The following is a 56,370-nucleotide window of genomic DNA, read 5'->3' on the forward strand; positions in this document are numbered from 1 at the left end:
CATCCATAAGGCCGTCGAAATGCGAAATGCAGAGCGACAATGCCATCCGTTGGCCAAGTCACGAATCTCTGCTTAGCAGCTTGGAGCTTCGGCGGCCACCTGCCTGAGATCCGTAGGGCCGTCCTACCGGGTCGGTCGAGTCCTGAAATCCGCGTGTCTGCGAGGTCCGCTTGCGAGCTTCTGAACGACGCTATTGTGTGCTTCGGCTTCACGCCGGGACCCCTCTCGATCCATACACATCAACGGTTTGCGACGATGATCGGCGTTGGAACCCCACGCCGATTCACACTCAGGGTGGTGCTTTTCTGCTTCGATCAGAGTCTAAGATAGATTTAGACGTGGGTAATCCCTTCGATGCTGATTTGCGCGCGAGCGCTTCTCCTGCGCAGAGGGTTGGATCAACGGCGAAAATTGGTCACTGCTATTGCGCGGTGATGAAGATCGATTGCAGATTGGCTCAGCCACAGTTGACATCAGGACCACCGGCATGGTCCACCAACTTCGTGAGATACGCACGGAGCTTAAAGGAAAAGCGATCAGCGTTGGAATTGGCTGGGAATCCAGGTCCCCCAGCCAGTTCAAGCGCCGCGGCCTGTCAGAGATTCCGCCAACCTTGGCGATCGATGATGTGTTGCAGATCCAGTCCCGGATAATCCAACTTCTGAAGAGCGTGGTCGAGAGTACGAAGCTCGAAGAGCTTTCCCTTGACGCGCCCATAATTCGACGTCGTGCCCTTCAAGACATGTCCGACGATCGCCTTGATCATACTCTCATTGACTTCGAGATTTCGAAGTCGGCGAATGACCCCTTGGCGAAACGAGTGAAAGGTCTTGGTCTTGCTCTTCGTCACATGAGCATCGCAAAAGCGTCCCCAAAACTTGCTCCAGTTTCGCGTGTAGCGATCGCGATAGGCGATCAGTTCGGGAAACAAGCGTGAACACCCTGCGCTCCGCCGCGATTGCACGAAGTCCAAAAAACCGCATCGAACGAGAGCAGCATGCATTGGGCACATGCCTGCGAGCGGCAGTGGTTTTCACCGTCTTGCCCGCATCGATTTCGACTGCGTCCTCGGCGGTGCCGATTTCAACATCGTCCGGAATATCGGTGATATCGAAATAGGTGATGCCCTCGGTGACCTTGATATCCGCCACGAGCAGCTGCCCGAGTTCCTCGAGCCTGGCGCCGGTGAAGAGCGCAAGGAGAGGCAACCAAAAAGCCGCAACGCCTCAGCCAGCCTTCGAAATGCGGGCGGGCACCTGATAGATCTTCGAGGCCACGATCGCGTTCAGTTCGGCCGGGCTGTAGGGTTCCCGATCGACGACATCGCGGTCGTCGAGCTTGAGGCGCGTTCCGGCGCAAGGATTGATCGTGATCAGCTCATCGTCCAGGGCAATCCGCATCAGGGTGCTGACCGAGCCGATGCCCTTGGCATTGATCGTGCCTCGGCTCAGGCGCGGCGCCTTCGTCGTGGCACCCCAAGCGATTTGTTCGGCCAGGCTGGACTTCGCGAGTTTGTTCGGCACGTTGCGGGGGCGATCAAGGAGCTTGTCGCGGAACGCGATGACCTGTTTTTTCGTCACCTCGTTCACAGGCAGGTCGCCGAACAGCTGGACGAAGTAGCTGACGTAAAGGGCGTTGTCGTCGATCTGCTTCGGACTGGGCCGGTTCAGCTTGATCCAGCGCAGGCGTAAGGCCGACAATGTTTCGACCGTCGCTGTGGGCACCTCCGGCGGCGTGATAAGCGAAGGACGTTCCGGCGTCACAATCGGTGCGCCGAGATCCCGCTCCTTGATGACGTCGTTGGCCCTGACCTGTGCCCTCAACACCTCGAGCCCGAGGCGGCGACGATCGGGGTGGTCATCGGCAAGGTTGAGACCGTTTCGGCGAGGATCGCGTCGATGTCGTTGGTGATCGTCGAAACGGGGCGTTTTTGGCCTGACGCAGGGCGTTCATCTGGTCGGTCGTCAGCCGCCTCACCCGGCCGGATCGAATCGCATCGAGATCGAACATCGTCGGGTCCAGATCAACCTCGTCGATTCGCCGATCGACGGTGCCGATGTCGCGCGCGATGAGGGCCTGCTTGGCCTGACGTTCGAAGATCGCTTGAGCCTGGCGTCTCACGTCCTCGGCCGTTCGCGGTTCATCGCCGCCCCCTTGGCCAACATCAGTTTGGTGATGACGGTGGTCACAGGCGGGGAGAAAGTGGGATCGACCCAAGTTCGATCGTGCTCGTACAGGATGTCGTGGTGCGCTTGAGCGCCCATGATCGATATCTGATCGCGCGTCAGCCGGTCGACCTGGACCGGAGCCTGCTTCGGCGCGCTAGCGCCGTTGGCACTGACGCGGGCGATCTGCACGAGAGCCTCGACCTGCGGATGGATCTGCACCCATCGCATCCGCGCGGTGGCTTCGTCGCCGGTCTTCAGCGAGATCTTGACCAGAGGTTTGCCAGACAAGGTCCGGGTTCCTCGGGCTCAGAGGAGCTCGACAGTACCGGTGACCAGGGCCGCGATGTCGCCTGGAATCGAGCGCTGACAGGTGTATTGCCCGGCATCGGGTCGCAGGACGAGGAAGGGCAAACCGGTGCTGCTGGAACGTCCCATGACAGCTTGCTCGGGCTGGATTCTTACCAGGATTCTCACCAGTTTTGTGCCCAGGAGGCGTACAACAAGCAAGCGACGAGCTCTATGACTAGCAAAATCAGCGCCTTGGCGCAAAAATGGAGCGGGCGAAGGGAATCGAACCCTCGTATGCAGCTTGGGAAGCTGCCGTTCTACCATTGAACTACGCCCGCGCGCACTTTACGCATACCGGCATCGCGGCGGTTCAGCAAGAGGGTCGCCGGAGCCGGGATGCCAATGTCGATCGTGCCTGCCCTTGTGGCGTTCATCCTTGCGGCTGGCCTTCTCACGGTCACGCCCGGCCTTGATACCGTGCTGGTTCTGCGAATGTGGCTGACCGATGGGCGCAGGGCGGCATGGCGGGCGGCTTTCGGTATCCAGATGGGGTGCCTCGCATGGGGAAGCGCCGTCGCGGTTGGATTGGCGGCCGTGCTGGAGACGGCGCCTGTGGCCTATGAGGTGCTGCGTTGGTTCGGCGCGGCTTATCTCCTGTGGTGCGGGCTGCTCATGCTTGCCAGGCCGCGGGAGCGGCTCGACGCCGCGGCAATGGCCGCGCCGGCCGCGGGAGCGAGCGCCTTTCGCCGCGGGTTTCTAACCAACCTGCTGAACCCGAAAGTCGGTCTGTTTTACTTGTCCTTCCTGCCGCAATTCGTGCCGCCCGGGCTGCCGGCGGCCCCTTTCATGATCCTTTTGACCACGATCCATATCGCCCTGGCGCTCGCCTGGTTCGCGCTGCTGCTCGGCGGAGCCGCCGCGCTTCGGCAGGTCGTCACGCAGCGGGCCGGTGTGGTGCGTTGGCTCGATCGCCTGACCGGGATCGTCTTCGTCGGATTCGGGCTTCGGCTCGCTTTCGAAGGACGGTGACCATGACGACCCTTGCACGCAGGCCGTTCGTGACCGAACATCCGCCGCGAAAAAACACGGCGGAACAATCCTGATGAAAGTCTCCCTGATCCAGATGAACTCGATCAGCGACAAGCCCGCCAATCTGGCGATGGCGCGCCGGCTGATCGAGGACGCCGTCGCGGCGGACGCGCCCGACTGGATCCTGCTGCCCGAATGTTTCGACTACCTCGGCGGCACGCGCGAGGGGAAGCGGGCCGCGGCCGAGACGCTGCCGGGCGGCCCGGCCTATAGCCTGCTGCAGGAGCTCGCCCGCACGCACCGCGTCTTCATCCATGCGGGCTCGCTTCTCGAACGCATTCCCGAGGATGAGCGGCTGCACAACACCACGGTCGTGTTCGATCGGGAGGGGGGTGAGGTCGCCCGCTACCGCAAGATCCACATGTTCGACATCACGGCGCCGGACGGCACCGAATACAAGGAAAGCGCCGCCTTCAAACGCGGCGATGCTGTCGTGACCTACGCCTGCGAAGGCGTCACGGTGGGCTGCGCGATCTGCTACGATCTGCGCTTTCCCGCGCTGTTCCAGGCCTTGGCCGACAAGGGGGCGACCATGATCGCCCTGCCGGCCGCCTTCACGATGCAGACCGGCAAGGATCACTGGGAGGTGCTCTGCCGCGCGCGGGCGATCGAGACCGAGACCTATTTCTGCGCCGCTGCGCAGACCGGCAGTTTCACGCAAAACAACGAGACCCGCCAGACCTATGGCCATTCGCTGGTGGCAGACCCCTGGGGCCATGTGGTGGCACGGGCCTCGGATGGGGTCGGGACGGTCGCGGCCCGGATCGATCCGGCCCGCGTCGAGAAGGTGCGGGCCATGATCCCGGTCGCCAAGCATCGCGTGCCGCTACCGGGCTGATCGCGGACGGAGACCAGACGCCTCGTCGAACACCCATTAAGCGAGGCCGAGCATCAGCTCCAGGTTCTGGACGGCCGCGGCGGAGGCGCCCTTTCCCAGATTGTCGAGCTTGGCCACCAGCACCGCCTGGCGGTGCGCCGTGTTACCGTAGACCCGCAATTCCATGCGGTTCGTGTCGTTCAGCGATTCGGCCTCGATCCGCGGCTCGGTCGCTTCCGCGAAGACCACGTGGTCGCCCTGGGCGTAGCGGGTGGCGAGCGCCTCCCCCAGCGCCGCGACATCGGGGCGGCCGGGAAGCTCATCGAGATGGAGCGGAATGGACACCAGCATGCCCTGGTGAAAATTGCCGACCGACGGCACGAAGATCGGCCGCCGGGTCAGGCGCGCATAGGCCATGACTTCGGGCAGATGCTTGTGATCGAGCCCGAGGCCATAGAGTTCGAACGAGGGTGCCGTCCCGCTGTCATAGGCCTCGATCATCGACTTGCCGCCGCCGCTGTAGCCGCTGACGGCATTGATGGTCAGCGGAAAGTCGGGCGCCACGAGGCCCGCATCGACGAGCGGGCGGAGCAACGCGATCGCGCCCGTGGCGTAACAGCCGGGGTTGGCGACATGCTTGGCGCGGCGGATCGCCTCGTCCTGGCCCTCGGCCAATTCGGCAAACCCATAGGTCCAATCCGGCGCCACACGGTGCGCCGTCGAGGCATCGAGGATTTTGGGCGCGTCGCCACCCAGTTCCGCCGCCAGCCGCACGGTTTCCTTGGAGGCTTCGTCGGGCAGGCACAACACCACGAGGTCAACCTCGCGCATCAGTTCAAGCTTGGCCGCGGGGTTCTTGCGGTCCTCGGACGCAATGCTGCGCACGCTCACACGCGGGTGGCGCGCCAACCGGTCGCGGATGCCCAGGCCGGTCGTGCCGGCCTCGCCATCGATGAAAACACTTGCCATCGCGTGTCCTCCAACCGGAAGAGAAGATGCCAGTCCCCGAGCTACCGAAAGTTCCGCAAGGCAGCTCGGGACGATGCGCGACTGCCGATAAGCGGCCGGGTTGCGGCCGTCAGGCGACCGGGACGTTCGGTGCGCCCTGGCCCGCGATCCTCTGCTGATACAGGCCGGCGAAATCGATCGGGTCGATATAGAGCGGCGGGAATCCGCCGTTGCGAACCGCATCGGCCACGATCTGGCGCGCGAAGGGGAACAGCAGCCGGGGACATTCGATCATCACGACCGGGTGGGTGTTCTCGGCCGGAATGTTGCGGACACGGAATACACCGGCGTAGTTCAGCTCGAATTTGAACAGCGTCTCGGCGCCCTCGCCGGCCGCGCCTTCGAGCACCAGGCTGACCTCGAAGTCTGTCTCCGACAGCTGTTTCGCGTTGACATTGACCTGGATCGAGATGTTCGGGCTCTTCTCCTGAGGGCCGAGCGACCGGGGGGCATTCGGGTTCTCGAAGGAGAGATCCTTGGTGTATTGAACCAGGGCATTCAATTGGGGCGCGGTCGCATCCATCGTGCCGTTCCCATTGCCGTCGGCCATCGCCATCTCCTTTGGCCCCGCACGAAGGGGCACGTCACATGGGCCGCCGCGTAGCATGGAAGCCGAAGCGGGACAACCGCGATGGCAGGCGAATGATTCGGACCGTTCGATGCGTTCCGCCAACACGGGCTTCCCGATCTAAGGGGCCAAGTCCGCAGGAACCAAAGTCCATGCAGCGCATCCTGGTGATGGGGCCGCCCGGAAGCGGGAAATCGACACTCGCCCGCCGCCTCGGAACGGAGTTCGGCCTGCCGGTGTTCCATCTTGACCAATCGTATCATCGGCCAGGGTGGGTGCCCGCGCCCTCAGAAGCCTTTCGCGCCGATGTGGAACGGATCACGCGGGGGGCAGCCTGGGTGATCGACGGGAACTACACGGAAACGATCAGTCCCCGATTGCGCGCGGCGGATACCATCATCTATCTCGATATCCCTGCTTGGCTCGCGATGGTGAGGATTATCCGGCGCATTCTTACCAGCTTCGGGCAGGTGCGCGCCGACGCCGCTCCGGGTTGTCCCGAGCGCCTGAATCTGGAGTTTCTACGCTTCGCCTGGACCTGGAACCGGAGGAGGCGGACCAGACATCTTGCGCTTCACCAGACATTCGGCGGTCGGGTCATCGTGCTGTCCTGGAGGCACCAGAACCGAAGCCTTCCGCAAAAGTGACCAGTTTCCGAAAGTCAGCTGTCCCTCAGGACCGCCCGGACTTGTCGACAACGCGCCAATCGTCCGGCGAGAGGTCGATCACATCCGGAGTCGCCTTGCGTCCCATCGGCTTCTGCGTGGGCGACCCGTCTCGCCGCATGAGAAATCGCGCCGCAAGGGTCTGGCGGATCGACGGTGTCGCGAGCGAAAGGCCCACCGCATCCGACACGAAGCCCGGCAGGATGAGGAGAACAGCCCCCAGCGCCGTCAACGAGCCGTCCACGAATGCCTCGCTGGGCGCACCGCCCATCCCCATCGTGCGCCGAAGGTGCTGGGCCGCCCCCAATCCAAGGCGGCGCAGGATGGTCAGGCCGAGCACGCTGGTGGCGAACATCAGGAGCAGTGTCCCTCCGAGACCGAGTAGCTTCACGGCAAACGAAAAGGCCAGCACCTCCGCCACGACCCAGCCCAGCAGCAGAAACTTGAGATTACCAAGCGGCCATTGGCCGGCGCGAATATTGTAGAAGACACCGTTCATCGTGCATCCTCACGCTTCCGGCCGCGTGCGCATGGGAAAATCAGTGGATGTTGGAGGCCGTGTCACCACATAAGAGAGATAGGAGGCATTGCTTCCGGGCGCAATGGAGCGCCGCCCATGCCAAGTGGTCTACGCCATGAACCAATCCTTCGACGTCTCGACCATCGTGTTTGCGGCGCTTGCTATCTTCATCGTCTGGAAGCTGCGCTCCGTGCTCGGCACCCGCACCGGCGAGGAACGGCCGCCGTTCAATCCCTTCTTGCGCCGCGGCGCGCCGAAGCAGGACGAGGGCGCGGCGCGGGAAACCGGGACCGTCATTCCCATGCCGGGTGCCTCGGCGCCCACGAACCTGCGGCCCACCAATGACCCTGATCGCTGGAAGGGGGTGGCGGAGCCGGGCGCCTCGCTCGCCGCCTCCCTCGACGCCATCGCGGCGGCCGATCCCAATTTCAGCGGCCGAGGCTTCATCGACGGGGCCCGCATGGCTTATGAGATGATTCTCGACGCCTTTGCGAAAGGCGATCGGGCGGCCCTTTCGGGGCTATTGGCCAAGGATGTCTACGATGGGTTCGTAGCCGCGATCGCGGATCGCGAAGCCCGCAGTGAAACGATGGAGCACACGATGGTCGCGGTCGACCAGGCCATCATCGTGGACGCGCAACTGCGCAGCACCGTCGCCCATGTGGGCGTTCGCTTCGAATCCCATCAGGTCAACGCCATCCGCACGGCCGGCAAAGCCCTGGCGGAAGGCAGTTCGGAAGCGGTCGGCCAGGTTGTCGACCATTGGACCTTCACCAGGACGGTCACGGCGCGGGACCCCAATTGGACGCTCGCCTCCACCAGCAGCGAGTGATGCGACCTGCGGCCTGGATGGATGCGGCAGCGCTTCAGCCCCTCGCTTGGGAGCATCTCGACGGTTGGCAGACGGCAGCCCACGCGAGCGTCTGGGCGGCCTTTCGGGCCAGCGGCCTGCATATTCGGGGGCATGGAGGCGAGTTGCGTGCGGCTGCCCCACCATGGCCGGCGCTGCGTGACCTCTGCGATCGGGCCGCGTTCCCCCAAACCGTGTCGGACCCCGAGGCGAAAGTCTTTTTCGAGCAGGCCTTTGTACCGTTTCGCGTGGTCCCGGAGGCTGGTCCCGATGGGTTCCTGACCGGCTATTACGAGCCGGTGATCGACGGGGCTCTCCAACAAAGCGCGCATTTCACGGCCCCGATCCTTCCGCCACCCGAACGGACCTTGTCTCCGACGCCAGACCGCGCGGCCTTCGAGGCCTTCGCGCTTAGCCCCGAGGCGCGTCCGGTCGTCTGGCTGCGCGACTGGACCGAAGTGTTTCTCGTGCAAGTCCAGGGATCGGCGCGCGTCCGGCTGCCGGACGGCACAGAGCGGAGGCTCGTCTATGCGGGCCGCAACGGCCTGCCCTATACGTCGATCGGCCGGCGTCTCATCGAGACCGGCCGCATCGCCCTTGAGGAGATGTCGCTCGATGTCCTGAAGGCCTGGCTGCGGGCGCATGGTCAAGAGGTCGGGCAGGAAGCCCGCGCCCTGATGCAGGAGAACCGATCCTACATTTTCTTCCGCCTCGAACCCGGGCAGGCCGATGAACGCGGTCCGACGGGTGGCCAGGGGCTGCCGCTCGAGGCTGGCGTTTCGATCGCCGTCGACCGCAACCTCTGGTGCTACGGCCTTCCGTTCTGGATCGAGAGCGACAGGCCGATCCCCGGATTTGGTCCGTCCCCGTTGGCGCGGCTCTTCATCGCGCAGGATACGGGCTCGGCCATCCTGGGCCGGGCGCGGGCCGACCTCTTCACAGGCTCCGGCGAGGCGGCCGGGACCGCGGCCGGTCTGGTCCGCCATCCTGCGCGGTTTACGGTCTTGCTGCCCCGCGCGTCATGAAACCGCCGATCCGATACCGACGCCTGAGTGACGAGGAGATCACCCTGTGGCGCTCCGTCGCCGACACGGTCGAGCGCCGACCGGGAAGCCATCTGCCTGAAGGACCGCCGCGCGCGCTTGTGCCGACCGCGACACCGGCCGAGCCAGAGCCCGCCGCGCCGCCCGCTCCGGGTGGGCGTCCGGCGAAAGCCGCCGCGCCGCGGGCCGCACCGCCGCTGGCCGACCTCGACCGACGCACCCGCCAGAAGATCGTCCGCGGGCGGATCGGCATCGAGCGCGCCATCGACCTGCACGGTTTGACCCAACCCGATGCCCATGCGGCGCTGCGCCGCTTTCTCCACACCGCCTATGCGGAGGATTTGCGGCTGGTGCTGGTGGTGACCGGCAAGGGTGACCGAAGCCGGGCTCGGTCCGATATGTTCGGCGAAACGGGCGTGCTCAAGCGGATGGTGCCGCACTGGCTGCGCGAATTCGACCTTCGGCCCATCGTGCTTGGGTTCGAAGACGCGGGCCTCCCGCACGGGGGTGCGGGCGCCCTCTACATCCGCCTGCGCCGCCGCAAGGCCCCGGGGTGATTAGCCGGTCTTGCCCTGCAGAACATGCCGGGACCAGATACCGGACAGAACGGCGCCGCCTGCCACCAGCACGACACAACCGAGCGCGATGCGAAGCGTCGTGACCGTCGCGATGGCGCCGATGATCGGCGGCCCGCTGATGAAGCCGACGTAGCCGCAACTCACCACGGCCGCGATGCCGGCCGCAGGCGTTCGGCCGAACCGGCCCGCGGCACTGAACACCGCCGGCACGATGTTCGACAAGCCGAGGCCCACCAACAGGAAGCCGACCGTTGCAGATGGCAATGTCGGCATGGCCACGCTCAAAGCCAGGCCGATCGCCGCAAGACAGCTGCCGCCGATCACGATGACGCTGGCCCCGAAGCGGCGCACGAGACTGTCGCCCGCAAAGCGCCCGATGGTCATCGTGACCGAAAAGGCCGCGTAGCCGCTGGCGGACAGCGCTTCAGACGCACGCACCACGGTCGAGAGATAGATGGCGCTCCAATCGGCCATGGCACCCTCGACCATGAGGCCGCAGAAGGCGACAGCACAAAGGCCCCAAACGGCTCGGATCGGCCAGGCCAGCCCGGTCTCGTGCGCGGCCGATTTCGATCCCGCACCAAGCGCCGGGATCGCGATGAGGGTGATGACCAGAGTGGCAAGCGCCAAGGCACTCACCTCACCGGCAGGCCCGAGCCCTGCCCCCAGGAGCAAACCGCCCGCAGCGGATCCGATCAGCCCACCGAGGCTGAAGGCGCCATGAAAGGACGACATGATGGCTCGTCCCCAGCGCTGTTCGACGTCCGTCGCGTGGCTGTTCATGGACACGTCGAGAAATCCGTTGGCGAGCCCGAACAGGGCCACGAGGCCGACGAGTTGCGGGAGGGAACCCGCCCAGGCCGGCAGCGCCGCCGTGATGCAGAAGGCGAGGGCCGCCCACGCGGTCGCCCGCCCTGTGCCGAGGCGGGGCGCCACCGACCCCGCCATCAGCGTCGCAGCGGTCGAGGTGAGCGACAAGGTCAGCAAAGCGAAGCTGATGTCGCGATCAGTGAGGCTCAGATCGGCCTTGATGCCGGGCAGCGAGGCCGCCCAGGCGCCGAAGCCCATCCCTAAAACCAAAAAGATCGCGGAGGTCGCACCGCGTTCGTTCCACGAGGCCGTCCGGGAGATCGTCGCCGAGGTCATGATTTGGCTTCCGTGGCCGCAGCCGCATGAAGGATGTGGAGATCTGGGTAGGCGTCGGCACTGTCGAAGCCGACCCCGAATTCCAGGACCAGGGTGTCGACCTCGCCGAGCGACGCAAACCCGAACGGCGCGGATGTCGCGAGTTTTTCGGTCGTGGCCAAGACGATCAACCGGGCGCCGCTGTCGACGAGGCGGCGCTTGAAGGCCGCCTCCTCGCCATCGAAGACCGCAAGCCCGTGCTGGGCCGAGACCGCGCAGGTGCCGGCGAAGAAAAGGTCCGGCCGCAATCCGTCGAGGTCGCGCAGGGCCCGTGTCCCGAAACTACCGCCCGTCGCCGGGTCGATCCGCCCTCCGATCTGAATGACGCTGCAGCGGGTGTGAGTCGCGAGCGCGACAGCGACCGCGGGCGCATTGGTGACGACCGTGAAGGCCACGTCATCCGGCAGGGCCGCCGCGAGCGAGCAATTGGTCGACCCTGTGTCGATGAAGACAGTCTGGTTGGCAACGACGAGCCGGGCCGCCGCGCGTGCCAGAGCAGCTTTGGCGCCCGGCCGCTGGTCGAGCCGCGTCCGGAGCGGCTCCGAGACAGGCGAGCGAAGTGCGCCACCGTAAACACGCCGGCAAAACCCCGCCGCTGCAAGATCACGAAGGTCCCGCCGTATCGTGTCCTCGGATGTGTGGAACTCACGCGCGAGATCGGAGGCCGAGACGCGTCCGTCGCGCACGAGGCGCGAGCGAATGCGGTCAAGCCGTTCCTCTGGAAGAAGATCCTCTGTGACAAGCATGCTTCATTCTCGATTATTCGGTATCTTCATGCACGAACTTGCATAATCATGCAAGCAGAAGCGAGACGTGTGGTTGGGTCAACAGGTCTGGCGCATCGGGCCTTGCAGAGCATTGCCAGAGCCTTCTGCGCCCGCCACGATCCCGATGCAGCGGAGCGTATGATTGGACGACTGGGGCTGATGCCCTGGCGACCCGTCGATCAAGGCCGAACGCGCAGCAGTGCGGCAGCTACGTCGATCGCGAGGAGTTCGACGGGAACGAGATGCGGATCCGGCTCGCAGGCCTGACGAAACCGAGCGAGGTCAGCCTCACCCCCCGTAGACGCCGGGAAGCAGGAAGACTGTGCGAGTCACGGCAGAAACACGGGGGCCTTGCTTCGGCTCCAACGGGCCGGGTGCCGCGTAGCCTGCCTTGACCTTTAATTGCCTGATGTTGGGGACGTCGTGCGCCGGGTGGTGCCGCCGGTGCTGGTGCTCTGATTTGCGGGGGCCGCCGGCAGTGACACGGTCGTGTTCGTGCTGCCAGCCGTGGGCGCACTGGTGGAGGGCGTGTCCGCGGTGCCGCCTGTCGGACTCATCGTACCTGACACACCATTGCTGATGCCGTTGGTGGTGATGGTTCCAGGCAAACCCGTGATGCCGGAGGGAACCACTGTCAGCCCCCCGACGGTCGGCAATGCGCTCGATCGCCCCGCGACCGCCGATTGCACCGCGAGCGCCGCGGTCGAGGCACTGACGGCCGTCGAGGTGACCGAGTTGAAGAAACCCACGGCCTTGCTGATCTCGACCGATTTCGAATTGGCGATGTACAGGAGGTCCCCATTCTTCATCTTGAACTGCGTCGCCGTGAAGAAGCCGGCGGGGTTGCCGAGGTCAAAAGAGAAAACGACCGGGACGACATCCACCATGGTCCGCGACGCGTCGACCCCCAGCTTTGACGCGACGGCGACCGGTTCCCGCCGATAAAGAAAGACGGAGCCGGGGTCAGCCCGCGTGTCGACCAGGCCGCCGGCTTTCGCGATGGCTTCCGCGAGACTGATACGCCATGAGTCGAAGGGAATTTCGGCCTGCCGGCCTTCCGTCGCGCCGAATGCGATGAACTTCTGCGGTTCGCGATAGAGGAAGATCTTATCGCCGGGCCGCACAAAGACGTCGTTCTCCCGATCGATCAGCAGGGCTTCGAACGGAACCGTGGCGCGTTTGCCGTCGCGATCGAGGACCACAAAAGTCTCGAAGCCCTGGTCCATGATGCCGCCCGCGCGAGTGATCGCATCCGAGACGCGGTCGCCGGCGCCGGACGCCGCCGCCGGATAGCGCAGCGGATTTTTCACCTCCCCCTGCACGGAGATCAGATTGGCCTGCTGTGACGTGACGGTAACGACCACCTGCGGTTCGATGGCCCGATCCTTGATCCGTGCCAGAATCGCATCCTGCAATTGCCTCGTGGTCAAACCGGCGGCCCGGATATGCCCCCCGTAGGGAAACGTGATGTTGCCGGCATTGTCGATCGCCTGGCCGGGCAGGTTCACGAAATTGCCCGGGCGCGAACTCGCGTCTCCGGGGATCAGGAGCCCGCCTGTCCCTGCCTCATAGACCGTGATGGCCACCACGTCGCCGACGCCCAGCGTCAGCCGGGCCGGCGGGCGATTGTCGGTGAAGCGGCCTGCCAACCGATCGGGCTCGTTTTGATTGAGAACGGCAACGATGGCCGGCGTGACCGGCACGAGCGTATATGGGAGAAGCATGGAGCTCTGCGACAGGATCGCCTGGCTGGTGGGTCCGCCCTCCCCGAGAGTGGAACACCCGCTCACCTGAAGCGCGGCCACAATGGTCATTGCGGCCAGCGCATGGCGGCCGCCCCTCCATAGATGGCGCTTCCTCCGTGACAGGCCCCAATCGGCACACTCCACCCAGATTGGGATCACAACGCCTGCTCACCTACGCCGAAGAGTGGACGCCGAATACAACCATAAGTTGATCGGAAAAGCAAAAAGAGACCTGCCGGATCGCGGTTTCACAATGAGGCGAAGGGCAAAGTAAACGCCGGGCTGCCCCTCACGCGTGGATGGTCCTGCCCCGAACGACCACGATGGTCATTGCAAGCGGGCGCTGTTCAGCCAGTTCGGCCCGGAGAGGCCGCATTGTCCCGGACAACGCTCTGCGGTAACCAACGCTTTTTGCTCGACCCGCACCGCCTATCCGCCGGCCCGGCTGTGCCGCGAGACCTTGGGGATTGCTTTCGTGTCTGACAGCTTCGATGTCGCCGTCATCGGCCTGGGTGCCATGGGTAGCGCCGCCGTGGCCCACCTGGCCAGCCGCGGATGCCGTGTGGTGGGGCTGGAGGCGCATTATCCCGCCCATGCACTGAGTTCCTCGCATGGCGACAGCCGGCTGATCCGGCTCGGGTATTTCGAGGACCCCTCCTATGTGCCGCTGTTGCGCCGTGCCTATCAGAACTGGCGTATGTTGGAGCGGCAGGTGCGCGAAACCCTCCTGACGGTGACCGGCGTGCTTGAGATGGGGCGGCCCGACAGCACGATCGTCAGCGGCGCGCGCGCCGCCTGCGAATTGCACGGCCTGCCGTTTCAGATCCTCGACCCCGATCAGGTGCAGGCTCGCTACCCGGTCTTCGCATTGGACGACGACGACGTCGGTCTCTTCGAACCCGAAGGGGGCTATCTGCGACCGGAGCGCGCCGTGATGGCGCACCTCAAAGTCGCGGGCCAGGCCGGTGCGGTGCTGCGGTTCGGCGAGGCCGTGGCGGCCATCGAGCCCGACGATGCGGGCGTGACGATCGTCTCGGCCTTCGAGCGCCTGCGGGCCCGAACCGTCATCGTCGCCACGGGACCCTGGATCGCGCAACTGGTGCCGCAGCTACGCGGGATCGCCCAACCGATCCGACAGGTGGTCGCATGGTATCAGCCGGCCGACGCCTTCGTGACGTTGCCCGAACGGATGCCGGTCTTTCTGCGCGACGAGGGAGCCGCCGGCTCCTATTTCGGCTTTCCGTCGATCGGGACGGACGGATTCAAAGTGGGCAAGCACGCTCATTTCCACGAGCCTATCGATCCCAACCTGCCCAATCCGCCGGTCAACGACACGGATACGGCGCTACTCGACGGCTTCGCGCATCGCCGACTTCCGGGCGCCGCCGGGGTTCGCGCCGGCTCGACGACCTGCCGCTACACGATGCTGCCGGGGGAAGATTTTCTGATGGACCTGCACCCGTCGGAAAAGCGGGTGATCGTCGCCTCGCCCTGTTCGGGGCACGGCTTCAAATTCGCGAGCGTCGCGGGTGAAATCCTGGCCGATCTCGCGACGCAGGGCGGAACGGCGCTGCCGATCGAGCTTTTCTCGTTCGCTGCGCTCGAACAAAAGCGCCGCACGAGCCGTGTGGACTGACGGCCTCTACAGGGTCACCTCTTCGACCAAAGCCGTCTCGATCTCCCTTGCTGGACGGCGCAAGGCGACCGTGGGAACGAAAACGGCCAGAGCCAGGGCGACGATGGTGACGAGAAGAACACCCCAGAAGGTCAGGTTGAGGCCGTGTTGCAAGGCGTTTCTGATCGCAGCCGCGTCAGCCGACCCGGCGAGATCTCCTTGCTCCAGAAGGTGCCGCAATTCGTCCGACGTGATGGGCGCCATGCCGGCCGTGTGGCCAAGCGCGTAGTTGAGGATCGCGCCCAGCACGGCGGCCCCCAGGGTGGAGCCGAGGTTCCGCGCGAAGAGGTTCGCGGCCGTGGCGCTGCCGCGCTGCGCCCAATCGACCATCTCCTGCACCATCACGAGCGCGGCCGTGCTGATCAATCCCATGCCGAGGCCAAGCACCGCCGAGCCGATGCCGGCGGTGACCGGTGAACTGGCCGGCGTCAACAAGACGAACGGCAAGGCGCCGATCGGCATCAACACCGCGCCGGCGATGAAGAGGGCGCGCAGACCCGTCCGCACCAGAAGCTTCGCGGCCGCGGTCGCGCCGATGGGCCAGCCCACCACCATCATGGTCATGGCGAGACCAGCCACCAACGGCGTCTGCCGCAAGACGCCCTGGACATACATGGGCAGAAACGTGGTGAGGCCCACGAGCGCGACGCCGGCCAGCAACGAAACCCCGTTGGCGACCGCGATCGCCCGGCGACGCCACAGGCTGAAATTGATCATCGGCTCCGCTGCCCGGGCTTCCTGCATCAGGAACAGGGCAAGGCCGAGCACGAAGATGCCGAGCGCGATACCGGCCGTCAGTAAGTCGTCGGTGCCGAGTTCAGTCAAGCCGACCATCAAGGCCGCGACCACGACCGTGAACAGCATAGCTCCAGGCCAATCGACCGCATGTCGCCTGGTCGCGACGGTCTCGTGCAGAAAGGCGATGAACCCGGCCGCCGCCAGCAGCCCCACCGGCACATTGATCCAGAACACCCAGGCCCAGGAGAAATGTTGGACGATGAAGCCGCCGATCAGTGGTCCGATCACGGCGGAAAGCGCCCAGACGCTCGCCAGCCAGCCTTGGACGCGACCGCGCTCCTCCGCCGAATAGAGATCACCGACGACCGTCATGCCGACCGGCTGGATGGCCCCTGCCCCGACGCCCTGCATGAGACGGAAGACGATCAACCCCGGAAGCGAGGTGGCGAAGCCACACAGCACGGAGGCGACGATGAACACCGCAATGCCGAACAGCAATACGGGGCGGCGCCCATAGACGTCGGAGAGCTTGCCGAACACCACCGTCATGGCGGTCTGGGTCAGCAGAAACGACGAGAACACCCACGAGTAGAGTTGCAATCCGCCGAGCTGCGCAGCGATTTGCGGCATCGCGGTCGACACGATCGTGGCTTCGATGGCGATCATGAACATGGCCGCGATCACGGATGCGATCACGAGCGGACGACTGGTTGTGGTGCGCGGCATGGGTCTGACGGTTGGGCCGGACGGGTCACGGCGGGGTCGGAATGTTACAGACCGGTAAACTTTTTGGGGGATTTGGGCAACCGCAACCGGGATCACGCTGTGTTGAAGCTCCTGCTGCCGCACTGCGCAGATGAGGACGAAAGTCGAAGCAGTCCAAATCACATCAACTCAGAGGTACCGTCCGGCGTTCGGAAAGAGGCAGTTTACAACTGCCGGACGCCGCGTTACCCGGCCGTCCAAAAAATGACGACCAGAACTAACGTAATCAACATGCACGCTTCCACAACAAACGAAGGATCGTCATGCTCTAACCTTCGTCGATCCGTTCTGACGTTGACCTTTGTCCCGACTGGCCACCGGTCCGTGCTTGTCCCGAGGCTGGACGCGAAAATGATCACCTCTCCGGCAAGAGTAGTGACTTCAATCCGAGGATGGAGACCAGGTTGATCACCGTTGTCGCGGCGTTCATGACCCACAACCACGCCGACAGTGAATGTTGCGCCCCGACGCTTGTGGAGCCACCATGCCCAGGCGATCAACTGAGCTACGATGAGCATACAAAGCAACGCCATTGCCTCGGTCCCCCTCAAGGGCATTAGCGCGAAAAGTACACCGCCAAAACCCGCTCGTAGATCCGCGTCAGCGCCTCCACGTCGGCGAGGCTCACGGCCTCGTCGACCGCATGCATGGTCTGCCCGACCAGGCCGAACTCGACGACGGGGCAGTGCGACACGATGAAGCGCGCGTCCGACGTGCCGCCTGTCGTCGAGAGCGCGGGTTGCCGCCCTGTTTCCGCCGTCACGGCTTCGGCGACGAGCGAGGTGAAATCACCGGGCGACGTCAGGAACGCAAGGGCGTTGCAGGGATGTAGATCGAGCGTCGTGCGGGCGGTCTGCCCTGCCACGCTCAACCGGCGGCGGAGTTCGGCTTCGAGGGTTTCGGGTGTCCAGAGGTCGTTGAAGCGGATGTTGAAGCGGCCGGTCGCCTGCGCCGGGATGACGTTGGTGGACGGGTTGCCGACGTCCACGCTGACGATTTCGAGATTGGAGGGATCGAAATACGGCGTGCCGCCGTCGAGCGGCGTCGCCAGCAGCGCCTGCAGCAGATGAAGGAGCGGTGGGATCGGGTTCTCGGCCCGATGGGGGTAAGCCACGTGGCCCTGCCTGCCCTGCACCGTGACCGAACCGGACAGCGAGCCACGCCGGCCGATCTTGATCATGTCGCCGAGAGCATCGGGATTGGTCGGCTCGCCCAAGAGGCAATGGTCGAAGCGCTCGCCCCGCGCCTCGGCCCAGGCCAGCAGCTTCGGGGTCCCGTTGACGGCCGGACCCTCCTCGTCCCCGGTGATCAGGAAGGCAATCGAACCCGGAGGTGGCCCATGCCGGTCGATATAGGCGAGAACCGCCGCGACCGACGCCGCCACCCCGCCCTTCATGTCGCAAGCGCCGCGCCCATAGATCATGCCGTCCGCGATCTCACCCGAAAAGGGCGGATGGCGCCATCCCCCGAGGTCCCCCGGCGGCACTACATCCGTATGTCCGGCGAAGACCAGGCAGGGCGACGCGGTGCCCAGGCGCGCATAGAGGTTCTGGACATCGGGGAGGCCGGGCTCCGAGAATGTCGGACGCTCGACGCTAAATCCAGCCTCCGCCAAAAGCCCGGCCAGAAGCTGCAGCGCACCGCCTTCCGTCGGCGTGACGGACGGGCACCGGATCAGGTCGCCGAGAAGGTCTACGGGCGAGAGCGTCGTCACCATGTCTTGTCCTGCAAGGCCTCGCCTCAACACTGCTCAAGGGAAGCTTCGGCTTCGGTCTCATGGCCGCAAGGTGCGAAGCTGCGCCGGTGGAAGCGCGAGGGACCGTGCTTCAGCAAGGCGTCCCGGTGCTCTGCCGTAGCGTAACCCTTGTGACGGTGAAAACCATAGCGTGGGTCGTGACCATGCTGACGGATCATCAGCCGGTCGCGCGCCACCTTGGCTACGATCGAGGCCGCCGCGATCGAAACGCAGGTCGCATCGCCCTTGATGACGGCTTCGCCCGGCAGAGCCGCAAGCCCCGGAAGGTCGCGCCCATCGACCAGCGCATAATCGGGCCGCAGCGCCAGCGCGGCGAGCGCGCGCCGCATGGCCAGGAACGTCGCCTGCCGGATGTTGAGGCCGTCGATCTCCTTGGGGGTCGCGAAGCCGATCCCGACCGCCAAGGCCCGGAGCATGATGGCGCGCGCCGCATCATCGCGTGCCCCGGCTGGCAAGACCTTAGAGTCCATGAGGCCCGGGGGCACATCCTGGGGATCGAGGATCACGGCCGCGGCCGTCACGGGGCCGGCCAAGGGACCACGCCCGACCTCGTCGACGCCCACGACATGCGCAAAACCTCGCGCATAGAGGTCGAGTTCCCGCGCGAGGGCCAGTCCCTCACGTGCCTTCGCGGGCTGCCGCGGCGCGATGTCCAGCATCAGAACAGGCTGAGTTGCGCGCCCGCCAGCTCGGGCTTCACGAAAAGATCAGTGCGCAACCGCGCCCTCGTTTTCGGAAAGCCGAGGCGCGCACAGGCGATCTCGAACCGCCGCGCGATCATGGCCGCATAGGGTCCCGTGCCTGTCATCCGCTGCCCCCAAGTCGAATCGTTGTCCTTGCCGTCACGAAACGATTGCACGAGGCTCATCACGTGACGCAAGCGGTCCGGAAAATGTTGCAGCAACCATTCACGGAAAAGATCGCGGACTTCGAGCGGCAGGCGCAGCATCACGAAGCCGGCCTCCCGCGCGCCGAGGCCGCGAGCGGCCTCCAGGATCGCTTCGATCTCGGCATCGTTGACCGACGGGATGATCGGCGCGGTCATCACCACCACCGGAATGCCTGCCTCCGACAGACGACGGATGGCTTCAAGCCGCCGCCCGGGTGTGGACGCTCTAGGCTCCATGGTGCGAGCCAATTTCGCATCGAGGGTCGTGACCGACAAGGCGACCTTGACGAGACCCTTGGCGGCCATCGGGGCGAGAAGGTCGATGTCGCGTGTGACCAGAACCGACTTGGTGACGATGCCGACAGGATGATTGGTACGGGCCAGAACCTGCAGTACCGATCGCATCACCTCATGGGTCCGCTCGATCGGCTGGTAGGGATCGGTGTTGGTGCCGATCGCGATGGTCCGAGCCTTGTAGCTTGGCGCGGCCAGTTCCGCCGCGAGCCGTTCCGCCGCGCCCACCTTCACGAAGAGCCGGCTTTCGAAATCCAACCCGGACGATAGCCCCATATAGGCGTGGGTCGGACGCGCAAAGCAGTAGACGCAGCCATGCTCGCAGCCGCGATAAGGATTGATCGAGCGGTCGAAAGAGAGATCGGGCGATTCATTGCGAGTGATGATCGTCTTCGGCCGTTCCTCCGTGACGGTCGTCTTGAACGGCTCAAGCGTCTCGAGCGTGCCCCAGCCGTCATCGTCCGCGACGCGCTGCACAGGCTCGAAGCGGGCCGAGCGATTGCTGATCGTGCCACGGCCGCGCCGCCGATCCTCATCGACCGGGTCGGCAGCCTCGGCCCGGATGGGCCGCGTGATCTTGCGCGCCCGCCCTTGCTTCGGCGGAGCGGTACGAGGACCCGCGGTATCGTCGGCAAGATCGAGCGATCGTCCCATCGCCGGGATCCGGTCCGTGGCATCGGTGTTCGGCATCTGCACCCATTTCGGTGGGCCCGAGCCACCCTACCCACCAGCCGACCCACAAAGAGAACAAATAAAGAACATACCGAGGCCGGTCAATAACCTCCGCCGAACTGTCTCCGCGGCTCCCTTCGAAAGGCTCTCGAATGCGTAAGAAAACCGACCAGGGCAGCCGGGGTGCGGTCGCCTTGCAGCCAGATTCCATGGTTGATTTCTGCGGTTTCAAACGTCATCGATGCTGCCGTCGGGGTGCCAGGAGCAAGTCGGCTGAAAAGCGTCCGCTGAGGTTGGAGGCTCATGATTTCTGTTCTGGTTCTCGGGTCCAGCACGGCGGCGGGGCGGCGACCGACTTCAAGCGATTCCGTCCGTACCCTGGCAGCCCTGGTGCCCGGTGCCGTCGACGGTCTCGTGCGCGATGTCGTTTTGGTGGCCACGACCGCGGATGCGGAACTCGCCAAAGTGGCCGACTACGCGGGTTGCAGCTTCGTGGCCGAGCCGGATTTCGCGCGTTCCCTGCAGGTGGGCGCGGCCCGGGCGCGCAGCGAGCAGATCCTGATCTTGCTGGCGGGCGTCAGCTTCGACCGCGCCTTGATCGACGAGATGGCGGGACTGGCGTCACGGCATTCCGGCTGGTTGGAAGGTGGCGTCGGCGTGAAGTCCGTCGAAACAGGATGGTTCGGCCGCATCATGCCCAGCCTTGTCCCGACAGTTGGGCTCGTGGTCCTGCGCAAACATCTGACCGGCGTTTCGGCCGATAGCTTCCAAGCCCTTCAACGGCAGGTTCGCCCACGCCGAACCTTCAAGACACGCGCCTGGGCGGGCGGCGATTGAGGGCGGTCACGCCGGGGTTGCGCCGCGCTTCAAGTGCTCGTCGAGCCGCGGCATGATCTCGACGAAGTTGCAGGGTCGGTAGCGATAATCGAGTTGATGCAGCAGGATGCCGTCCCATGCATCCGAACAGGCGCCTGGCGAGCCTGGCAAAACGAAGATGAAGGTCGTCTCCGCGAGCCCGGCCGTCACACGCGATTGCACCGTGGAGGTGCCTATCTTCGCGAACGACAGCGCGTGGAAGACCGACGAGAACCCGTCCATCCGTTTGCTGAACAAAGGTTCCAACGCTTCAGGCGTCACATCGCGGCCGGTGAACCCCGTTCCCCCCGTCGTGATGATGACATCCACGGCAGCGTCGGCGATCCAGTTTTTTACGGCTGACTGAATCGCCGCGACGTCATCCGGCACGATCGCCCGGTACGTCAGCTTGTGGCCGGCGGCCGACAGGCGGCCGGCGAGCAGGTCGCCGGAGCGGTCGTCATCGACCGTGCGGGTGTCGGACACGGTCAGCACCGCGATCCCGAGAGGAAGGAACGCGCGGGTCTCGTCAAGCCGCGGCATGGTCGATCCTCCCTGAGATGTCCCGTAAGGTTTTCGCCTATTGGCCGAATGTGTTGCAGGCATCCACCTTGCCGGTCTTCAGTCCGGTCGTGAACCATTGCTTGCGCTGCGCCGAACTCCCGTGCGTGAAGCTGTCCGGCACGGCATAGCCGCGCGAAGACTTCTGCAGACGATCGTCCCCAATTGCTTCCGCCGTATTGAGCGCCTTGTCGACATCACCCGCATCGAGAATATGGAATTTCTGATCGGCATTGGCGGCCCAGACACCGGCGAAACAATCCGCCTGCAACTCGAGCTTGACCGAAAGGCCATTGGCATCCGTCCGATCAGCCTGTTCCATCTCGTCATGAACGCGGGGCAAGATACCAAGCAGGTTCTGCACATGGTGGCCGACTTCGTGGGCGATCACATAGGCATAGGCGAAGTCACCGCCGCCGCCGAGCTTCTGCCGCATGTCATTGAAGAAGGCCATGTCGAGGTAGACCTTGCGATCGGTGGGGCAATAGAAGGGCCCCATCGCCGACTGAGCCTGGCCGCACCCCGAGCGCGTCACGCCGCTGTAGAGCACGAGTCTCGGCGCGACATATTGGACGTTCTTCTGCTGGGGTAGAACCTGGCTCCACACATCTTCGGTTTCGCCCAGGACAGCCGAAACGAAATCGCCCATCTGATCCTTCGGCGCCCCGGCATTCCGGGCCTGTTGGCGCTGTTGCGGCTGGGCGCCGTCATTGGTCGGTGCACTTTGGCCATGGTTGACGATTGTTTCGGCGCCGCCGATCAGAATCCGGGGATCGATTCCCGTGGCATAGCCGATGATGGCCAGAATGATGATGGCGCCAATCCCCAGGCCGCCACCGCCCACCGAAATGCCACCCCCGCCGCCGCCGTCAGATCCCGATCCGCGAACGTCCTCGATATTGTCGGATCGGCGGGATTGTTCCCACTCCATGACGTACTCTCCGCGGGCCCCAGCGCCGTCTTGCGAAAGATTGGCAAGCTGGCCGGCAAGTCAAGCTGTCGCACGGTCCGAGGGTCAGAACCAGCCTCGCCATTTCAGCCAGACCATGGGGACCACCACGCTGATGACGATCAGCACCCAGCCCCATTCGTAGCCATAGGCCCAGTCGTATTCGGGCATGTTTTTGAAATTCATACCATAAAGGCCCACCACAAAGGTCGGCGGCACACCCACGACCGAGGCGATCGTCAGAAGTTTGAAGAGACGATTCTGCTCGATGTTGATGAAGCCGAGCGTTGAATCGAGCAGGAACTGGACTTTATCGGCGAGGCGGTTCTGGTAGTCGTTGAGAGAGGCGATGTCCTGCTTCAGGGTTTCGAGGCGGTTCTTGGCATTGGCCGAGAGCCGCTCCTCGGCATGGGTGCCCACGTAGGCAACAAGACGTCCGAGCCCGAGAAGACTGTCGCGGGCATGCGACGTGTGATCGCCATTCCGTCCGATCGTCTTCAGGGATCGGCTGAGGCGGCGCTCGGCGTGAACCGGCTTTGTCGCCACGTCGATATCGACGTCGGGCTGGAAGATATGCTGCGACATCCGGTCGAGGTCGACGCCGATCTGTTCCATGGCGTCCGCCATCCGGTCGACGATGGTTTCGACGAGGCCCAAAAATAATTCCATCGGGGCCTGCGACGGATCGCCGATGCGAAACGGCTTCTGTTCGAGGAAGTCCGTGAAAGCCTTGAGCTCGACGAACCGAATCGTAATCAGCAAGCGGGCCGACAGCAGAAAACCCACTGGCGACGTGTTCACCGCGATGTCGTTGGTTCGGTAGACGATCGGCGAAGTCACCTGGAGGGCGTTGCGCTGCATCGCAAGGCGGCTTGAGACTTCGACCTCCGACATGCGGTGCGAACTGGGGAGCGTCAGTCCGGTGACACGCTCGACATAGGCGATTTCGGACGCGTCGGGACGGAGCAGGTCGATCAGGACCACCCCGCTCGGGAGGCCCCGACCATCGAAGCCGGTCGGCAGAACCGTCCCTTGCGCATCATAGAGCGTGATCAACGACGTCGTGCCGCCGGGAGCGTCAGCCTATTTCCTGGGACAGGGGGGCCGCGAGAGGATCGACGGAGCCTTCGAGCCGCTGCGACACCAGTTCTCGCAAGGCGCGAAGGTCCTTGGCAAAGAGCCGGATGCCCTCGGCAAGCTTCTCGGTCGCCATCGCATCCTCGTTCATGAGGAACCGGAACGTTTTCTCGTCGAGATTCATACGCGCGGGTACGGAGGCAGCAGGCCGCATGGGGTCAAGCATACGCGGCAGAGGGCCTTCGGCTTGTCCGAGCTGTTCGAGCCATTGCGGCGCAATCGTCAGCCGGTCGCAGCCGGCCAATGCCTCGATCTCGCCGAGCGTCCGGAACGAGGCGCCCATGACCACCGTCGTGATGCCATGGGCCTTGTAGTAGTCGTAGATCTGACGGACCGAGCGGACGCCCGGATCGGTCTCGGGAGTGAAGGTCTTGTTCACGGCCTTGACATGCCAATCGTAGATTCGCCCGACGAAGGGCGAGATCAGGAACACACCGGCCTCGGCACAGGCGGCGGCCTGGGCCAGGCTGAAGACGAGAGTGAGGTTGCAGTCGATCCCTTCGCGCTGAAGGATGCGTGCCGCATCGATGCCTTCCCATGTCGCCGCGATCTTGATCAGCACCCGGTCGCGCTCGATGCCACGGCTGTGATAGTCCGCGATGAAGGCGCGGGCTTTGGTGAGCGTCGCCTCGGTGTCGAACGACAGATCGGCATCGACCTCCGTCGACACGCGGCCCGGCACGATGCGGGCCAGTTCGGCGCCGAAACTCACTGTGAGGCGATCGGCCACGCGGCTCGTCATGCCATGGTGGCTGCGCCCCCACAGGCAGGCTTCCTCGATCAATTCGGCCCCAGCCGGGCTTTGAGCCGCCTTCAGGATGAGCGTCGGATTGGTGGTGCAATCCGTCGGACGGAAGCGACGCACCGCCTCGAAGTCCCCGGTGTCGGCAACCACGGTCGTGATTGCCCGCAACTGATCGAGCTTGGATGCCATTTGCGTTCTGTCCCCGGGCGTTTCGCGTCACGGCATTGTCGCGTCGCGGCTTTTCATTGTCAGACCCGGCCCCGTGGTTCAAGCTTGGCGCAAAGCAAATCAGGAGGAATCGACCAATGCTCAAGGGGATCGACCCGCTTCTCACGCCAGACCTTCTGAGGACGCTGCGGGCGATGGGACATGGGGACGAATTGGCGATCGTCGACGGCAACTTCCCGGCGGAGAGCATGGGGCCGCCGGTGGTCCGCCTCGGCGGGATCGAGGCCAGCGCGGCACTCGACGCCATCTTGTCGGTCATGCCACTCGACGAGTTCGTGCCGGAGGCCGCGTGGCGCATGGAGGTTGTGGGACAGCCTCAAGCAGAGCAGCCGATCTTCCAAACGTTTCGCGATCTCCTGCTTCGCCACGAAGGCGAGAAATTTCGTCTCGCCTCTCTCGAGCGGTTCGCGTTCTATGCGCGCGCCAAAGCCTGTTTCACGTTGGTGGCGACCGGCGAGCGGCGTCTCTATGGCAATATCATCCTGAAAAAGGGAGTGGTGCGGTCCCCCGCATGAGCGGCGGGACCACGATGGCTCGACGAGGTCCAAAGAGGGTGCAAGGTCAGAATGGGCGGAGGCATTGATCAGAAGCGTGGGTGAGACGGTCGCGTTGGCCGCGAACGTCGCACGTATTGAAAGCCAGCGTTCCCTTCGCTTGCTCACACATCCATTCCGCCTCACGGGCCGGCTCAACCAAGGATCTCCCGAACGCCTGGTGATCGCGCCGCAAGATATTCGCACGGCCGATCCCACGGTCGCGGACGATATCTACGCCGGACATCTCGTATTCGCAGGTCGGTTCGTCGATGCCCACGGGCAGTCGCCCTTCGACATTGTGCCGCCGAGCGAGTCCTGGGCCCGATCCCTGCATGGCTTCGGCTGGCTGCGGCATCTTCGGGCCGCTGACACGCCGTTGGCGCGGGCCAATGCCCGCGCGCTCGTCGAGGACTGGATCGGCCATTGCACGCCGGGACGGACCAGCTTGGCCTGGCAACCCGACGTCGTGGCCCGACGTCTCCTCTCCTGGCTCGCCCAATCGCCGTTGATTCTCGACCCCCCGGATGCGGTTTTCTATCGCAAGTTCATGAAGAGCATGGGCCGGCAGGTGGGTACCTTGGCGTCCGCGCTGAACAACGGCCTTGCGGGATCATCGCGGCTGCTCGCCGCGATTGCCTTGGCGGAAACGGGTCTCTGCGCCGAAGGGCTCGGACCAGCCCGAAAGATGGGGTCGCGCGTTCTGAATGAGGAGTTGCGACGCCAGATCCTTCCGGATGGTGGCCACCTGTCGCGCAACCCGGAACTGCTGGTCGAACTCCTGCTCGATCTTCTGCCACTGCGCCAAGCCTACGCGGCGCGGGGCGCGGCGGTCCCTCCGGCGCTGCTCGCCACGATCGACCGCATTCTCCCGATGATTCGCATGTTTCGGCACGGTGACGGCAGTCTTGCGCTTTTCAACGGCATGGGGGTGACCGAGCCCGACGTCCTGGCAACGGTCCTCATGTATGACGACAGCCACACACGCCCCTTGGCCAATGCGCCTCATTCGGGCTATCGGCGGCTGGAAGCCGGCCCGGCGCTTCTCATCTGTGACGTCGGCCGGCCGCCGCCGCCGCTCTTTTCCGAGCAGGCCCATGCCGGAACACTGTCGTTCGAATTCTCCGTGGGCCCGCAACGCATTTTCGTCAATTGCGGTCGACCGTCCTCGTCGAACACACGAGTCAATGAGGCCGCGCGCTCCACGGCGGCCCATTCGACGCTTGTGCTGGGCTACGCCTCATCGAGCAGCATGGCGGAGGGTCGATGGCAGCGCTGGTATGGACGACAGATCATGGCCGGGCCGAAATCCGTGACCGTGCGGGCCGCCGGCACGACGGATGCCCTGGGGCTTGAGGCCTCGCATGACGGTTATGCCAAGCACTTTGGGCTGCTGCATCAGCGCAAGCTCACCTTGGCGCAAGACGGCAGCGGCCTTTTCGGTCGGGACGAGATGGTGCCGGCCGGCAAGCATCGCGGCCCGCCGTCAGCGCAGGACTTCGTCCTGCGCTTCCACATGCATCCCGCGGTCGAAGCGACTGTCCTGGAGCATGGCAAGGCGGTCCTGCTTTCGACCGGCGGTGGCGATCGCTGGATCTTCGAAGCCGGTGGACAGGAGACACGTGTCGAAGAAAGCATCTTCTTCGCCGTCGCCGAAGGACCGCGGCGCACCGACCAGATCGTGGTTGCCGGACATTTCCCGGCCCGACCCGCCATCGCGTGGTCACTGACGCAATTGCGGGACAATGCTTAAGGCGGGCGAGAGCGTCGATCGGGCCTGGGAGGAACGCATCCCCATTCGTGCAATCCAGCAATCCCCGAAAGCGAGGTTGACGGGTCGTTCGTGGATGACATAGGCGAGATTGTTTGCAGTCTTACCATTCAGGATCGGTACAAAAACCCTGGTTGAAGGATCGCAGCATGGGAGACTGCTGCGGGACTTCAATTCTGTTGATGCAAGCAGCAGCGGGTTTTGAACGACCTCTCCGTCGGGCGTGCGCCGTCTCATGAATTTTGCCAGCGACAACACTTCGGGCGCGAGCCCCCACGTTCTTGAGGCCATCGTCCGTGCGAATGCCGGGACCCTGCCGTCCTATGGCGGCGATCCGCACAGCGTCGAAGCGCAGCGGAGGCTCTGCGAGATTTTCGCAGCCGAGCCTGCCATCGCCCTTGTGGCCACCGGCACCGCGGCCAATGCCCTCGCTCTCGCCAGCGTCGTGCCGCCCGGAGGCGTCGTGTTCTGCCATGAGCACGCGCATATCAACGACGAGGAATGCGCCGCCCCGGAATTCTACACGGCCGCCGGCAAGCTCGTGGGTGTCCCGGGCGAGAATGGCAAGATCGATCCGGACGCCCTCCGCACGACGCTTCGCCGCTTTCCCCGTGGCGTCGTCCGTCAGGCACAGGGGGCCTGCCTCAGCATTTCGCAGGCCACGGAGAGCGGCACGCTCTACACGCTCGGCGAATTGCGGGAGCTCACCGGGATTGCACATGAGAACGGGCTCGTGGTGCATATGGATGGCGCTCGCTTTGCCAATGCGGTCGCGTCGTTCGGGTGCACACCAGCGGCCATGAGCCATGAGGTCGGCATCGATGTGCTGTCCTTCGGGGCGACCAAAAACGGCACGCTGGCCTGCGAAGCGATCCTGGTCTTCGACAAGGCGGCGGGGGCGGCGCTGCCGTTTCGTCAAAAACGTGGCGGCCACGTCCTGTCCAAAGGTCGCTTCCTCGGCTCGCAGATGGCAGCCTACCTTGAGGAAGGCCACTGGCTCGACCTCGCGCGACATGCCAATGCCATGGCGAAGCGTTTGGCCGACGGCTTGCAGCTTCGCAATTCCGTCCGATTGCCCTGGACCCGGCAGGTCAATGAAGTCTTCGCGATTTTGCCGCACGCGAGCATCGCGCGACTGCGTGAGGCGGGCGCGATGTTCTACGACTGGGACCCCGATTACCTGCCGGTTGCGCAGCGTCCCGGTCCGACCGAGACTTTCGTCCGCCTTCTGTGTTCCTTCGCGACGGAGCCCGCGGAAATCGATCGTTTCCTCGAACTCGAAAGGGCAGCGGATTGACTTCGGCCACCGCTGGGAGCGTCGGCGCGACAAGCTGAACCCCACCGCGTCGCACCACCGCCGCATTGCCGCGCTAGCGTTCGGGTTGTGAAGGTTCGCGACGAGGACGGAATATGATTGGGCAGCCGTTCGAATGGCTGAGACGGTGCGGCGCTGAGGCCCTAACCCTGTCGGGGCTTGTGCTCGCTGTTTTGCTGACGCCTGGCGCGACCCGGCCCGCGGCAGCCCAATTCGGCTGGTTCGGATCGAGCGAGGCGTCCCCAGAGGATGTCCAGGATACGATCGCCAGTCACGGCTTCCGCTTGATCGGACCGCTCTACCGCAACGGACGCGTCTATGTGGCCGACGTGGTCGATCGGCGGCAGCGACGAGAGAGGCTCGTGATTGCGGCCGAGAGCGGTCAGATCGTTCAACGCTTCTTCGTCGATGTGGCACGGCCGGATCGCACGGTCCCGGATGCGCCCTCAAATTTCAGGCGACCGCCGTCGTCGGACGATTCCTTTTTCTCCCATCTGACGCGTGGCTGGGACGATTCTCCCCCGCCCCGTCCGCCGATCGGACTGGCCGATCCCGATGGCGGCTTCGGTGTCCCGCGCGCCGAGCCGCCGCCACGCCAACGGCCGCGTCAGGAGCCGCGTGTCGTCACCCGGACGGATGTCGCCCCGGTGACCGCAACCCCACTGCCGCCGCCCACCGTGCCCGCACCGACCAGAAAGCCTGAAGCGTCCCAAGCCACGCTGCCGGCGACCGCGCCGCAACCGGCTCCGCCGAGCAGCACCCGAGCCACCACGGTCGTGATCGATCCCTTGCGCATTCCGGGCACCCGCAAGCCCGATGAGGCAAAGCCGCCCGCGGCAATTGCAGCGGGCAAGCCGGCGGATCAGCCTTCGACGCAAGCCAAACCCGCAGAACCTCCAAAATCCGCCGACGTGCCGGTCGCACCGCTCGATTGAGGCGCAGGATCCAAGTTGATTCTAGGTTCTTCAACCTGAATTGAAGGACGCCAGATCTCAACTGCGTGCTGCGAGATTCACGCTTCGGAGCTTCTCTGCATCAGGAACCGTTGCAAGCTCCCTGTCGAGCCCGTGCCGACCTTAAATGTAGCTCGACCCGGCTCATGCAAGAGATCCTGAGGCTCGGGCGGGCATCGCGCGGCAGAGCCCTGAAGCGGAAGAAGAGACCGTGCCCTCAGAGGCATACCTTGGCGGCCCGCCTGCGCTCTGATCATCGGGCAATAAAAAGGGTGCCCAAGGCACCCTCGTGGCTCCCGCCTTATGCGCAGCGGCAGCCTTGCTTTACGCGGCGGCCGACTTCGGCACTTCCACGATCTTCAAACCCTGCGCCCCGATCGGAATCTGGCGCGGCTTCTGGGCTTCCGGAATCTCGCGGACGAGCTCCACGTGGAGTAGGCCATGTTCGAGAGTCGCGCCGGTGACCTGAACGTGGTCGGCAAGCTGGAAGCGGCGTTCAAACGCGCGGGCTGCGATGCCCTGGTAGAGAACTTCCGGCTTCGGCGCCTGACCCTCGCCTGCGTTTTTGGCGCCACGGATCACGAGCGTGTTTTCGCGGGTTTCAATCGAAAGGTCGGACTCGGCGAAGCCCGCAACCGCGACTGAAATCCTGTAATTGTTCTCACCGGTCCGCTCGATGTTGTAGGGCGGATAGGACGGTGTGGTGCCTTCGACCCCCGACATCTGGTCGATCAGCGAAAACAGCCGGTCAAAACCAACGGTCGAGCGGTAAAGCGGGGAGAGATCGTACTGACGCATGACATATCCTCTTGCGAAGCGACATGTGGCGTCTCTTGCGAGACGCCGTTCCTGCGCGTCCATTATGGCCCGCGCAGACTACATTTGGGGGTTGCTTACGATCGCTGCAAGAGGAGCCAGGGAGGGACAAGCGCAATTTCTGATCCGCGATCATTCCTCCCCGCTCTTTGGGTTCAGCCGACATAATCCTTGAAGAACGGAAGCACGCGGCTGATCGCAAGATCGGCGCTCGGCTTGTCGAAACTGCCGCGCTCGTCGCAGTTGAAGCCGTGCCCGGCCGGATAGGTGTAGACGGGAACATCCGGCAGTGCCGCCTTGATCGCATCGACGGCCGACATCGGAATATGATCGTCCTTCTCGCCAAAATGAAGCGTGACCGGAACCCTGGGCTTCAAGTCGAGCATCGACGCGATGCCGCCGCCGTAATACCCGACCGCGCAGGCCACACCAGACAGTTTTGCCGCCGCCGCGAAGGCGAGCGTTCCACCCCAGCAGTAGCCGACCACGCCGACTTTGCCGGCCGCCGCGGCCTCGTGGATGGCAGCTGCGACATCGGCAAGCGTGTCTTTCGGCACCGTCCGCTTTTGCGTCTCGGCGCCGGTCGAAATGCCCTCTTGGTCGTAGCCGAGTTCAAGTCCGGGCGTGACGCGGTCGAACAGGGCTGGCGCGATCGCGAGGTAACCATGGCCCGCGTAGAAATCCGCAACGCTGCGAACATGATGGTTCACCCCAAAGATCTCCTGCAGCACTACGATGCCGCCGCGGGGCGTCCCGCTCGGCTCGGCGCGGTAGGCGCCGATCGAAACCCCGTCGGACGCTGTCAGTTTGATCATGGATCCCATATTCCCTTGTCCTTTCCTCAACGATGTTGCATCGCAAGCCACGAACCACTTTGCCGTCAAATCGGATTGATGCGTCTATACGTGTTTGCATGAGAGCAGACGTCGCTCGGTCTGCTCGGTGACAATGACGGCGTGGTCAGACGGCGCGATGCGAGGTCGCGGTCTGGCCGAACAGCATCTTCTTATCGGCCTCAGACATTTCCTTGGGCCGGTTCACGGTGTCACCTTTGGCGTAAGCCGCGATGGTGGCGGGCCGTTCGCGGATTGTCTCGAACCAGCGTTTCAGGTGCAAAAAGTCTTCGAGCTTCTGACCCTGCCGCTCGTAGGGCACGATCCAAGGATAGGCGGCCATATCGGCGATCGAGTAGTCACCCGCGAGAGATGCCCCTGTCTTGGCCACCTGACGGTCGAGCACGCCGTAAAGACGATTTGTCTCGTTGACATAGCGATTGATCGCGTAGGGGATTTTTTCAGGCGCGTAGGCAGAAAAATGGTGGTTCTGACCCGCCATCGGGCCGAGCCCCCCCATCTGCCAGAAGAGCCACTCCAGCACCGCGACACGCTGGCGGGTTTCCTTGGGAATGAACTGACCGGTCTTCTCGGCGAGATAGAGCAGGATCGCCCCCGACTCGAAGACCGAGATCGGCGCACCGCCCACTGCCGGATCGTGATCGACGATCGCCGGCATGCGGTTATTGGGTGCAATCGCGAGGAAGTCGGGTTTGAACTGATCACCCGCGCCGATGTTCACGGGAAGGATGCGGTAGGGAAGCCCCGTTTCCTCAAGAAAGATCGTGATCTTGTGACCGTTTGGCGTCGGCCAGTAATAGAGGTCGATCATGGCAACTCTCGCGGTGATTGTCCGAGGCGGTTTCACCGGCCGGCGCGTGCCGTCAGCCTGGTCCCCGTCGCGAGTAAAGGTTTAACGCAAACCTTACGTCGGAACCAGTGCATGCCATGCCGTGCCGTGCACCAAAAAAGGGCGGCGCCAAAGCACCGCCCTTCAAACCCTTGCCGAGCCTGTGGATCAGGCCGCGGCTTCGACGGTCTCCGGATCGCTATCGTCCTCCTCCGCGTCCTCGTCGGCTTCAACCTTTGCGGTCCGGCGCGGGCCTTTCTGCAATTGAGCTTCGATGAGCTTCAGAGATTCACCATCGGTGATCTTTTCGACGGCGGCGATCTCCCGGGCCATGCGGTCGAGAGCGGCCTCATAAAGCTGACGTTCGGAATAGGACTGCTCGGGCTGCGCCTCGGAACGATACAGATCGCGCACGACTTCAGCGATGGCGATCAGGTCACCCGAATTGATCTTGGCTTCGTATTCCTGTGCGCGCCGCGACCACATCGTCCGCTTGACACGGGCACGACCCGTAAGCGTATCGAGACCACGCTTCAGAACGTCCGGCTCGCTCAGCTTGCGCAGACCCACGCTGGCTGCCTTCGGCAGCGGCACCTTCAGCTTCATCTTGTCCTTGGCGAAACTGATCACGAACAGCTCAAGCTTGAAGCCGGCGACGACCTCTTCCTCGACCGCAACGATCTGTCCGACGCCATGAGCGGGGTAGACCACGAAATCCAAAGCCTTGAAACCATTACGCCCTGCCGGCTTGCTGGATCGCAGGGTCGTGTCGGTCTTCGTCGGAATGCCAGGCTTGCCCATCTGCGGTCGTTGAACGAGCTTATCGGCAGGCATGCGCTCGCCTCCGGGACGCGCCGACGACACCCGGGCCATTGCTGCCTTATCCGACATTGATATTCTCCATAGTGGGCGTTGGTGCGCCCTTTTGGCTTGCCGTCCAGTTCATCCGGACTCAGCGAAGACTTTGAAACAGGATCGCGCTCAGGTGACTGGACAGAGGCGCGGTTTGTGATGCAAGGAGGAGGTCAGGATGGCGCTAACGCGAATCGACCAAGGAAGGTCGAAGTCCTGGGGACGGATTGGTAACAGACGGTCGGTCGTGTGTAGACTCGGCGAACGCAGTAATGCACACTTTGCCTGTTCCGCTTCATGCAGACCCGCGTCTCTCGCGACCGCAGCCAGATTAGACGGCGGTCAGGACTGAGATCCTCGAACGACAGATGTCGTTCTTTGTGACTAACACATCACAGCGCAAAAATCAAATTGGCATTCGGCGCGATACAATGCATTCATCTCAAATGCGACACGTTCAAGGCCCGTCCTGAGTCGTGACCACGAATGTATGGTCCGCTTCGGTCCAGATCACGCCGAGATCGTAGAGACCACCCTGGTGGTATTCCACCTTGCCGGACCGATAGAGGTCGCCGCGCTGGATCGAGGCGCGCAGGTACTCATCCGCATCGGCGCTCATGGCCGCCACAACCGTGGCGCTCCTGGCGCGGTCCCACCCGAACAGTGTGCTTAGAGCCGCCTGCTGAAATTGCGCGAAATTGGCGGACGTCGCGGCATCGGCAGTTCCCGAGATCCGCACTTCGAAGCGACGGAACGCATCGCCCTTGCATTTGAGCGTCCCGTCGACATCCGCATTGGTGGCCAGGATATGCACATCGATCCCGTCATCACCGCCGAAGAGGTCGCGCGTGATCGTCAAGGGCCGCTCGAAGCTGACCCGAAAGGTCCCGAGCGCTTTGGGATAGTCCTGCATGAAGCTGGCACAGGTCGCGGCGGCACGTGTCGCCGCCTCGGTCGCAGATGCCGAAAAGCCTGTCAGAGCCAGCCCGGACATGATCGCCGCAAATATGCGCAAGGGTCCCCCACGTGGCCGTGCCGCGGGCGCGCATCCCATCGCGCCATGCCGCCTCGTTTCCCTCCTTACCTAACGCAGGCGAAGGGCGCCCCGATACTCCCCGGGACCGATATTTCCAAACCGTGGTTTTGCTGCCGCGTGTTCCGACAGCGTCTCAACTGTCCATCTTGAGGGCCGCGATGAAGGCCTCCTGCGGGATTTCGACCTTGCCGAACTGCCGCATCTTCTTCTTGCCGGCTTTCTGCTTCTCAAGCAGCTTGCGCTTGCGGGTGACGTCACCGCCGTAGCACTTGGCGGTCACGTCCTTGCGCAGCGCCCGGATGGTTTCGCGCGCAATGATCTTGCCCCCGATCGCTGCCTGAACCGGAATCTGGAACATGTGCTGCGGGATCAGTTCCCGTAGCTTCTCGACCATCGCGCGTCCCCGCATCTCGGCCCGATCTCGGTGCACGAGCATCGAGAGCGCGTCCACGGGCTCCGCATTGACCAGGATCGACATCTTCACGAGGTCGCCGGCCCGGTAGTCGGTGATGGCGTAGTCGAAGCTGGCGTAGCCCTTCGAGATCGATTTCAAGCGGTCGTAGAAGTCGAACACCACCTCGTTGAGCGGCAGGTCGTAGGTGACCATGGCACGCTTGCCGACATAATTGAGGTCGATCTGCTGACCGCGCCGCTCCTGACAGAGCTTCAGGATGCCGCCCAGGTAATCGTCGGGCGTCAGGATCGTGGCACGGATCCAGGGCTCACGGATCTCCTCGATCCCCATGATGTCCGGCATGTCGGCCGGATTGTGCAGGTCGATCTCCGAGCCATCCCGCATGGCGATCTTGTAGACCACGGAGGGGGCGGTCGCGATGAGGTCGAGGTTGAACTCGCGCTCGAGCCGCTCCTGAATGATCTCGAGATGCAAGAGGCCAAGGAAGCCGCAGCGGAACCCGAAGCCGAGCGCCGCCGAACTCTCCATCTCGAACGAGAAGCTCGCGTCGTTGAGCCGCAACCGCCCCATGGCTGCCCGCAACTCGTCGAACTCAGCCGCATCGACCGGGAAGAGGCCGCAGAACACGACCGGCTGGGCCGGCTTGAACCCCGGTAGCGCTTCGGCCGTGGGCTTGCGCTCGTCGGTGATCGTGTCGCCCACGCGCGTATCGGCCACTTCCTTGATCTGCGCCGTAATGAAGCCGATCTCGCCAGGGCCGAGGGTCGGCACATCGAACATCTTCGGCTTGAAGACGCCGATGCGGTCGACCTCATAGGTCGCATTCGTGCCCATCATGCGGATGCGCGATCCCTTCTTCAGGGCTCCGTCGATGACGCGCACCAGCACGACCACGCCAAGATAGGCGTCGTACCAGCTGTCCACCAGCAGCGCCTTCAGGGGCGCCGTGTCATCGCCCTTTGGTGGCGGCAGGCGCTTGACGATGGCCTCCAGGACACCCTCGATGTTGAGACCCGTCTTGGCCGAAATTTCGACCGCTTCCGAGGCATCGAGCCCGATCACGTCCTCGATCTGCTGCTTGATGCGGTCGGGCTCGGCCGCCGGCAGATCGATCTTGTTCAACACCGGCACGATCTCGTGTCCGGCATCGAGCGCGTGGTAGACATTGGCGAGCGTCTGGGCCTCGACGCCCTGGCTGGCATCGACGACGAGGAGGGAGCCCTCGCAGGCGGCGAGCGAGCGCGAAACCTCGTAGGCGAAATCCACGTGGCCGGGCGTGTCCATCAGGTTGAGGACATAGCTCTTGCCGTCCTGCGCCACATAGTCGAGCCGCACGGTCTGGGCCTTGATGGTGATGCCGCGCTCACGCTCGATATCCATCGAGTCGAGCACCTGCTCCACCATGTCGCGCTTCGCCATCGTCCCGGTCGTCTGGATCAGCCGGTCAGCCAGCGTCGACTTGCCGTGATCGATATGGGCCACGATGGAAAAGTTGCGAATGTTGTCGAGCTTGTGCGTCGTCATGCGCGGCCCATAGCAGCCAGCAAGGTTAAAACCAAGCGGATGATCGGACACGGCCGGGCCCGGGACCGTTCATCTCTCCTGGAACGCCAACCTCGCACCCAGAATGAGATAGATCGAGCCCACAATGCGGCCCTGCCAGCGGCCGATCCGCCTATGGCGGCTCAACCAAAGTCCGACCTGGCCCGCAGCAAGCGCGATCAGCCCGGTATAAGCAGCGCTCATGGCAGCGAAGACGAGTCCGAGAAGAGCCAACTGCGTCGTCACCGCCCCGTGATCCTGGTGCACGAACTGCGGCAGGAAGGCGAGGAAGAACAGGGCTGTCTTGGGATTTAGCAGCTCTGCCAGGATAGCTTGGCGGAATGCGAGGCGAGCATCGACGAGCCGTGTGGCGGCGAGGTGCAGATCCTCGCTTTTCTCCAGCAAGGACTTAACACCGAGATAAATCAGGTAAGCCACGCCCGCATATTTCACGATGCTGAACGCCAGCGCCGACGTCATCAGCACGGCTGACAGGCCCACAGTGGCGAACAATGTGTGAAGAAGATCACCGCAGGCGATGCCAAGACCCGTAGCGAAGCCGACACGGCGGCCCCCAGCCGCCGCCCGCGCGAGAACCAGCAAAACGGCGGGACCCGGGATCAGAAACAATCCGAGGACCACCGCGACGTAGGTGAGAAGCGCGCTGACATCGATCATTGCAGGGCTTTCGGCTCAAAGGAGCCTCGTCAAAGCCAGATCACCTCGCGCTGAGCAACTGCCATCGGTGAGGAGGGCGTCGTGCCTGCACAATACTCATCATCGAAATGCGGGCCTGTCGACCTGGGCGGCCGTCATTCAGGGAACTTTCCCGCTCAGTTCGCGGTCCGGGCCGTCGATCCCGCCGCTTCGGCGAGACTCTGCCGCGCTTCAGGCATCCCGGCGAGCGCGACCGCGAGGTCGTCGGCACTGCGGCCTGCGAGGCTCGCCATGGTCTTGTCGTCGAGCAAGGCCCAGGCATCGGCTGCGTGATCCGGAACCGTCAACACGTCATTGACGCGCTCGACACGGCGCTGGTTCGCGTCAAAGATATCGTACACATAGGCGAGATCGGTGCCGCTCTCGGACGGGTAGGCGCTGAGGTAGCCCCGCACGAGGTAACGGGCCGCCTTGGCGTCCGTCACGGTGATCTCCCGATCGGCGGCCGCACGATCGAACACTGCGCGATACCGGTCGGCGAGCGCCGCCGGCGCGCCTTCGAGGCTCGCCAAGGCCACCGTCGCTGGACGTGGGCTCGCCATGGTGCCCTTGGCGATGGCGTTGCGCACATCACCTCGGGCCACCGCAACATCCGGGATATTGTCGACGCAACCGGCAAGCATCAAGGCGAGGGCTGGAACGATCCATGCAGGACGAGCAACGAACAGCAAGGAACCTCCCGAGACAGCGGCGCGGAACTCGTGCGCCCTCAGATTTGTTAAGGAAGGCCTAACGCGATTTCACCATCAGGTCCAGATCTGGCGCGTTGAGAGGTTCTGCGCCTGCGGCGGTCACCAGGGACGTCCGCCCCAGGCACATGGCCGTCTGGGTCACGGAATCCATCAGGATCATATGGGCGAAGAAGACCTGATTGTCCGCGAGCACGAAAGGATTGCGCTCGTAGAACATTGGCGGGTCCATCCAGGATGGCGTGAACTTCGCCCCGAGCGCGTAGCCGCAGGCATTCAGGCGATGCTGGTTCAGTCCATGCGCGTCGAGGATACGGGCATGGGCGTCGTAGACATCGCCCGCCGTGCGGCCCGGCCGGAATTCGGCCTCGCAAGCCGCGAGCGCCTCGCGCGCAGCGGCATGATAGGCGACATGCAGGGGTCGCGGCTCTCCAACGACCACGGTCCGCATGATGGCGGCGTGGTAGTGCCGAAAGGCGCCAGCGAATTCGAGGGTGATCTGGTCGGAGGCGTCAAGCCGACGGCGGCCCGCCTTATAGCGGCACAGCAGGGCGTCGGCCCCTGAGCCGATGATGAACTCGTTGGCGGGATAGTCGCCGCCGCCGGCGAAGATCGCGGCGTGCTGCGCCGCCAGGATCGCGCCTTCGTCAGTCCCCGGCCGGACAGCGTCGAGGGCGGCCCTGTCAGCGGCATCCGACAGCCGCGCCGCCTCCCGCACCATGACGATTTCGGCGGGCGATTTGGTGGCGCGGAGATGCGGCACGAGACGCGACGCATCGTGGCATTCGCAAAAGCCGTCGAGAGCCGCCGCCAGACGAAGTCCGTTGGCATAGGTCAGACCGTAGGAGTCGAACTCGACGCCCAGGCGCCTTCCTTGGACGCCAGGATCTTCAAGCATCCGCCGGAGGTCGCGCGCCGGATCGGCATCCGCGGCATCCTTCCAGATCCGGATGTCAGTGAGGATCGATGTGCGCCGCGCCTGCCTGAGATCGGCGGATCGCGTCAACAGCGCCAGCCGGCCGTCCGCACCCACATACAGGCATTGGAAGAAGCAGAAGCCGAACGTGTCGTAGCCGGTCAGCCAGTAGTCGCTCTCCTGGGCGAAGAGCAGCATTCCATCGAGTTCTGCCTCCGCCATCGCGGCCTGAAGCCGCGTCAGTCGGGCCTGATACTCACTGGGGACGAAATGAAGAGCCACGACCGCACCCCCACGAAACACGGGTCGGAGGTAACGAGGCTTGCCGCCGGGATCAAGGGCCGCGCGGCGGGCCTGCGCTCGGCGGCGTCCCTGCCGTCGGGGCGCCGCCATTGGTGGCTCGCGTATCGAGCTCGGAATCAATCTCGGCCCCGAGGATCATGACCAGAGCACCGAACCAGAACCACAACAGCAGAATCATGACGGCCCCGATGGACCCGTAAGTGGCATCATAGGAGCCGAAATGGCCGACATAGAACGAAAACAAGATCGATCCGAGCAGCCACAGTAGGGTCGCAATCGCCGAGCCCCAGGTGATCCAACGCCAGCGCGGATGGCTGCGATAGGGCGCATAACGGTAAAGCACCGCGAAGCCGAACACGACGACGGCGGCCAGCAGGGGCCAGCGCCCATAGATCAATGCGGCTTGCGCGAGAGTGCTCATGTAGAACAGCGCCAGAATGGCCGGGACGACCGCAATGGCGAAGACAGCGACGAGAACGAACGCCAGGACTCCCAGCGTCAAGGCGAGCGAGACCAGCGTCTGAACCAGAAAGGAGCGCTGATCGACCTCCTCGTAGGCGATGTTGAGCCCCGTCATGATGGAGGCCATGGCGGCGCGGGCGCTCCACAAGGCGATCAGCAGGCTTGTGACGAGAGCCACAGACACGTGCGATCCGGCACTGCTCTTGATGAAACCCTGCAGGCTATCGGTCAGAAGCTTCATGGCTTCGGGCGGAAGCAAACCGGCAAAGGGCGCGATCTGCCGGCTGACATCGTTGGGATCACCCACCAGACCGTAGATCGAGACGAGCGCCGCCAGCCCAGGGAAGATCGAGGAGAGTAGATAGAAGGCGATGCCGGCCGCCATGAGGGTCGCATTGTCGCGACTGAAGCGATCGATGATGCTGCGGATGATTCCGAACAGGCCCGGCGGATGCGCGACGGGCGCGGCGACGAGGCCGCCGGCTGTCGGCAAGGCGGTGGGCGATGCGGGAACGCGGGAGGGTGCTGCCACCCCCGGATAGACCGGTGGGGAAGAGGCCCGTTGTGCCCGAGGGGCGCGCCAGGACGTCAAGGCCTTCGAGACGGCAAGGGTCGCCAAGGTCAACACCGTCAGCCCGGCAAGGTCCGGTGACTTTCTCGTCTCGTGCAAATCCGTCATGGCTAAGGTCCCGCCGTCGCGGAACAAATGCTCAGCCCTGGCACCTCGTTCCCGGTCGCGACGTCGATTCGCCGCGCCGCGCCGCAATTCCCGGAATGACGGAATGCAAATTAACTTTCGACGTCCTCACGCAGCATTTCGAGCTCGAGCCATTCGTCCTCGGCGGCCGCGAGTTCGGCTCCTGCCCTGGCCAAAGCATCGCTGGCTTTGGCGAAACGCTTCGGGTCACGACTGTAGAGTTCGGGATCGTCGAGAACCGCCTGAAATTTCGCCATCGTGGCGCGCAGGGTTTCCATGCGGGCCGGCAGGGTTTCGAGAGCGTGCTTCTGGTTGAAGTTGAGCTTGCGCCGCGCCGGTGCGGCTACGGCGCCAACGGATTTTTCCGAAGGTGTGGCGCGGGTGATGGCCCGAGCCTCAACGCCGACGCCCCGCTGGTTCACCATATCGGTGTACCCGCCGGCATATTCGGTCCACCGCCCGTCGCCCTCGGAGGCGATCACGGCATTCACGGTACGGTCGAGGAAATCGCGGTCGTGGCTCACCACGATGACGGTGCCAGGGTAATCGGCCACCATTTCCTGCAAGAGGTCGAGCGTTTCAAGATCGAGGTCGTTGGTCGGTTCGTCCAGCACCAGAAGATTGGACGGCAATGCCAAAGCCCGGGCGAGGGTCAGACGGCCACGCTCGCCTCCTGAAAGCCGCTCGACGGGCGTGCGGGCCTGCTCGGGTCCGAAGAGAAAGTCCTTCATGTAACCGATGACGTGTTTCGGCTGACCATTGATGACCACATTGTCGCTGCCGCCGCCTGTCAGCGCATCGGCAAGCGTGGTCGAGGGCTCGAGGCTGGTGCGGCCCTGGTCGAGGCTCGCCAGTTCGATGTTGGCACCGAGTTTCACGGTGCCCGAATCGGGTTCGAGCACGCCGGTCAGGAGTCGCAGCAACGTGGTCTTGCCGGCCCCGTTGGCACCCACGACGCCGATCCGGTCGCGCCGCAGCACCCGGGTCGAGAAATCACGCACGATAGCCCGGTCGCCGAAGCGCTTGGAGATCTCCTCCGCTTCGATCACCATCTTGCCGGAGGTACGCCCTTCCGCGACGCTCATCTTCACCTGGCCCACAGCCCGGACGACCTCGCGCCGTTCCTGCTTCAGGTCATATAGGGCGCCGAGGCGGCGGACATTGCGCTTGCGCCGGGCCGTCACCCCGTAACGCAGCCAGTCCTCCTCGCGCACGATCTGCCGTTCGAGCTTGTGCCGGTCGCGCTCCTCCTCTTCCAGCACCTGATCACGCCAGGCCTCGAATTCAGAGAAGCCACGGTCGAGACGCCGCGTGCGACCGCGATCGAGCCAGACGGTCGTTCGCGAGAGGTTCGCCAGAAACCGCCGATCATGGCTGATGATGACGAGCGCGGAGCGCAGCCCTGCGAGCGCCGACTCCAACCATTCGATCGCTGGAAGATCGAGGTGGTTCGTCGGCTCGTCGAGAAGCAGGATATCGGGCTGCGGAGCCATGACGCGGGCGAGCGCCGCGCGACGGGCCTCGCCGCCCGAGAGGTTCGATGGCGCCTCGTCGCCGGTCATCCCGAGATCGTTCAGCATCGCGAGGGCCCGATACGGGTCGTCGAGCGGGCCGAGGCCCGCCTCCACATATGCGAGCGTGTTGGGATAGCCGCTGAGGTCCGGTTCCTGCGGCAAAACCCTGATCGTCGCGTCCGGCTGCATGAAGCGGGTGCCACCATCGTGCTCCAGAACGCCCGCGGCGATCTTCAGCAAGGTCGATTTGCCGGAGCCGTTGCGCCCCACGAGGCACAGCCGCTCGCCGCGCGACACGGAGAGTTCCGCACCCTCCAGGAGCGGCTTTCCGCCAAGGGTGAGGTGGATGTTCTGGAGGTTCAGAAGAGGTGGAGCCATGGCGAAGGGGTATCGGCGATGGGGGGTCGAAGCGCAAGGGTGCGCCGCTTGAGCATTTGACGTGAACGTCCGCCGACCAAGGCGATCTCTGTTCCAAATAGGATATGACGGGATCCGGAACGGCCAATCAAAACGGCACGTTCAGCGTCCTCAATCTCGGGTGGCGAGACATTCATCCGAAATTTCGGAGACGGCCAATTCGGATCAAGAACGCACACGCGGCAACGCGATGACTCGGATCATGCGTAAAGAGACCGTTACGGCTGCGTCGCCGCTGCCGAGATCAGCAATCGACAATCCTTACCTTGCGACCCAACTTCCCCTCGGCAACCGGTCAGCTACAAGAGAAAGATAGATACTCTCCGAAGGCGCCCGTGTCGCCCGAAGACGAGCAGGTATCATCGGCCTCGAGCCACCAACGTCCCCATCCATGCCAACGGCCGAGTGGGGAGAGCCAAACGCCCAGGTTCAGGCGGAGCTCTTGGCTCGTCGAACGCGGGCGACGCGCGGTTTGGCGGCGACCTCGGCTTTGGCCAGCTGGTCCTGCTCCTCCTTGGCGAGACGAAGCGCACGGAGACGCGCGGTCTTCTCGCGTTCGGCCACCTTGGCGGCGTTGAGATCGGACATGACCTTTTCGGCGTCGCTGCGGCGTTCCTCGCTCAGGCGAAACCGCTGTTCGGCTCGCTCACGTGCGGCGTCCGCGGGCGTCTTGGTGTCACTCATGATCGTACTTCCTGGCCACTAGGGCGAAATGCTGTCGCCGTGCCGCCACCGACATGGATACTGGCAAGGGTTGGTCTTTGGCATGAAACGCAATGCCTCGCGTTCGGGTCATTGCAGGCGGGTTTTTTTAGGTGCGGCGCCCACCGCTGATCATAGGAACTTCGACTTACGTGCATCAAGGATGGATCAGCGTTGCGACTCGCTTTGGAACGCATCGTGCGCTTTGAAGCCGGGAACCCTGAACCGGGCAGGAAGCCTCAGCCCTGAACCTTCAACTGATCCGCGGAGCTTTTGCCTGTTCGGCGGTCGGAGGTCAGTTCATAGCTCACCTTCTGCCCATCGCGCAGTTCCGTCAGACCCGCGCGCTCGACAGCGCTGACGTGCACGAACACGTCGGGACCACCATCATCGGATTGAATGAAACCATAGCCCTTCTGGGCATTGAACCACTTTACTGTACCGGTGCTCACGGGTCCGATCTCCTGGAACCGAGAAAAAAAAGTGCGGCCTTGCCACACCGAAGGATCGACAAATTCGGATGGAGGTCGGGAGCTAGCGCCAGCGGCGCCTGAGCGCGGCACGCGGAGGCTCGATACGTTCGCCCAAAGATGACGCATCGAATATGGGATGCATCGTGCTCAAGATCAAGATGAGAGCAGTCAATTGCGCGATTATTCATGTCTGCGGCCCCATTTGGCCCTTCCGCCAAGATTAACGGCGTCGCGGGAAAAACGATGACTCATGAGCCATGAGCTGGCACCTTGATCTTGATCAAACCATGAGTCTGATTTCCCTTCATGTAGTCGTCGCAATGCAGCCGTTCGAGTACGATCATCTCACCCAATTGATCTATGCGGGGACATGCAACGACGAGTCATTCTTCGAGGCGTTACGTCTCCTGGCCGTCTATCATGGCTGTTCCTCATCGGCCTTCATGTATGCCGATAGAACCGCGCCAAGTACTGATGTCCAGTTCGTCTACGGGCCGTTCAGTCGTCCTGAAGTCCGGTCCCGCTATCTCGACTATGCATCCGACGATCCAGCACCTCGGGCCATGGCGCGCCTCGGCATCGGCGAAGCAGCAGCGACCGACCGGCTCTTCAGCAGGGAAGTCCAAGCACAATCGCGATTTATCACCGAGTTCTACCGTCCTTTGGGACTGGAAGAGGCCCTCGGAGGCCCGGTCGCCAGCGGTGAGGGTCGCGTCGGTATCGTTGCGATTCATCGCGGTCCCGAGCGGGGGCCGTTCGAGGACGACGAAATCGCCACCTTCGCCCGTCTGCTTCCCCATTTTGCCCAGGCGATTAACCTGCGCCGAACGTTTTTCGCGTCCGAAGCGCGCAACCGCACCCTTGCGGCCGCCCTCGAAACAGCGAGCAGCGGCGTGATGGTCTTCGACCCCCAGGGCATTCTCGTGCATGCGAATGCCCGCGCCCGGTCCATCCTCGGTCGGGCGGATGGCTTGGCGTTGACCCGGTCCGGCCGACTGCGGGCGAAAGATCCGGAGGCGGAAGCCCGCCTTCGCTCCATTGCCAACCTTCCGAACGGCATTCGGACAACCTTGATCCTCCGGGCCCAACGCGATCATTCCCTGCGGCCCTACATCCTTCGGCTCATGTCGGCCGCGGAACCGCCGGTCAGCCACGAAGACGGCCGCGTGATCTATGTTTCGGATCCTGACAGCCCCGCCAGCGATCCCGCGGGGACACTCGAAGCGGCTCTCGGCCTGTCCAAGCAGGCGGCAGCCCTCGTCGCGGGGCTGTTGGCCGGTGGCGACCTCAATGATTTCGCGACATCGGCCGGGGTATCGCGCAACACCGCGAAATTCCATCTCCAGGCCGCCTTCGCGGCGACCGGAACAGCCCGCCAGGTGGACCTCGTGACGCTCGCCGCCGGAGTCGTGCGGGATTTGGGTGAGCCGCTCGGCTCCTCCCCCTGATCTCGTCCGCCAGCACCGTCACGCGACTGTCGCATGCGATATTTACCCCCCACCTGGACGCTTGCGGAGACCTTTGCAATGACCAGACATTTTGGACGAATGATCGCCTCCGCCTGGCTCATATGCGGCGGCGTGGCCGCCAGTTCGGCCGCGAGCGCGAGCTATCAGCACGTCCTTCTGATCAGCGTCGACGGCATGCACGCGATCGATCTTGCGAATTTCGTGGCGGCCCACCCGCAAAGCACCCTCGCGTCCCTGAGCCACGAAGGCACCGTCTATCCGAATGCATTGACCACCACTCCGTCCGATTCCTTCCCGGGCTTCCTGGCCCAGGTGACCGGCGGCACGCCGAAATCCACAGGCGTGTTCTATGACGATTCCTATGACCGGACCTACTTTCCGGCAGGTTCGAATTGCCAGGGGGAACCAGGCACCGAGGTGCCCTTCGCAGAAGACATCGACATTGACTCGAAGCGTCTCGATGCGGGCGGCACACCGGGCCAGCCGCAGACCCAAATCGACCCGAAAAAGCTGCCGCTCGCGCTGATCGACGGGAAGTGCACCCCCATCTATCCGCATGCGTTCAACCGCGTGAACACCGTGTTCGAGATCGTCAAGCAGCATGGTGGCCGCACCGCATGGTCGGACAAGCATCCGGCCTACGAATGGGTGGCCGGACCGTCCGGAAAGGGCCTCGACGACCTGTTCGCCCTGGAACAGGATTCCCTCATTCCCGGCACCAAGGTGAAGACGACCGGCAGCTTCAAGGCGCAACGTGATTTCGACGAGGCGCGGGTCAAAGCCGTACTGAACGAGCTCAAGGGCCTCGACAGCACCGGCGCCACGAAAGCGCCCGTGCCACAGCTGTTCGGGCTGAACTTCCAAGCCGTCAGCGTCGGGCAGAAACTGCCGAAATCCGGTCCGGGCGACGAGGCGGGTCTTGTGGGCGGCTATACGGGTCCGGATGCGGCGCCCGGCAATGCGCTGGCCGAGCAACTCGCCTATGTTGACGGTGCGCTCGGTGAGCTGATGTCAGGGCTCAAGGAGGCCAAGCTGACCGATTCGACGTTGGTGATCGTGTCCGCGAAGCACGGCCAGTCGCCGATCGATCCGGCCACGCTGCAGCCGGTCGACGACGCCCCCTACACGAAAATGCCCGGCTACGGATTCCACATCGCGGATGACGCGGCACTGATCTGGCTGAAGCCGAAGGAGCGCGCCGCGCAGTTGCCCGCGGCTCTCGCCTATCTCGAACAATCCGCGAAAAGCCTCGGCATCGGTCAAATCCTGCCCGCGAATGCGCTCGCACTCAGCTACAATGACCCCGCCACGGACAGCCGCACGCCCGATTTCATCGTCGGGGTCAATCCCGGTGTCGTTTACACGTCGGGAAAGAAGATCGCGGAACACGGCGGCATGAACCAGAACGATCGCAGCGTCATGCTGCTCGTCAGCGCACCCGGGATGAAACCCGCCTCACTGCCGGCGCTCGTTCAGACGACGCAGATCGCGCCCACGATCCTGAAAGCGCTGGGCTACGATCCCAATGAATTGCAGGCCGTGCGCCAGGAGGGAACCACCGAGCTTCCTGGCCTGCCTTTCTAGAGAAAGCGGCCGGCAAGAGTTGAACCGAAACTGAACCACACCATTCAGCGGGCGTTGGATCACGTTCGCTATGACGCTGCCAACCCGACCCGCGAGCTGAGCCAGTGCACTTTGCCTTGGCTGGGCAGCGGGCGGCAGGACAGAAAGAAAGGTTCAGCCATGCCCGATCAGACAAACCTGACGACCGTGAGCGGTGAGATCAGGGACATCTTCGCCCATCGTTTCGTGCTGCAGACCCCGGATGGCCCGATGCTGGCCGACCTCGGACCACGTGGTGCTGAGCGGGTTTCGCTAAAGCGGGGACAAACCGTCTCGCTCAGCGGTGAGATGAAGCCGTCGGAACTGAAGGTCACCACGTTTACCAGCGACGGGGTTACGGTCGCAATCGAGCATGGGAAACCCGGAGACAAAGAGCACGGCAAAGACCATGGTCCGGTCGATCTCGCGTCCATCCTGGCGTCGCTGCGCGCCGCAGGCCACGAGAGCGTCGGCGAGCCGCGCCGCAAACCCAAACACGTCGAGGTCTTGGCCCGCGCTCCCGATGGCTCGCTGATCGAGCACCATGTCGAATTCGACGGTCACATCCGCAAGTCGAAGCCAATCGAGGCTGACAGCGAGAAATGGGCTGTCGAACTGGCCTGACCTTGCGCTTTGCCGAAAGGTCGTGGTCGCTCACTGATCGTTGAAGGGAGCGAAGAGTTATTTCTACTCCGAACGATCAGATCGCGATCTGGCGTCCGAGTTCCACCGTCTGCTCTGACGGGAGGAGGAGGAAATCACCGGCATGGATCGAATTGCGTTCGAGCATGGCATAAATCACCTCCTGCCAACGCGGCAGACCCTGACCGTCGTCGCGATGCGTCACGGTGGTGTGGCCGACGTAATAGGTGATGTCTTCCATTTCGGCGACGCAGCCGTGGTGCTTCATGCGGTCGATCAAGGCAGGAATGTCGGGACGCTCCATGAACCCGAAGGTCGCACGAGCCCGCCAGTAGCGGGGGGCGAGTTCCTTGATCTCGAGCCGCTTGTCGGCGTTGATCCACGGGACGGCCGCCCCACTGACGGTCAGGACGATCAGATCCCTGTGCAGCGCTCGGTTGCGGAGGAGATGCCAGATGAGCACGGCCGGAACGTCGGTGTCCTGCCGGGTCAGGAAAACGGCCGTCCCCGGGACGCGAGGTGTCTGCTGCGCCACCGTATGGGCCGTGAAATCGCCAATCGGCATCAGGTCCTCGGCGTAACGCTTCTGGACCGCCTCCATGCCATGATGCCAGAGCCACATCACGCCATAGACCGCGCAGGCCAAAAGCAGCGGCACGTAGCCGCCATCGGCGATCTTCACGAGGTTGGCCGAGAAGAACGCCAGGTCGACGACGAGCAAGACCGCTGCAACCGCACCGGCGGCGGCGACATTCCAGTTCCAGATCTCCCGCATGGCGATGAACAACAGGACGGTCGTCATCAGCATGGTCAGAGAGACCGCGATGCCATAGGCGCTGGCGAGGTTGTCCGACTTGCGGAAGCCGAGGACCAGCGCAACGGTGACGATCATCAGCAGCCAATTCACGCTCCCGACGTAGATCTGCCCGTAGCCCTCGGATGAGGTCTGCTTGATGGCGAGGCGTGGCAGCCAGCCGAGCTGGATGGCTTGCCGGGTCATCGAATAGGCACCGGTGATGATGGACTGGCTCGCGATAATCGTCGCCAGGGTGGCCAAGCCGATCATCGGGATCAAGGCCCAGCCAGGAGCCAGGCGGAAGAAGATGTTTCCATCCGTGGGTGTGCCTTCCAGCACGATGGCGGCTTGCCCGGCATAGTTGAGGATGAGGCTTGGAAACACGATCGCGAGCCAGGAGATGCGGATCGGCGTCGGACCGAAGTGGCCCATATCGGCATAGAGGGCTTCGGCGCCCGTGACACAAAGGAAGACGCCGCCCAACACCAGGAAGCCCGTGACGCCGCCCGCGAACAGATAATGCAGGCCATAGAGAGGATTCACAGCGGCGAAGACCGCGGGATGGTGCAGGATCCCCATCAGCCCGAGAAAAGCCATGACCAAAAACCATGAAAGCATTATCGGGCCGAAGGCTTTGCCGATGCGTTCCGTGCCCAGCGGCTGGGCCGCGAACAGGATGACCAGGATGACGACGGCGGCAGGAAGCACGTAGGGTTGGAACGTCGGTGTCACCATGTTCAGCCCTTCGAGGGCCGACAGCACCGAGATGGCCGGGGTGACGGCTCCATCGCCGTAGATGAGGGCCGCCCCGAAGAGGCCGATCGCGACGATCAGCGGGCGATGCTTCTTGATTCCCACGAGCGACATGACCGCCAGAATGCCGCCCTCGCCATCGTTGTCGAGGCTCATTGCGACCGTCACGTATTTGATGGTCGTGATGATCATCAGGGTCCAAAGCACCAGGCTGAGGATGCCGAGCACCGTCGCCGGATCGGGCTTGCCGCCCGCGAGATCGAGCACGGTCTTGAGCGTGTAGAGAGGGCTCGTCCCGATGTCGCCGAACACCACGCCCAAGGCCGCAAGTCCGAGGCCGGCGAGGCTCGTCTTCGCGTGACCGTGGATCGTGCTTGTCCCGCGACCGTCAATCGGCAAGGCACCGCCCGATCCTGCCGTCGCCTCGGTCGTCGCTGAGCTTTGCAAACCTACTCTCCGATGAGCTCCGACCGAACCGGATGTCCGCTAGCCGGCGTTGCCGATCAGGATGCCGGTCGCCAGGACCAGCCCCCCACCGAGCATGACCTTGGCGGCGGCGGAGACCGGCGGCGTATCCATATAGCGCCACTGAATGAACGCGATAGCCAGCAGCTCGAACACCACCACGATCGCGGCCACGATGGTGGCCGTGTAGAACTCCGGAATGAGATACGGGACCGTGTGGCCGATGCCGCCCGCGATGGTCATCAGACCGCAGACAAGGCCACGCAGATAGGGCGTGCCGCGTCCGGAGATCTTCCCGTCATCCGCCAAGGCCTCGGCGAACCCCATCGAGATGCCGGCCCCGAGCGAGGCTGCCATGCCGACCAGAAAGGCGTTCCACGAGTTGTGCGTGGCGAAAGCCGCCGCAAACACGGGCGCGAGCGTCGAAACCGAGCCATCCATGAGGCCCACAAGGCCTGGCTGGACGATCTGGAGCACGAAACGCCGGCTTGCATTCTCGTCCTCCGCGCCGCGCTTGTCGTCCGGCAGCCGGTCGGCTTTGATGTCGCCTGCTCGCCGTTCGTGCTGCGCTTCGGTGTCGGCCAAGTCGCCCAGCAACTTGCGGACTGCAGCGTCGGTGGTTCGGCTCGCGGCCAAGCGGTAGAACCGCTCGGCATCGCGCTCCATCTGCGCCGCATGGCGGCGGACCGCCTCGACCCCGGCAGCCTTGACCTGCCAGTGCGGCTTGCGCTCCACGTTGCCGCGAATGTCATGCCGGCGGACAAGAGGAATGTGATCGCCGAAGCGCGCCATGAAGGTGTCGATCAACTGACGCCGATGCTCACCTTCCTCAGCCGCCATATCGTCGAACATGGTCGCGGTCGAAGGGTACTCCTCGCGGAGGGAATGAGCGAAATCGGCGTAGACTCGGGAGTCTTCTTCCTCGTTGCTGATCGCCAGAGCCAAGACCTCTGGTTCGCTCAGCTCGTCGAATCGCTTCATTGAAAGCCCGTTCAGTTTAGAACAATTCCAATAGTCGACTAATTGGGAAAAGCACCGGCTTTGTCAACGGACTTGTCATTCGAAGCATTTGGCTGCAACGCGAGGGCGCAACGGCTCGCATCCGCGGCTTCGTCGGTCACCTCCCATCCCGAAGACCGATGCGTGTTTGCTTTCGACCAAGACGTGAGAAGCACCACGATCGACGTGCGTGATCGGGACCGAAAACGTCTTCGACTTGGAGGATCCCGGACTGGTAGACAGCGAAGTTGTGAGTTGGCGCCTCAGGGGCACAAAACTCGCCGGTTTCAATATCTGCCAAGGCGACGGATTATGTCATCGGTTCCACGAGAGAATGACCAGCATGCCGACTGTCAAATACAGGATGCAACATCCCGGCCTGCGTCCGCGGCGAACGCGGCTCGAAATACCGGGTTGGGCGGGTCGCCCGGAACCGCGGGCGAATGGATCGCACGAATATGCCTGGCATTGCGTGCCCTTCTCGGAAGCCGCCAAGGGCGGCATCGAGATCTTCTATCCCTACGAAAACGAACTCCATGTCACCATGCAGGACGGCATGCTGGCCTTCGAGGGCGACTTCGGGCCCTCGCCCGAGCCTGGTCTCCAATGGCCTCCATTCCGAAGCTTCGGGACCGCTTACTATACGTATCAGATCCTCCTCGACCTCAAAGTTGAGGAGGGTTTTGCCGTCAAGACCGAGACACATCCCCGTTTCTACACGGATGCCACGGGTACGGTGCCGATCGCGGTCCCGGCCGTTCTGCGGCACTGGTGGCCGATGATGTCGTTCATGGTCTTCAAGTCGCCGGCTGAGGGGCAAACGCATATCTTTCGCCCCGATGAGCCCTTCATGCAGGTCACGATCGTTCCGGCCGAGTCCGAGTTCGAGCTTGTGGAGATGCCCGAGGAGGAAGCCGCCGAGCGTGAGATGCAGGCAAGACGCATCCATGCGAGCCGGAGCACTCTGTCGGCGGACTCCGAGTGGGTGTCGTCGACCAACACCGTCTTCGACGGCACTTACCGCCGCATAGTTGGTGCGGCCAAGGCCTCGCGCTGATCGAGGAGAGAAGCTGAAGGCCGCATAGCCGAAGGGCGATCTACCGGACCGCCCTTCCACACCCAAAGTGCGCTGGGTGGAGCTAATCAGTACCCGTAATTGCGGAAGTGATGATGATGGTGGTGATGGCGATAGAACCGCCGGTAATAGCCATGATGGTGGTGGTGAAAGAACGGGCCGCCGAAGCGTGGGCCGAAATGGTGATGGTGATGATGGTGGTAGTATTGGGCATTCTGCACTGTGGCGTCGCCCTCCACGGCCGGAGGAAGCAGTTCCGCCTTGGCGGCCTCTTCGGCGTTTGAGGCCTCAAGCAGTACGGTCGCGTTGGGGATGGGCTTCAGCAGATCGGCGTAGGAACGAACCGTCATCGCCGCGTCGATGCTCACAGGCGCAGCCAGTGCCGCCGGGGCGGAGCCGGCCGCTGCCAGTGCTGTCACGGCACCGATCAAACCCACAGTCTTCTTATCCATTCAGTCCTCCAGTGATGCGCCGCGTTTCAATACCCTGCGGTCGATCGTCTTGCGCCCCGCAGCTTAACCTCCACCATGGTAGGAACGTTCCCGTATGCTCAAGATGGGATCGGCATGCGAGATGGCGCCGAACCCCAATGCACCGAATTGGATCCACGAGCGCGATTGGCATCCACTCGTCGTTCGAGACATACGAACATCGCAGCGGTGCCTGAACGAAGCGACCCGACTTCAACAATGGCGCTCGGTCTCGCGCCGTTCGATCAAGATTTCTGCTCCCAATCGAGCTTCTTCCGGCTGGAGAACTTGCAAGGCGGTTCAAGGCTTGACACCATTCCCCTACGTCATTGAATGACGATCATGAACCGGAGCGATTTGATCTGCCGTCCCGCCGCTTCCCATCGGATCTACGTGCAGCGCTCATCGGGCTGATCCTTGCCCCTCTCATATTCTTCACGGCGTGCTGTGTGATAAGCATTCTGCGCATCGAGGAATGCAGCGGCGAAACGAGCGGCGCCCTCGGCTCGGCCAAACAGGCCTTCGCGCTCCCGACCTGTCTGGCGAAAGATGCGGGCCCGCTGATCGCGATCAAGAAGCGGCTTGGCATCTACGACCGGAAGTGGATGACGGTGATCCGGTAGGCATTCGAAGCGTTGACCCTGAGGTCCCCACAGCCGGTCGCTGGCTTTTGTCTACAGAGGCCGCATGGCTTTGATGCGGGACGATACGACCGGCGGGTTTGCCCGAGGAGCGGCCGCCAGCATGCTGTCCACCAGCGCCCGGCATTCGTTTCCGCCGGTCGCCAGCAGCTCACGGAACGACGGGATGCGCGACATGAACCACAGCACGGATGCCAGGACCCAAACCGGGCAGCCGCTCAGTCGAGCCTTCATGCGCGGATAGATCGGGTACCCCAGTCCCTTGACGAGAGCGAAGCTTTCTTGAACGCCACGCGCAATGGTGACCACCTCGCCCCATGAGGCACCGCCCCCGCGGCGCTGACCAGCGATGCAAACGCTTTCGAAGGCGACGCAGAGCGGAGCGTGGCAGCGGAGCCAGAGCGTCATCTCGTGTTCGAGAGCAGCCGGCAACCCGGCATCGTTGAAGAGATCGACCCAGCGTTTTTGGCCCATGAGGGTCTTCTGACCCATGGAACCGATGACGGCCTTGAGCTTTCCGTCATCATCCAGATTTGCCTGAACGAAGGGCATGCCGAACGAGCATCGTTCGGGGCCAACCGCATCCCGCAGCCGCTCGGGCTCGAAGGTGTTGAACATGAACTGGATGCACTTCGCGGCTGATCGCTGCAACGCCGGCAGCACCGCATCGACCTGGTGGGCCAGCAGTGTGACGATCACCAGATCATAAGGCGTTTGTTCGTCGAGCGAATCGGCGACGCGAGTTGCCGCTCGCGCGCCCTTGATGTCGACGATCCCGCCGTCACGTCGCAGTTGCTGCAGTCGCGACGAGCCCGGCCGCGCCACCATCGTCACCACGTGCCTGCCGGTGCGCGCCAGTTGGAAGCCGAAGGTGCTGCCAATGCGGCCGGCGCCCACGACCGCGATGTTCAGAGGCGAGGACGAGGGCATGGCAGATCCGTCCTGTGCTGCAGCGCCAAGAGACCGGGCAGGTCCAAGATCGTCACCCCGGATAGTATCCGGGCTGGTCGATGTCGGCGATTAGGCCCGGACCAGTGGGCTCCCAGCCGAGTCGGGACCGCGTCAGCTGGCTCGACGCCGGCATGTCCGCGGCGGCGAAACCTCCGAACCAGCCGAAGTGCTCCGAACCGCGCGATTCCACCGGCAGGCCAAGCCGGCGGCCGATGACCTCGGCGATCGCTCTGAACGGGATCCCCTCGTCGGCAATGGCGTGGTAGACGGGTTCGCTGACGCCCGTCTCGATGACCAGGCGATACAGCCGGCCTGCATCCGACCGATGAACAGCGGGCCAGCGATTGAGGCCCTCGCCCGGATAGGCCGAGACCCCGCTTTGCCGAGCCAGACCGATGAGGATCGGGATGAAGCCATGGTCACCGAGGCCATGGACAGAGGGCGCAAGCCGAACCGTCGCGGTCCGCACACCCCGCGCCGCAAGCGCCTGGGCGGCGGCTTCGGACTTACGGGGGTAGGAGGGATCGGTGGGCGGCTGGTCAGCCTCGGTCGCGACGCGCCCCGGCGCGAGCAGCGCCACGCCGGACGTGACGACGAGCGGCTTGTCTGTGCCTTCCAGGACGCCGCCCATGGCCTCGATCGCACGCCGGTCTTGCTCGGCATTCTCGGCGAATTTCGAGAAATCATGGTTGAAGCCCAAATGGATCACCGCATCAGAGGCCGAAGCGGCATGGCGCAGAGCCTCGAGGTCGTCGAGGGTGGCCCGGAGCACCTCCGCACCTTGCGCGGCCAGCGCCGGCGCCTTCTCGTCCGATCGCGAGAGACCCGTGACCTGATGACCGGCGCCGACCAGCTCCTTGACCACGACCGCGCCGACCCACCCGGTCGCTCCTGTCACAAACACGCGCATCAGTGCCACTCCTTGGTTGGAACGCCAGGACTGTCGCGCAAAGGCCAAGCATGTTAAAGTAGTGACCTTATCCCGGTATAATGGCTAACATGGTTCGCGTATGGCAGACGGTCGCTCGCTTGGAACCTATCTGAAAAGCCGCCGGACAAGGCTCGATCCGGCCGCCTTCGGGTTTGCGGGCCGAAGGCGCACGCCGGGCCTGCGTCGCGAAGAGGTCGCCCAACGCGCCAACATCAGCGCGACCTGGTACACGTGGCTTGAACAGGGACGCGGCGGTGCTCCATCGGCCGACGTCCTCGACCGCATCACTCAGGCCCTGATGCTGACGGATGTCGAACGGGAGCATGTCTTTCTGCTCGGTCTCGGCCGCCAACCGGAGGTGCGCTACCAGCGGAACGATGGCGTGACGCCACGGCTTCAGCGTGTGCTCGATGCCTTGGACCCGAGTCCCGCCTTGATCAGAAGCGTCGTCTGGGACGTCGTCGCCTGGAACCGGGCCGCAACCGTGATGTTGACCGACTATGGCTCGGTCCCGCCGAGCGAGCGGAACGTGTTGCGCTTCATCTTCCTCGATCCGAGAGCGCGCGCCGCCCAGGAGGATTGGGACAGCGTGGCGCGTTTTGTGGTCGGGGCCTTCAAGGTGGATGCGGCCCGCGCGGGAGCCGCGGCGGAGGTGCAGCCATTGGTCGACGAGCTCCGCGAGCTGAGTCCTGAGTTCCGCGAGATGTGGGCCGACACCGATATCCGAACCCACGGCGAGGGAATCAAGCGCATCCGGCATCCAGTGCTCGGTATTCTTCCCTTCGAATATTCGGCATTCGCGGTTGAGGGCCGCCCGGATCTTACGATGGTGATCTACAACCCCACGACGCCCTCGGATCTGGAGAAATTTAGGGCGCTGATGGCGCCCCTGCCTGCGACAGACGAACCCCGATCCGGGTGAGTTCGCCTATTCCGCGCCTTGGGGAACGCGCCTGTCCGCGGCGCCGGACGAAAGGCGAGCCACGCCGGGTGAACGGCCGGTCACGCGCTTGAAGGCGCGACTGAAGGCGGCCTGAGACGCATATCCGAGCGATCCCGCCACCGTCTCGATCGGCATCCTGGCATTGCCGATCCATTGCGCGGCGAGGCGCATGCGCAGCTCGGCGACATAGCGCAGGGGCGGCAGACCGGTGAGGCTTTGAAAGCGCTCGGCGAAGACCGAACGTGAACAGCCGGCTTCCGACGCGAGGGTGGCGACCGTCCAAGCGCGCCCCGGGTCACGGTGCAGCGCCGCGATAGCCCTGGCCAGACGAGGGTCGCGCAAGGCATCCACGAGACCGGACGCACCATTGCAGCCACACTCGACCCAGCTGCGGACGATGATGGCGGAGACGACGTCGGCGAGCCGGGCCAGGATACCGGCAAATCCCACGCGGCGCCCGCATACCTCGCTCTCCATCGCTTTCAGGATCGCCAGGATCTCGGGATGGCGGTCGGAGAGGGTGCCGACGAGCATGATGGCTGGCATGAGGAGGACCAAACTCTGCATCCCGCCCAACTCGAATTCCATGCAGCTGCTGAAGATGATCGCGTTGTCGGGACAGCCGGGGGCACTGGCGCAGGCGGAGATGTCGCACAGGCTCTCGCAGACCGGTACGGCCTCGAAGCTGCCGATATCCCGCGCCGGCAGGTCCGCGGCCGAGAGCACTTGGTGTGCGCCGCCATGCGGCAGAAAGATCGCGGTGCCGGGCGCGAGGTCGTGGATGTCGCCGGTCGGGTCCCGCAGAAAGACGGTGCCGGCCGCGACAAAGTGGAATTGCGCCCGACCCGGCTCCGTGCCGAAACTGAGCCCAAACGGGGGCGTCATCTCGATCCGGCGATACTGGACCCCCCTCAGCCGCATGTCCAAAAGCAGTTCGCTCATCAGATCCGGCGGCGGCAACGAGAGTTGAGACTGTGGCATACCAGGACGCTCGATCAAAGAATTCGGATGGACTATCATAGATCGTCTGGATGTCTCCGTGTAGCCTCCGGCCGACTGATGGCAACGAGAGACGATCGATGAGCGAATATGCCGAACGGACATGGGCGCCGGCTGCCGAGCAGCAGGCCTCGTGGCCCGCAGTCTTTTCCCTGACGCTGGGCGTCTTCGGGCTCGTGACGGCGGAATTTCTCCCGGCCAGCCTGCTGACCCCGATCGCGCGGGCGCTCGACATTCCGGAGGCTCTCGCCGGCCAAGCGGTCACCGCCACGGCCATCGTGGCCTTCTTTGCGGGACTGCTGGCGGCCGTGGTCACGCGGGGCCTCGATCGCCGGCGGGTGCTGATGGGGTTCTCGACACTTCTGATCCTCTCCAACCTGCTCGTGGCAGCGGCTCCCAACCTTCCCCTGCTGCTGCTGGCACGTGTGCTGCTCGGCATCGCACTCGGCGGGTTCTGGAGCATGGCGACCGCGGTGACCATTCGGCTCGTGCCGCCCGCCCTAGTGCCGCGCGCCTTGTCTCTGGTCTTCAGTGGCGTGTCGGTCGCCACCATCGTGGCGGTGCCGCTCGGCAGCTATATCGGAGGCCTCTATGGCTGGCGCGTCGTCTTTCTGCTCTCGGCCGGGATTGGCCTCGTGACGCTGGTTATTCAGATGGCGACCTTGCCGCGCCTGGCAGACCTTGGTGCCGCCCGGCTCGGCACGCTATTGAGCGTGCTCCAACGGCCGGGGATCGGGCTTGGCATCGCCTGCGTGGTGCTGGTCTTCAGCGGGCACTTCGCCCTCTTCACCTACGTGCGCCCGTTCCTCGAAAGCGTGGGCGGGACGGATGTCAGCGGGATCGCCTTGACGCTGTTGGGCTTCGGGCTCGCCAATTTCGCCGGAACGTTGCTGGCAGGTTTCCTGCTGGAGCGGAGCCTACGCCTGACGCTCGCTCTCATGCCCTTGCTCATCGCTGCCGCCGGGTTGGGGCTGACCGGACTGCACGCCGGTCTACCCCTGCAGGCCTTGCTCGTGGCTCTTTGGGGCCTGGCCTTCGGCACCATCCCGGTGGCCTGGTCGACGTGGTTGGCGCGCGCGGTGCCGGACGAGACCGAAACCGGTGGCGGTCTGATCGTGGCCGCCGTTCAGCTCGCGATCACCTTCGGTGCGGCGGGCGGTGGCGCGATCTATGCCCTGGCGGGTGTGGCGGGCGTGTTCGCCACCGGCGGCGCGCTGATGGTCGCGACTTCGGCGATCATCCTGGCCAGCATTTCCGCAAGTAAACCCGCGTA

At 64.0% G+C, this 56,370-nt stretch carries 56 protein-coding genes and 1 tRNA gene (1 of these 57 only partly in view); 20 read left to right on the plus strand and 37 right to left on the minus strand.

The genetic code is table 11. The annotated features are described in order from the left end of the window. The first annotated feature begins 487 nt into the window (after nt 1-487). Nucleotides 488-937, plus strand: a complete 450-nt coding sequence (locus tag M8523_RS19415; RefSeq protein ID WP_282586558.1) for a hypothetical protein — start codon at nt 488-490, stop codon at nt 935-937. A 289-nt stretch (nt 938-1,226) separates the two neighbouring features. Here the strand turns inward: M8523_RS19415 and M8523_RS19420 are convergent, their stop codons facing one another. The 4 genes from M8523_RS19420 to M8523_RS19435 all read right to left on the minus strand — a co-directional run bounded on the left by M8523_RS19420 (nt 1,227) and on the right by M8523_RS19435 (nt 2,794). Next, nucleotides 1,227-1,823 (minus strand): hypothetical protein, encoded by a 597-nt coding sequence (locus M8523_RS19420; RefSeq protein WP_282586559.1) that lies wholly within the window; start codon nt 1,821-1,823, stop codon nt 1,227-1,229. A gap of 294 nt (nt 1,824-2,117) precedes the next feature. After that, nucleotides 2,118-2,456, minus strand: coding sequence for a hypothetical protein (locus tag M8523_RS19425; RefSeq protein ID WP_282586560.1), 339 nt, complete (start codon nt 2,454-2,456; stop codon nt 2,118-2,120). A gap of 18 nt (nt 2,457-2,474) precedes the next feature. Beyond that, entirely contained in the window at nt 2,475-2,603 is a 129-nt protein-coding gene (locus tag M8523_RS19430) for a hypothetical protein (RefSeq protein WP_282586561.1), read from the minus strand. Between the two features lie 117 nt (nt 2,604-2,720). After that, nucleotides 2,721-2,794: transfer RNA gene (locus tag M8523_RS19435), tRNA-Gly, on the minus strand. Nucleotides 2,795-2,852: 58 nt separating this feature from the next. Between M8523_RS19435 and M8523_RS19440 the strand changes: the two genes are divergently transcribed. Next, on the plus strand, nt 2,853-3,485 hold the full coding sequence (locus M8523_RS19440; RefSeq protein ID WP_282586562.1) for a LysE family translocator: 633 nt from the start codon (nt 2,853-2,855) through the stop codon (nt 3,483-3,485). Between the two features lie 73 nt (nt 3,486-3,558). Then, on the plus strand, nt 3,559-4,383 hold the full coding sequence (locus M8523_RS19445; protein WP_282586563.1) for a carbon-nitrogen hydrolase family protein: 825 nt from the start codon (nt 3,559-3,561) through the stop codon (nt 4,381-4,383). Nucleotides 4,384-4,419: 36 nt separating this feature from the next. Here M8523_RS19445 and argC read toward each other — a convergent pair whose 3' ends face one another. Both argC and secB read right to left on the minus strand, forming a co-directional pair. Then, nucleotides 4,420-5,331, minus strand: a complete 912-nt coding sequence (argC, locus tag M8523_RS19450; RefSeq protein WP_282586564.1) for an N-acetyl-gamma-glutamyl-phosphate reductase — start codon at nt 5,329-5,331, stop codon at nt 4,420-4,422. A 109-nt stretch (nt 5,332-5,440) separates the two neighbouring features. Next, a complete protein-coding gene (gene secB / locus M8523_RS19455; RefSeq protein WP_282586565.1) occupies nt 5,441-5,920 on the minus strand; it encodes a protein-export chaperone SecB in 480 nt (159 codons plus the stop codon). A gap of 170 nt (nt 5,921-6,090) precedes the next feature. On the opposite strand from secB, the gene M8523_RS19460 reads away from it, so the two are divergent. Continuing rightward, nucleotides 6,091-6,585: an AAA family ATPase gene (locus M8523_RS19460; RefSeq protein ID WP_282586566.1), complete on the plus strand. Its 495-nt coding sequence runs from the start codon at nt 6,091-6,093 to the stop codon at nt 6,583-6,585. Nucleotides 6,586-6,610: 25 nt separating this feature from the next. Here the strand turns inward: M8523_RS19460 and M8523_RS19465 are convergent, their stop codons facing one another. Continuing rightward, nucleotides 6,611-7,102, minus strand: coding sequence for an FxsA family protein (locus M8523_RS19465; protein ID WP_282586567.1), 492 nt, complete (start codon nt 7,100-7,102; stop codon nt 6,611-6,613). Between the two features lie 136 nt (nt 7,103-7,238). Here M8523_RS19465 and M8523_RS19470 point away from each other — a divergent pair, with 136 nt between their 5' ends. Genes M8523_RS19470 through M8523_RS19480 form a run of 3 tightly spaced genes read left to right on the plus strand, consistent with a single transcriptional unit; the run spans nt 7,239 to nt 9,573 of the window. Next, on the plus strand, nt 7,239-7,955 hold the full coding sequence (locus M8523_RS19470; RefSeq protein WP_282586568.1) for a Tim44/TimA family putative adaptor protein: 717 nt from the start codon (nt 7,239-7,241) through the stop codon (nt 7,953-7,955). Then, nucleotides 7,955-8,998: a murein transglycosylase A gene (gene mltA, locus M8523_RS19475; RefSeq protein WP_282586569.1), complete on the plus strand. Its 1,044-nt coding sequence runs from the start codon at nt 7,955-7,957 to the stop codon at nt 8,996-8,998. The genes M8523_RS19470 and mltA overlap by 1 nt, the downstream gene beginning before the upstream one ends. Further along, complete coding sequence (locus tag M8523_RS19480; RefSeq protein WP_282586570.1) at nt 8,995-9,573, plus strand: Smr/MutS family protein; 579 nt, start codon at nt 8,995-8,997, stop codon at nt 9,571-9,573. The genes mltA and M8523_RS19480 overlap by 4 nt, the downstream gene beginning before the upstream one ends. Here M8523_RS19480 and M8523_RS19485 read toward each other — a convergent pair whose 3' ends face one another. From M8523_RS19485 to M8523_RS19495, 3 genes are all read right to left on the minus strand, one after another. Beyond that, nucleotides 9,574-10,740: an MFS transporter gene (locus M8523_RS19485; RefSeq protein WP_282586571.1), complete on the minus strand. Its 1,167-nt coding sequence runs from the start codon at nt 10,738-10,740 to the stop codon at nt 9,574-9,576. Further along, nucleotides 10,737-11,525, minus strand: coding sequence for a DeoR/GlpR family DNA-binding transcription regulator (locus tag M8523_RS19490; RefSeq protein ID WP_282586572.1), 789 nt, complete (start codon nt 11,523-11,525; stop codon nt 10,737-10,739). Before M8523_RS19490 ends, M8523_RS19485 begins: the two co-directional genes overlap by 4 nt. 419 nt (nt 11,526-11,944) lie before the next feature. Further along, complete coding sequence (locus tag M8523_RS19495; protein WP_282586573.1) at nt 11,945-13,360, minus strand: polysaccharide biosynthesis/export family protein; 1,416 nt, start codon at nt 13,358-13,360, stop codon at nt 11,945-11,947. A gap of 406 nt (nt 13,361-13,766) precedes the next feature. Between M8523_RS19495 and solA the strand changes: the two genes are divergently transcribed. Continuing rightward, nucleotides 13,767-14,927: an N-methyl-L-tryptophan oxidase gene (solA, locus tag M8523_RS19500; RefSeq protein ID WP_282586574.1), complete on the plus strand. Its 1,161-nt coding sequence runs from the start codon at nt 13,767-13,769 to the stop codon at nt 14,925-14,927. A gap of 6 nt (nt 14,928-14,933) precedes the next feature. Here solA and M8523_RS19505 read toward each other — a convergent pair whose 3' ends face one another. The 4 genes from M8523_RS19505 to M8523_RS19520 all read right to left on the minus strand — a co-directional run bounded on the left by M8523_RS19505 (nt 14,934) and on the right by M8523_RS19520 (nt 20,062). Then, nucleotides 14,934-16,430: an MDR family MFS transporter gene (locus tag M8523_RS19505; RefSeq protein ID WP_282586575.1), complete on the minus strand. Its 1,497-nt coding sequence runs from the start codon at nt 16,428-16,430 to the stop codon at nt 14,934-14,936. Nucleotides 16,431-17,025: 595 nt separating this feature from the next. Further along, the gene (dapE, locus tag M8523_RS19510) at nt 17,026-18,186 is read right to left on the minus strand and encodes a succinyl-diaminopimelate desuccinylase (protein WP_282586576.1); all 1,161 of its coding nucleotides are present in this window, start codon (nt 18,184-18,186) and stop codon (nt 17,026-17,028) included. Nucleotides 18,187-18,209: 23 nt separating this feature from the next. Beyond that, nucleotides 18,210-18,884: a ribonuclease HII gene (gene rnhB / locus M8523_RS19515; RefSeq protein WP_282586577.1), complete on the minus strand. Its 675-nt coding sequence runs from the start codon at nt 18,882-18,884 to the stop codon at nt 18,210-18,212. Continuing rightward, complete coding sequence (locus tag M8523_RS19520; protein ID WP_428350938.1) at nt 18,884-20,062, minus strand: PA0069 family radical SAM protein; 1,179 nt, start codon at nt 20,060-20,062, stop codon at nt 18,884-18,886. Before M8523_RS19520 ends, rnhB begins: the two co-directional genes overlap by 1 nt. 321 nt (nt 20,063-20,383) lie before the next feature. On the opposite strand from M8523_RS19520, the gene M8523_RS19525 reads away from it, so the two are divergent. Then, the gene (locus M8523_RS19525) at nt 20,384-20,917 is read left to right on the plus strand and encodes a hypothetical protein (protein ID WP_282586579.1); all 534 of its coding nucleotides are present in this window, start codon (nt 20,384-20,386) and stop codon (nt 20,915-20,917) included. A gap of 6 nt (nt 20,918-20,923) precedes the next feature. Here M8523_RS19525 and moaB read toward each other — a convergent pair whose 3' ends face one another. The 4 genes from moaB to tal all read right to left on the minus strand — a co-directional run bounded on the left by moaB (nt 20,924) and on the right by tal (nt 24,516). Then, the gene (moaB, locus tag M8523_RS19530) at nt 20,924-21,478 is read right to left on the minus strand and encodes a molybdenum cofactor biosynthesis protein B (protein ID WP_282586580.1); all 555 of its coding nucleotides are present in this window, start codon (nt 21,476-21,478) and stop codon (nt 20,924-20,926) included. Between the two features lie 37 nt (nt 21,479-21,515). After that, nucleotides 21,516-22,427: a KPN_02809 family neutral zinc metallopeptidase gene (gene ypfJ, locus M8523_RS19535; protein ID WP_282586581.1), complete on the minus strand. Its 912-nt coding sequence runs from the start codon at nt 22,425-22,427 to the stop codon at nt 21,516-21,518. 84 nt (nt 22,428-22,511) lie between these two features. After that, nucleotides 22,512-23,501: a magnesium transporter CorA family protein gene (locus M8523_RS19540; RefSeq protein ID WP_282586582.1), complete on the minus strand. Its 990-nt coding sequence runs from the start codon at nt 23,499-23,501 to the stop codon at nt 22,512-22,514. 22 nt (nt 23,502-23,523) lie between these two features. Then, complete coding sequence (tal, locus tag M8523_RS19545) at nt 23,524-24,516, minus strand: transaldolase (protein WP_282586583.1); 993 nt, start codon at nt 24,514-24,516, stop codon at nt 23,524-23,526. Nucleotides 24,517-24,632: 116 nt separating this feature from the next. Here tal and M8523_RS19550 point away from each other — a divergent pair, with 116 nt between their 5' ends. From M8523_RS19550 to M8523_RS19565, 4 genes are all read left to right on the plus strand, one after another. Continuing rightward, nucleotides 24,633-25,070 (plus strand): RbsD/FucU family protein, encoded by a 438-nt coding sequence (locus M8523_RS19550; RefSeq protein ID WP_282586584.1) that lies wholly within the window; start codon nt 24,633-24,635, stop codon nt 25,068-25,070. Between the two features lie 76 nt (nt 25,071-25,146). Then, entirely contained in the window at nt 25,147-26,841 is a 1,695-nt protein-coding gene (locus M8523_RS19555; RefSeq protein ID WP_282586585.1) for a heparinase II/III family protein, read from the plus strand. 253 nt (nt 26,842-27,094) lie between these two features. Then, nucleotides 27,095-28,156, plus strand: a complete 1,062-nt coding sequence (locus M8523_RS19560; protein WP_282586586.1) for a threonine aldolase family protein — start codon at nt 27,095-27,097, stop codon at nt 28,154-28,156. A 113-nt stretch (nt 28,157-28,269) separates the two neighbouring features. Continuing rightward, nucleotides 28,270-29,109 (plus strand): hypothetical protein, encoded by an 840-nt coding sequence (locus tag M8523_RS19565; protein WP_282586587.1) that lies wholly within the window; start codon nt 28,270-28,272, stop codon nt 29,107-29,109. 342 nt (nt 29,110-29,451) lie between these two features. Here the strand turns inward: M8523_RS19565 and M8523_RS19570 are convergent, their stop codons facing one another. The 13 genes from M8523_RS19570 to M8523_RS19630 form a co-directional block, all read right to left on the minus strand. Beyond that, nucleotides 29,452-29,925, minus strand: coding sequence for an Hsp20 family protein (locus M8523_RS19570; RefSeq protein ID WP_282586588.1), 474 nt, complete (start codon nt 29,923-29,925; stop codon nt 29,452-29,454). Nucleotides 29,926-30,098: 173 nt separating this feature from the next. Further along, on the minus strand, nt 30,099-30,767 hold the full coding sequence (locus M8523_RS19575) for a dienelactone hydrolase family protein (RefSeq protein WP_282586589.1): 669 nt from the start codon (nt 30,765-30,767) through the stop codon (nt 30,099-30,101). Between the two features lie 136 nt (nt 30,768-30,903). Continuing rightward, entirely contained in the window at nt 30,904-31,608 is a 705-nt protein-coding gene (locus M8523_RS19580; protein ID WP_282586590.1) for a glutathione S-transferase N-terminal domain-containing protein, read from the minus strand. A 186-nt stretch (nt 31,609-31,794) separates the two neighbouring features. After that, entirely contained in the window at nt 31,795-32,460 is a 666-nt protein-coding gene (locus tag M8523_RS19585; RefSeq protein ID WP_282586591.1) for a CarD family transcriptional regulator, read from the minus strand. 475 nt (nt 32,461-32,935) lie between these two features. After that, a complete protein-coding gene (locus M8523_RS19590) occupies nt 32,936-33,493 on the minus strand; it encodes a hypothetical protein (RefSeq protein WP_282586592.1) in 558 nt (185 codons plus the stop codon). 154 nt (nt 33,494-33,647) lie between these two features. Next, nucleotides 33,648-35,453, minus strand: a complete 1,806-nt coding sequence (gene lepA / locus M8523_RS19595; RefSeq protein WP_282586593.1) for a translation elongation factor 4 — start codon at nt 35,451-35,453, stop codon at nt 33,648-33,650. 69 nt (nt 35,454-35,522) lie between these two features. Next, entirely contained in the window at nt 35,523-36,149 is a 627-nt protein-coding gene (locus tag M8523_RS19600; protein ID WP_282586594.1) for a LysE family translocator, read from the minus strand. A 155-nt stretch (nt 36,150-36,304) separates the two neighbouring features. Then, nucleotides 36,305-36,859: a hypothetical protein gene (locus tag M8523_RS19605; RefSeq protein WP_282586595.1), complete on the minus strand. Its 555-nt coding sequence runs from the start codon at nt 36,857-36,859 to the stop codon at nt 36,305-36,307. Nucleotides 36,860-36,917: 58 nt separating this feature from the next. After that, a complete protein-coding gene (locus tag M8523_RS19610; protein WP_282586705.1) occupies nt 36,918-38,075 on the minus strand; it encodes a M24 family metallopeptidase in 1,158 nt (385 codons plus the stop codon). Between the two features lie 52 nt (nt 38,076-38,127). Next, a complete protein-coding gene (locus M8523_RS19615; protein ID WP_282586596.1) occupies nt 38,128-39,237 on the minus strand; it encodes a YihY/virulence factor BrkB family protein in 1,110 nt (369 codons plus the stop codon). Between the two features lie 110 nt (nt 39,238-39,347). Continuing rightward, complete coding sequence (locus tag M8523_RS19620; RefSeq protein ID WP_282586597.1) at nt 39,348-41,147, minus strand: ABC-F family ATP-binding cassette domain-containing protein; 1,800 nt, start codon at nt 41,145-41,147, stop codon at nt 39,348-39,350. 468 nt (nt 41,148-41,615) lie between these two features. Further along, nucleotides 41,616-41,870, minus strand: coding sequence for a hypothetical protein (locus M8523_RS19625; protein ID WP_282586598.1), 255 nt, complete (start codon nt 41,868-41,870; stop codon nt 41,616-41,618). A 257-nt stretch (nt 41,871-42,127) separates the two neighbouring features. Next, entirely contained in the window at nt 42,128-42,340 is a 213-nt protein-coding gene (locus M8523_RS19630) for a cold-shock protein (RefSeq protein WP_282586599.1), read from the minus strand. 308 nt (nt 42,341-42,648) lie between these two features. On the opposite strand from M8523_RS19630, the gene M8523_RS19635 reads away from it, so the two are divergent. The 3 genes from M8523_RS19635 to M8523_RS19645 all read left to right on the plus strand — a co-directional run bounded on the left by M8523_RS19635 (nt 42,649) and on the right by M8523_RS19645 (nt 46,056). Continuing rightward, nucleotides 42,649-43,809 (plus strand): PAS domain-containing protein, encoded by a 1,161-nt coding sequence (locus M8523_RS19635; RefSeq protein WP_282586600.1) that lies wholly within the window; start codon nt 42,649-42,651, stop codon nt 43,807-43,809. A gap of 78 nt (nt 43,810-43,887) precedes the next feature. Further along, entirely contained in the window at nt 43,888-45,414 is a 1,527-nt protein-coding gene (locus M8523_RS19640) for an alkaline phosphatase family protein (RefSeq protein WP_282586601.1), read from the plus strand. A 159-nt stretch (nt 45,415-45,573) separates the two neighbouring features. After that, nucleotides 45,574-46,056 carry a hypothetical protein gene (locus tag M8523_RS19645; protein WP_282586602.1) on the plus strand — a complete coding sequence of 161 codons (483 nt, stop codon included), beginning with the start codon at nt 45,574-45,576 and terminating at the stop codon, nt 46,054-46,056. 76 nt (nt 46,057-46,132) lie between these two features. On the opposite strand, the gene M8523_RS19650 is transcribed toward M8523_RS19645, so the two are convergent. Together M8523_RS19650 and mbfA are read right to left on the minus strand one after the other, a co-directional pair. Further along, on the minus strand, nt 46,133-48,070 hold the full coding sequence (locus M8523_RS19650) for a potassium transporter Kup (protein ID WP_345894268.1): 1,938 nt from the start codon (nt 48,068-48,070) through the stop codon (nt 46,133-46,135). 39 nt (nt 48,071-48,109) lie between these two features. Further along, entirely contained in the window at nt 48,110-49,069 is a 960-nt protein-coding gene (gene mbfA, locus M8523_RS19655; protein ID WP_282586603.1) for an iron exporter MbfA, read from the minus strand. A gap of 361 nt (nt 49,070-49,430) precedes the next feature. On the opposite strand from mbfA, the gene M8523_RS19660 reads away from it, so the two are divergent. Further along, nucleotides 49,431-50,144: a hypothetical protein gene (locus tag M8523_RS19660; protein ID WP_282586604.1), complete on the plus strand. Its 714-nt coding sequence runs from the start codon at nt 49,431-49,433 to the stop codon at nt 50,142-50,144. A gap of 86 nt (nt 50,145-50,230) precedes the next feature. Here M8523_RS19660 and M8523_RS19665 read toward each other — a convergent pair whose 3' ends face one another. Further along, complete coding sequence (locus M8523_RS19665; RefSeq protein WP_282586605.1) at nt 50,231-50,614, minus strand: hypothetical protein; 384 nt, start codon at nt 50,612-50,614, stop codon at nt 50,231-50,233. 467 nt (nt 50,615-51,081) lie between these two features. Between M8523_RS19665 and M8523_RS19670 the strand changes: the two genes are divergently transcribed. Continuing rightward, the gene (locus M8523_RS19670; protein WP_282586606.1) at nt 51,082-51,255 is read left to right on the plus strand and encodes a hypothetical protein; all 174 of its coding nucleotides are present in this window, start codon (nt 51,082-51,084) and stop codon (nt 51,253-51,255) included. Between the two features lie 51 nt (nt 51,256-51,306). On the opposite strand, the gene M8523_RS19675 is transcribed toward M8523_RS19670, so the two are convergent. After that, nucleotides 51,307-52,203, minus strand: a complete 897-nt coding sequence (locus M8523_RS19675; protein ID WP_282586607.1) for a ketopantoate reductase family protein — start codon at nt 52,201-52,203, stop codon at nt 51,307-51,309. 52 nt (nt 52,204-52,255) lie between these two features. After that, entirely contained in the window at nt 52,256-53,134 is an 879-nt protein-coding gene (locus M8523_RS19680) for an SDR family oxidoreductase (protein ID WP_282586608.1), read from the minus strand. A 100-nt stretch (nt 53,135-53,234) separates the two neighbouring features. On the opposite strand from M8523_RS19680, the gene M8523_RS19685 reads away from it, so the two are divergent. Beyond that, nucleotides 53,235-54,077, plus strand: a complete 843-nt coding sequence (locus tag M8523_RS19685) for a helix-turn-helix transcriptional regulator (protein ID WP_282586609.1) — start codon at nt 53,235-53,237, stop codon at nt 54,075-54,077. Nucleotides 54,078-54,083: 6 nt separating this feature from the next. Here the strand turns inward: M8523_RS19685 and M8523_RS19690 are convergent, their stop codons facing one another. After that, entirely contained in the window at nt 54,084-55,040 is a 957-nt protein-coding gene (locus M8523_RS19690) for an AraC family transcriptional regulator (RefSeq protein WP_282586610.1), read from the minus strand. A 137-nt stretch (nt 55,041-55,177) separates the two neighbouring features. Here M8523_RS19690 and M8523_RS19695 point away from each other — a divergent pair, with 137 nt between their 5' ends. Continuing rightward, on the plus strand, nt 55,178-56,370 hold the 5' portion of the coding sequence (locus M8523_RS19695) for an MFS transporter (RefSeq protein ID WP_282586611.1). 1 nt of this gene lie beyond the right edge of the window; the window shows 1,193 of its 1,194 coding nt (coding positions 1-1,193); its start codon is at nt 55,178-55,180; only part of the stop codon is in view: it crosses the right edge, with 2 bases visible at nt 56,369-56,370.

The sequence above is a fragment of the Lichenifustis flavocetrariae genome, from assembly GCF_026130545.1.
In the GTDB taxonomy this organism is placed as follows: Bacteria; Pseudomonadota; Alphaproteobacteria; order Rhizobiales; family Beijerinckiaceae; genus Lichenihabitans; species Lichenihabitans flavocetrariae.

Excerpts from the sequence above, each read along its gene's own strand:
- M8523_RS19415 (WP_282586558.1), top strand. The coding sequence starts at position 488 with ATGGTCCACCAACTTCGTGAGATACGCACGGAGCTTAAAGGAAAAGCG.
- M8523_RS19430 (WP_282586561.1), bottom strand. The coding sequence starts at position 2,603 with ATGGGACGTTCCAGCAGCACCGGTTTGCCCTTCCTCGTCCTGCGACCC.
- M8523_RS19440 (WP_282586562.1), top strand. The coding sequence starts at position 2,853 with ATGCCAATGTCGATCGTGCCTGCCCTTGTGGCGTTCATCCTTGCGGCT.
- M8523_RS19445 (WP_282586563.1), top strand. The coding sequence starts at position 3,559 with ATGAAAGTCTCCCTGATCCAGATGAACTCGATCAGCGACAAGCCCGCC.
- argC (WP_282586564.1), bottom strand. The coding sequence starts at position 5,331 with ATGGCAAGTGTTTTCATCGATGGCGAGGCCGGCACGACCGGCCTGGGC.
- secB (WP_282586565.1), bottom strand. The coding sequence starts at position 5,920 with ATGGCCGACGGCAATGGGAACGGCACGATGGATGCGACCGCGCCCCAA.
- M8523_RS19460 (WP_282586566.1), top strand. The coding sequence starts at position 6,091 with ATGCAGCGCATCCTGGTGATGGGGCCGCCCGGAAGCGGGAAATCGACA.
- M8523_RS19465 (WP_282586567.1), bottom strand. The coding sequence starts at position 7,102 with ATGAACGGTGTCTTCTACAATATTCGCGCCGGCCAATGGCCGCTTGGT.
- M8523_RS19470 (WP_282586568.1), top strand. The coding sequence starts at position 7,239 with ATGAACCAATCCTTCGACGTCTCGACCATCGTGTTTGCGGCGCTTGCT.
- mltA (WP_282586569.1), top strand. The coding sequence starts at position 7,955 with ATGCGACCTGCGGCCTGGATGGATGCGGCAGCGCTTCAGCCCCTCGCT.
- M8523_RS19480 (WP_282586570.1), top strand. The coding sequence starts at position 8,995 with ATGAAACCGCCGATCCGATACCGACGCCTGAGTGACGAGGAGATCACC.
- M8523_RS19485 (WP_282586571.1), bottom strand. The coding sequence starts at position 10,740 with ATGACCTCGGCGACGATCTCCCGGACGGCCTCGTGGAACGAACGCGGT.
- M8523_RS19490 (WP_282586572.1), bottom strand. The coding sequence starts at position 11,525 with ATGCTTGTCACAGAGGATCTTCTTCCAGAGGAACGGCTTGACCGCATT.
- M8523_RS19495 (WP_282586573.1), bottom strand. The coding sequence starts at position 13,360 with ATGACCATTGTGGCCGCGCTTCAGGTGAGCGGGTGTTCCACTCTCGGG.
- M8523_RS19505 (WP_282586575.1), bottom strand. The coding sequence starts at position 16,430 with ATGCCGCGCACCACAACCAGTCGTCCGCTCGTGATCGCATCCGTGATC.
- dapE (WP_282586576.1), bottom strand. The coding sequence starts at position 18,186 with ATGGTGACGACGCTCTCGCCCGTAGACCTTCTCGGCGACCTGATCCGG.
- rnhB (WP_282586577.1), bottom strand. The coding sequence starts at position 18,884 with ATGCTGGACATCGCGCCGCGGCAGCCCGCGAAGGCACGTGAGGGACTG.
- M8523_RS19520 (WP_428350938.1), bottom strand. The coding sequence starts at position 20,062 with ATGGGACGATCGCTCGATCTTGCCGACGATACCGCGGGTCCTCGTACC.
- M8523_RS19525 (WP_282586579.1), top strand. The coding sequence starts at position 20,384 with ATGATTTCTGTTCTGGTTCTCGGGTCCAGCACGGCGGCGGGGCGGCGA.
- moaB (WP_282586580.1), bottom strand. The coding sequence starts at position 21,478 with ATGCCGCGGCTTGACGAGACCCGCGCGTTCCTTCCTCTCGGGATCGCG.
- ypfJ (WP_282586581.1), bottom strand. The coding sequence starts at position 22,427 with ATGGAGTGGGAACAATCCCGCCGATCCGACAATATCGAGGACGTTCGC.
- tal (WP_282586583.1), bottom strand. The coding sequence starts at position 24,516 with ATGGCATCCAAGCTCGATCAGTTGCGGGCAATCACGACCGTGGTTGCC.
- M8523_RS19550 (WP_282586584.1), top strand. The coding sequence starts at position 24,633 with ATGCTCAAGGGGATCGACCCGCTTCTCACGCCAGACCTTCTGAGGACG.
- M8523_RS19560 (WP_282586586.1), top strand. The coding sequence starts at position 27,095 with ATGAATTTTGCCAGCGACAACACTTCGGGCGCGAGCCCCCACGTTCTT.
- M8523_RS19565 (WP_282586587.1), top strand. The coding sequence starts at position 28,270 with ATGATTGGGCAGCCGTTCGAATGGCTGAGACGGTGCGGCGCTGAGGCC.
- M8523_RS19570 (WP_282586588.1), bottom strand. The coding sequence starts at position 29,925 with ATGCGTCAGTACGATCTCTCCCCGCTTTACCGCTCGACCGTTGGTTTT.
- M8523_RS19575 (WP_282586589.1), bottom strand. The coding sequence starts at position 30,767 with ATGGGATCCATGATCAAACTGACAGCGTCCGACGGGGTTTCGATCGGC.
- M8523_RS19580 (WP_282586590.1), bottom strand. The coding sequence starts at position 31,608 with ATGATCGACCTCTATTACTGGCCGACGCCAAACGGTCACAAGATCACG.
- M8523_RS19585 (WP_282586591.1), bottom strand. The coding sequence starts at position 32,460 with ATGCCTGCCGATAAGCTCGTTCAACGACCGCAGATGGGCAAGCCTGGC.
- lepA (WP_282586593.1), bottom strand. The coding sequence starts at position 35,453 with ATGACGACGCACAAGCTCGACAACATTCGCAACTTTTCCATCGTGGCC.
- M8523_RS19600 (WP_282586594.1), bottom strand. The coding sequence starts at position 36,149 with ATGATCGATGTCAGCGCGCTTCTCACCTACGTCGCGGTGGTCCTCGGA.
- M8523_RS19615 (WP_282586596.1), bottom strand. The coding sequence starts at position 39,237 with ATGACGGATTTGCACGAGACGAGAAAGTCACCGGACCTTGCCGGGCTG.
- M8523_RS19620 (WP_282586597.1), bottom strand. The coding sequence starts at position 41,147 with ATGGCTCCACCTCTTCTGAACCTCCAGAACATCCACCTCACCCTTGGC.
- M8523_RS19625 (WP_282586598.1), bottom strand. The coding sequence starts at position 41,870 with ATGAGTGACACCAAGACGCCCGCGGACGCCGCACGTGAGCGAGCCGAA.
- M8523_RS19635 (WP_282586600.1), top strand. The coding sequence starts at position 42,649 with ATGAGTCTGATTTCCCTTCATGTAGTCGTCGCAATGCAGCCGTTCGAG.
- M8523_RS19640 (WP_282586601.1), top strand. The coding sequence starts at position 43,888 with ATGACCAGACATTTTGGACGAATGATCGCCTCCGCCTGGCTCATATGC.
- M8523_RS19645 (WP_282586602.1), top strand. The coding sequence starts at position 45,574 with ATGCCCGATCAGACAAACCTGACGACCGTGAGCGGTGAGATCAGGGAC.
- mbfA (WP_282586603.1), bottom strand. The coding sequence starts at position 49,069 with ATGAAGCGATTCGACGAGCTGAGCGAACCAGAGGTCTTGGCTCTGGCG.
- M8523_RS19660 (WP_282586604.1), top strand. The coding sequence starts at position 49,431 with ATGCCGACTGTCAAATACAGGATGCAACATCCCGGCCTGCGTCCGCGG.
- M8523_RS19665 (WP_282586605.1), bottom strand. The coding sequence starts at position 50,614 with ATGGATAAGAAGACTGTGGGTTTGATCGGTGCCGTGACAGCACTGGCA.
- M8523_RS19675 (WP_282586607.1), bottom strand. The coding sequence starts at position 52,203 with ATGCCCTCGTCCTCGCCTCTGAACATCGCGGTCGTGGGCGCCGGCCGC.
- M8523_RS19680 (WP_282586608.1), bottom strand. The coding sequence starts at position 53,134 with ATGCGCGTGTTTGTGACAGGAGCGACCGGGTGGGTCGGCGCGGTCGTG.
- M8523_RS19685 (WP_282586609.1), top strand. The coding sequence starts at position 53,235 with ATGGCAGACGGTCGCTCGCTTGGAACCTATCTGAAAAGCCGCCGGACA.
- M8523_RS19690 (WP_282586610.1), bottom strand. The coding sequence starts at position 55,040 with ATGAGCGAACTGCTTTTGGACATGCGGCTGAGGGGGGTCCAGTATCGC.